Source organism: Paraburkholderia sp. EG304 (genome assembly GCF_046543485.1).
GTDB lineage: Bacteria > Pseudomonadota > Gammaproteobacteria > Burkholderiales > Burkholderiaceae > Paraburkholderia > Paraburkholderia youngii.
This window is the reverse complement of the sequence record NZ_JBKGUA010000023.1, coordinates 57,672-110,471: the sequence shown is the minus strand read 5'-3', so window position 1 is coordinate 110,471 and position 52,800 is coordinate 57,672. Positions and strand designations below refer to the sequence as shown.

Genomic DNA, 52,800 nt, shown 5'->3' with positions numbered 1-52,800 from the left:
CAGGAGATGGCATTGGTTCCACCTGAATAAAAGGCATTGAGCATCAAATCGACATCACAAACCGGCGCAGCGACTCATTGAAATGAAGTGCTGCTCGCCGGCGAGGGGTATTTCAACAGCCTGTTAGTGGAAGACATGATTCAAATTGGCGATCGAGACGAAGAGTGATGGAGCAATCCGGTCTCGAAGCATTTGACCGGATTGGCGGATTTCGACTTCCAAACCGCACTCGTTTGCCAAACTCATCAACTATCATGCTTAGAACGCTTAAGGCTTTTGTCGATGCTGTTGGCAAGACAAAAAAGGTCGTCGACTTGCGCCCTGACGATCCTGGAACCTTACGATTAACCGACTCATTCCAGTCGCCACGCTTTATCTATAGAGTGACGTTCGGCTAATACAGGATAAAACGCCGTCACTGAATGGAGGAGGCTATGACGTTCGACGCTTCATCCGCACGATGACCGGTTGAAGATCGGTCACTGGTGACATGATCAGTCTCTACACAATGCAGGCCTTGCACGGCCTGGTCTATGGGATGCTGCTCTTTCTGGTTGCGTCCGGACTGACTCTTATCTTCGGGTTGCTGCGGGTTTTAAATATCGCTCATGCGGCCTTCTATATGTTGGGCGCTTATCTCGCCTATGCGATCGTCGCGATCACAGAGAACTTTTGGCTTTCTCTGCTCATCGCTCCTATTGCGGTGGGATTACTCGGTGCGGCAGTTGAATACGGGCTATTGCGGCGCATCCGCGGGCATGGACACGAGCGCGAGTTGCTTTTGACTCTCGGTCTGTTTTACATGATCTCCGAAGCAACGCGGTGGATCTGGGGCAGCTATACGTTGGAGGTTCCAACGCCCTCGTTGCTGGCCGGATCGATTCCCCTGTTGGGCGGACGATATCCGACATATCGCCTGTTCATTCTCGCATTCTCAGGTCTGATTTGCGTGCTTCTGGGGATTGTCCTCAACCGGACGCGGCTTGGCATCGTCATTCTTTCCTGCGTTTCGGATCGGGAAATGGTGAGTGCGCTGGGTGTCAACACGGGTCTGGTGATGACCACGGTTTTTGGCCTGGGTTCTGCCCTCGCTGCTATCGCTGGAGTCGTTGCGGCTCCTTTCCTGCAGGTCGAACCATCGATGGGACAGGCAATTCTCGTCGATACTTTTGTCGTTGTCGTAATCGGCGGATTCGGATCGCTTTCTGGAGCGTTGATATCCTCCATTCTGATCGGTGAGATACAGTCATTCGGAATACTTTTCGTTCCACAGTTTGCACTCGTTTTTCAATTCCTTCTGATGGCGGCAGTGCTGATAGTCAGGCCACAAGGCCTATTGGGGAAGACGCGGTGATCCTGCTCGCCGGATGGATTTCAGCGCTCATCGCGCTCTACCTTCTACCTCTGATTCTGGACATCGCTTCGCTGCGACTTGTCATAGAGATACTTTACTTTGGCCTCTTTGCCGCCTCGTTCAATCTTCTGTTCGGGTATGGCGGAATGCTTTCTTTCGGTCATGCAGCCGCGTTCGGAATAGGTGGTTACGCAGCCGGTCTGACATGGAAATTCCTCGGTGCCGTGCCAGTTCCACTGACTTTGATTGGTTGCGCGCTCTCTGGCGCATCTTTGGGGATCGTCGTGGGAGTCTTTTGTGTTCGTTCTCGAGGCACGTCTTTTTCGATGCTCACGCTGGCCTTCAGTCAATTTCTCTTTGCAGTCGCACTGAAATGGCGGACCGTGACGAGGGGCGACGACGGCCTGAGCGTTCGTCCGCCGGATTTGCGCTTGCCAGGCGGGCTTCTGTTGCACATGAACGAGCCACGGCACTTTTACTGGCTTGAACTGACGGTGGTGATGCTGTGCATTGCTGCGATATGGCACATCACCCGCACCCCATTGGGAAACGCCTCAGTGACGGTGCGCGAAAACGACGAGCGGGCTGCATCGCTTGGCTACAATGTTTTCGCCACAAGGTTGATCGTGTTCTGTATTGCATCTTCTTTTGCAGCGGTCGCGGGTGGACTCTTTGCGAGCTTTCAAGAACTTGTGTCGCCTGAAGCACTGGATTTCAACACCAGTGCCGAGGTGGTGTTGATCGCGCTTCTCGGCGGTACCGGAACACTTGTCGGGCCTCTATTAGGTGCAGCAGCTTATATTCTGTTACAAAACTGGCTGTCGAGTATCAGCGAACACTGGCCGTTCGTGGTCGGTCTGCTGTTCGTCCTGCTAATACTGTTCATGCGTACCGGTTTGTCTGGCATCGTCGGGCCTGCGGGTCCAATCCAATACCTGATCGGAATGTGGCGTTCACCCACGCGAGAACAGCCATGAACCCCATGCTCGAACTCCGCGAAATTCATCACGATTTTTGCGGGTTTCGTGTGTTGGCGGGAATCGACCTGAAGATCTTTCCGGGTGAGCGGCACGCGATCATCGGACCGAATGGCGCAGGCAAGACGACGTTGTTCAATATCATCAGCGGGCGCTTGCATCCAAGGCAAGGGGGAATTTTCTATAAACAAAAGGACATCACGCGGATGTCTCCCTATCGTATCGCCCGCCTAGGTGTTGCTCGATCCTTCCAAAGTATCAACACCTTTCCGTGCCTGACTGTCTTCGAGTCCGTGCGAAGTGCTGTTTTATCCCGCCGCGGCAGCCGACTCGATTTCTGGCACGTCGTCGATCATCAGGAATCCGCAGCCCGGGAGGCAAATTATGTTCTCGGATTGCTGGAGCTACTCGAGCGACGCGACACGCCGGCATGCGCGCTTTCATACGGCGAACAGCGACAGCTGGAGATTGCGCTCACCATCGCGACGTCTCCTCAATTGATCCTGCTCGATGAACCGACCGCAGGTCTCGACGTCGACGAATCACAGAAGGTCGTCGAGTTGATTCGTCAGATAAGCAAGAACAAGACGCTCGTGATGATTGAGCATGACATGGACGTCGTTTTCGCAGTGGCCGACCGCATTAGCGTACTTCACTATGGTACGTTGCTCGCGTGCGGGACACCGGATGAAATACGCCATAGCAAGGATGTCCAGTCGGCGTATCTCGGATCGGACTCTCGCGCGGGAAGAAGATCATGATGAAAGCCACGGAGTTGCACGCCTACTATGAAAAATCGCACGTTCTTCAAGGTGCGTCTTTGATGGTCGACGATGGTGAGGTTGTTTGTCTTTTGGGCCGAAATGGTGTCGGCAAGTCGACGACACTGAAGTCCATGATGGGACTCGTCAAGCTGGCGTCAGGCTCAGTGGTCTTTAATGGCAAAAACATAACCAATTTTCCGGCTCACTCCATTGCGAGGCTGGGTTTTGGATATGTGCCCGAGGAGCGCCGTATCTTTCCGACTATCACCGTGAAGGAAAATCTTCTGATCGGAATGAAAGAGGCACCGCCGTCAGCCAGCGCCACGAACGGCAACCGCTGGACCTTGGACCGAGTCTATGAGTTCTTTCCGAGGCTGCGAGAGCGGAATGCCCAGCGAGCCGGTACCTTGTCCGGCGGCGAGCAGAAAATGCTCTGCACCGGTCGCGCGCTAATGGGCAACCCAAGCTTGCTATTGGTAGACGAGCCAACCGAGGGACTCGCTCCCGCAATCATCACGCAAGTCGAGAGAATACTCAGCGCGGCTCATCATGATGGCACGGCCATCCTGCTTGTCGATCAGACGATGGGGCTCGCGCTGTCGCTCGGAAGCCGCTTCTATGTGATGTCGAAGGGACGCATCGTGTTTGACGGCAGCTCGGTGGATTTGATTGCGGACGAGCAAGTCAGAAAGCGATATCTGGAGTTATGAAAATGCGCACTTAGGGTGCGTGACCGCTTCTTCAGAGAGGCTAATCATGAACGTTCGAACCGGTCGGCGCACGTTTGTCAAAGGCGTCGCTGCGGCTGGCGCCGTTGCTGTCGGACCATGGATTGTCGCGCGCCCTGCCTGGAGTCAGAGTAGTTCTATCAAGATTGGTGTAATTGAACCACTGTCGGGGCCGGTAGCCTATGTTGGAGGGGCTTTCGTCGCGGCCGCCAGATTCGGCGCTTACAAGCTCAATCGGACCGGCGGGGTGCTCGGACGGCAGGTGGAGATCGTACCCGCGGATAGTGAACTCAAACCCGACGTCGCAACTCGCCGCGCGAATGATCTGCTCTACCGTGAGAAGGTAGACGTTCTTGCGGTTGGGCCCGGATCGGCTGTTGCGAAGGCGGTTTCTCAGGTTGCCAACCTGAATCGAAAGCTATTCGTCACATACGCTTCTGAAGCCGCTGAACTTACGGGTGAAGAGTTCCTGGACACGACCTTTCGGTGCTGCCTGAATACCGATATGCACTCGAGAATACTCGCTTTCTACTTCACCAGAATGTCGAAGCACAAGCCCCAAAGATTCTATCTTCTGAACCAGGACTACAATTTCGGACACGCTTGCGCGGATGGCTTCAAAAAGGCATTCGACAAGATGAAGGCGCCCAATCAGAGCATTGTCGGGGATGAATACCACCCGCTCCAGAAGGTCCAGGATTTTGGTCCGTACGTCACCAAGATCATGGCTTCCGGTGCTGACGTCGTCATCACCGGGGACTGGGGCCAGGATCTGCGCCTGCTGCTCCAACAGGGGAAGTCCTTGGGCTGGAAGGTGAAGACGGGCGGATACTTTCTCAGCGATCCCACAGTATTGCAAGCGGTGAAGGACGCGGCGGTCGGTCATATCACCGCGAACGTTTATCACACAACGCTCGATACACCGGAAAACATAGCGGATATCCGGGAATGGCGCGATTACTATCCTGACGCCCCGATCAGTTACAAATATCCGGACCTCATCGTGGTAAGTGCGATTCTGTGGATCGGTGACGTGATAAAGCGAGCAGGCACGCTGGATACTGCCAGGTTGATTTCGACGTGGGAGGGAGCCAGATTTGCAGCAGTTTGGGGCGACGTGGAAATGCGAGCATGCGATCATCAGATGCAGACTCCCGCGTTTGTATCGGAGATACTCGAGCCGGAACAAATACCCGTCGAGATTCGCTACTACGGCAGTGCTTTCCCCTTCATTGGCAGACCGACCCGAATTCCGAAAGATGAACTGACGGTAATCCCAAAGGACACAGGCAATCCGCGCTGCGCTTGAATTGCCCAACCTTTGGCAGGACGACGCACGATTCGATGCCGACTTGCCGACCGCCTTGTCGCTTTTATTCGCTACGAAGAGCGTTTATATCTTCGTCCAGACGATTGCAGGCTTGGACATCGTTCATTTGCCGAGCAGGCGGACAGACGATTGTCTGGTGACGACGCGAAGAGTTACGCCGGTTCGCTTGCCCTCAGAAGTTCAATCGCCCATTCGACGAATACGCGCACCTTGGAGGCGAGATGCCGATTAGCCGGATAGGCAATGTGCACAGCGACGTCATCGCCGCGCCAATCGGGAAAGAGGCGCACGAGCGCGCCGGAGCGAAGGTGCGGGGTGACGAGGAACGCATAGGTGGTGAGTACGCCGAGCCCTGCAAGTCCAGCCGCTAGCGCGGCGCTCGAGTCGTTGACACTTAACCGATGACTGCCGTGAATCTCGAAGAGCTGTTTCTCCCGATGGACCCGCTACCCTTCGGAGCACGTCACGTTGACAGCTAGTTCGAGGAAAAAGCTGCGCCCAAGTGCGCCGCATCGCAAGATCGGGCGCGGCAAGGTCGGTGTCGGCGGCAAGAACAGCGAAAGGTAGGATGGCTCCTGGTGACCTCAACGAGACACCACACCGGACGATCGATTGTTAGCGCCGCGTCGGACCGCGCCTCGCCCGGTTGCGCGGGCGGCCTTCGGCCCCCGCAGGCGCCGCCGCAATCACCTCGCGCCGCAGCCATGCCCGAAACGCATCGATCGCGGCGAGTCTCTTGCTGTCGGCTCGCCACACGATGTAATTACCGTGTACGTCGACGATGCTGCGCCGCCACAGCCGTATCAGCCGGCCATCCGCCAGTTCCGCCTCGACCAGCGAGCGTCGCGCCAGCGCGATGCCGGCGCCGCCCACGGCCGCGTTCAGCATGCTGCTCACGTCATCGAATGAAGGGGCGTCGGCCGGTACTTCCAGTGCGAGGGCCACTGCCTGGAACCACGGCTCCCAAGGCTGAGTCGCCTGCACGAGCAACGTGCATTGCGCGAGGTCCGCGAGTCGGCGCGGCAGCCGGCCGTTGCGATAAGCAGGGCTTGCAACCGGGAAGACCTCTTCGTCCATCAGCTTCTCGCTGGCAAGGCCCGGCCAATGGCCAGGGCCGTAGCGCAACGCGACATCGATTCCATCGCGCTCGTCCAGGCGTGCAAGCTGCACGCTGGCGCGCACGTCGATCGTGATCCCTGGATGCTCGGCATGAAAGCGTGGCAGTCGCGGTGCGAGCCAGCGCGCGGCAAACGACGGCAACGCGCTGACCGTTAGCGTGGTGTTGCCCTTCGATGCGTTCGCGCGCCGAACCGCTCTTGCCGAAGACAGACCGAACGCGCGCTCGAGTACCTTGAGCCCTTGACGGACCTGCAACGCGAGTGCGAATGCCGCATGGGTTGGCTCCACACCCGTGCGGCCACGTGAAAACAGCGCGACGTCGAGCTGCGATTCGAGCGCCCGCACGTGCTGGCTGACAGCGCCTTGCGTGAGGGCGAGTTCGTCAGCCGCACGTGTAAAGCTACGCAGCCGTACGGCAGCTTCGAAAGCACGCAACGTCTGAAGGGGTGGGAGGCGGGCGGTCGTCATCAGGCATTAGTATCACTAATGCCGAAAGATCACAATATATCGTTTGAGCGCGGGTGGGCGTCTCTTTAGACTTTGTGCATGAATGCTTATCGACTCTATTTTTCGCCCGGTGCATGCTCGCTGGCCGCGCATATCGTGCTTGAAGAAACGGGGGCGCCGTTCGAGCTGATCTCAGTGCCCGTCGCTGAGGGAGCCAATCTGCAACCCGGCTATCTCGCGGTCAACCCGAAGGGCCGGGTGCCGGCGCTCGCTCTTCCCGGGGAACCACGCGTATTGACGGAACTCCCGGCAATCGTGACGTTTATCGCGCGGCGCCATTACCAAACCCTGGCCATGCTGCCAACAGCCCCCGTCGATGAAGCCCGCTGCCATGAGTGGTTCGCATGGCTCGCGGGCTGGGTGCACGGCGTCGGCTTCGGTGGCCTGTGGCGATCCGCACGCTTCGTCGCAGAGGTGTCGTTGCATGCCGCGGTGTCCGCACACGCTCGACAGACTATTGAGACCGCGTTTGCGCAGATCGAGAGCACGCTCACCGACGGATGTTCGTACGCGTTGCCATGCGGCTACACGATCGTCGATCCGTTTCTACTTGTTCTCTATCGGTGGGGCATGCGCATCGGCCTACCGATGCGTGACAGGTATCAGGCTTGGACTGCATCGGCGAGGCGCGTCGTTGAACGGCCGGCGGTACAGCGCGCGCTCCATAGTGAAGGCATTTCGCTCGAGATTTGACGTCCGCGCACGCGCCCGCTTTGGAACGCCTGCCTGCGCCCGCCCACAACGCTGCCCGAACGAAAGACCTCCGCGCAGTCTTATCGGCAGAACTGCAAGATGGCATCGGCGACCTCCCGCGGCGCTTCGCGCTGCGGAAAGTGGCCGACACCATCGAGAACCTTCCGTTCATATCGCCCAAGGAAGAAGGACTCCCGTCCGCTCGAACTATCGGGATGATTGCAGGTGTCCGCACCGCCGTGCAGCACCAGCGTTGCAACCGATAGCGCCGGTGCCGGATTCAGACGCGCTTCATCGTCGGCATAGGCGGGGTCTCCGTCGACAAAGCCCCAACGATGTCGGTAGGAATGGAGCACGATGTCGGCCCAGTCGTCGCCCACGAATGACTGCGCCGCTTCGTCGAAGTCGGCCGGCTTGTACCAGCCGGCCGGCGCCCAGCTATCCCACATCTGCCGGGCGAAGGCCTCACGTTCGTCCCGTACCACGCGTGCGCCTCGCGGTGTAGCCATAAACCAGTGATACCAATAATTGCGTACCTGCTGCAGGGTCAGTATCTGGTCCGGAGCATTGGTGCCGTATCCCACCGATAGCATCACCAGATGTGAAGCCACGCGATCTCGCAGACCGCACGCATTGGCGACCGCGCGTGCGCCCCAATCATGTCCGACCAGGACCGGCCGCTCGACTTCCATCACGTCGACGAAATCCAGAAGATCGCGCCCCAGCGCGGACAACTGGCCGCTGCGATGCGTGGTCGTATCGAGAAACCGGGTGGGCGCGAAGCCGCGCAGAGCAGGCGCGAGCACGCGGTAACCCGAATCGGCCAGAATACGCGCGACGCTCTTCCAGCACTGCGGGCTGTCCGGCCAGCCATGCAGCAGCACCGCAGTTTGCGCTCCCTGCGGGTTCCATTCGAGATAGGCAATGTCGAGCCGCTGGGTAGCGGCGTGGCGGTAGGTGTTCATGGTTTTCCTCGTGCAATCGGGGTAGTGCCACGATAGCTCGACGTCTCATTGCGATTGGTGAATAATCACGACTCATTGGTGATTATTCGCGTTGAATCATTCGATGGACATTCTGCCCACCGCCGACGGTGTTCCGCTCGATACCGTATTGCTCCGCACTTTTCTCGAAGTCGTGGACAGCGGCAGCTTTGCCACGGCCGCCGAGCGTCTGGCGCTGACGCCTTCGGCCGTGAGCGGCCATATCAAGCGCCTGGAACAAATGGTCGGCGTTGATCTGCTGACACGCACGACTCGCCACCTGGCGTTGACGCAGGGCGGCGACACCTTGTATGCGTACGGCCGCAACATTCTCGATCTGGAACGCGAGGCCCGCGCGAAACTGCGCGGCGCGCCGCTGCGTGGGTTACTGCGGGTCGGTGCATCGGAAGATTTTGCCGGCACCTGGCTGCCCCAGGTGCTACAGCGTTTTCGTCAGCGACATCCCGAGGCGACGATCGACCTCAAAGTCGGCATCACAGCCGATCTGTTGCGCCAGCAGGAGCGCGGTCGTCTCGAACTCGTGTTCGGCAAGCAATGCAGCCGTATCGCAAAAGGCGGTGAACTGCTGTGGGAAGAGCCGCTAGTCTGGGCCTACGCGCAACATGAACCTCTGGATCTCGACCAGCCGCTGCCGCTGGCCGTTTTTCCCGATCCCTGCATCTATCGAGAGTCGGCGATCACGGCACTCAACAAGGCGGGGCGCGCATGGCGCCTCGTGTTCGAGAGCAGCAGCATGGCGGGCTGCCTGTCGGCGGCGAGTTCGGGTTTTGCTGTTACCGTCATCGCCGATAGTCAGCGAGCCGAAGGCTTGCGCCTGCTGGGTCGCAAAGAAGGATTGCCCGCGTTGCCGGTTGTACGTTTCTACGCGTTCCATCGCTCCGACTCGCCCGCCTGCGCGGATTTGATAGCTGCCGCACGTCGGGCAGGCCAGCAAGGTCGCTTCAGTCCACGCGCACTTCGCGGGTGACCGGTCTGTCATTTGCATGGGATGGCGCCGGCGCAGACGGCGCAGCGGTATCGAGCGCAATGCAGCGAGATACCCGACGCCCCATGAGAAGGTTTCATCCGCGCACGCTCCGCCTTGAACACGTGGGTCCGTTGCCGTTACGCTATTTGCTGCTTTGGCCCGAGACAGGTGCTCCATGCGCGCCAACCATTCTTTGCCTACGCAAACTGGCATGCCCGTGTTCCAGACGACGGGCCATTTCTGCTCATTCGGCAACGACGCAATTGGATTGCGCTGGACGCACGAGAACGAACGTCTCGCGGGTTTCTCGCTGATCGATTGCGAGCGAAAACGCACGCTGCTGATCGCCACGCCGTTCACGCTCGCGCTCGCTGACGGAACCACCGTGGGCCTGGACGAGGTGAAGGTCGTGGCACCGGCGAGCGACGCTGCGCTCGAACCCAACCCACACGCGTCCCGCCTGGGCGAACGAATCGCAGGGCGGCGCGCAAGCGTCTCCCTGATCGATATTCATGGACGCCTAAAGCTGCAATGGAGCGTCGAGCAACGCGAAGGATCACGATATCTGCGCGTCCAACTGGCAATTACGGCGCTTCTTCAGGATGAAGCGATCACTGCCGTGTCATTGCTGCAGACGCGTGCCCCTGGCGCCAAGGCCAGTCCTGAGCGCAAGGGCACGCCAGCCACTACGGGCAACTTCTATCTGGGCTTCGAGCATCCGTTGGCGACCAGTCAGGTAGATGGCGACACTCTGAGCTTTACGCTGCATCGCGCGTTGCCGCTACAGAAAAACAGGACGTTGGTCTACGCCGCAGTGGCAGGTGTAGCCAGTGACGGCCAGCTTCGGCGCGATTTCGGCATCTATCTGGAGCGGGAACGTGCTCGCCCGTATCGTCCGTTTCTGCACTACAACAGCTGGGGCGACATCGGCTACCTGACGCCGTATACGCAGAAACAGGCGCTCGAACGCATCGAGACGATCGGCCACGAGTTGCATACAGCGCGCGGGGTGCAAATCGATTCTTTTCTGTTCGACGATGGCTGGGACGATCTTGGCGGCGGCTGGCAATTCAGCAATGCCTTTCCAGATGGCTTCGTTCCGCTGCGCGACGCTGCCGCGCGATTCGGCGCCGCTCCCGGCATATGGCTTTCGCCGTGGGGCGGCTACGGTACGCCGAAACAGGAACGCGTAGCGCGAGGACGTGCCGCTGGTTATGAGGTCATCGACAACGGTCTCGCGTTGTCCGGTCCGACGTATTACCGGCGCTTTCATGAAGTCGTGATGGACTTGCTCGACAAGGGCGGCATCAATCAATTCAAGTTCGACGGCACAGGCAATGCCGACACGGTGTTTCCTGGCAGCCTGTTCGATAGCGATTGGGACGCTGCAATTCAACTGATCGAGGACATCCGCGCGGCCAAGCCCGACACCTTCATCAATCTCACTACAGGTACGCATCCGTCGCCGTTCTGGCTGCGCCATGTCGATTCCATCTGGCGCGGCGGCAGCGACGATGGCCTTGCGGGCAGCGGCACGAACCGCGAGCGCTGGATCACCTACCGCGACACGCAGACGTATCACAACGTCGTGGAGCGCAGTCCGCTCTTTCCGCTCAATTCGCTGATGCTGCACGGCATCCTGTACGCGCAGTGCAATCCACGCCTCAATACCTCGACGGGAGACGCATTTTCCAACGAGGTGTGGTCGTACTTCGGGACCGGCACGCAATTGCAGGAGCTCTACATCACGCCGGCGCTGCTGGGCGAGCACGACTGGGATGTGCTTGCGCGCGCCGCGAAATGGGCGCGCGAAAACCGCGACATCCTGCGCGACAGTCATTGGATTGGCGGCGCGCCGGACGAACAGGCGGCTTACGGTTGGGCAGCGTGGGCGCCGCACAAGGCTATCATGACGCTGCGCAATCCTCACAGTCGCAAGCAACGCTTCACGCTCGACCTGCGGCGCCAACTCGAGTTGCCAGATGGGGCGGCGGGACGATTCGAGGCGCGCAGCGTGCGGCGTGCAACGGCTTCCGGCATTACCGCTCAACTTGACGCTGATCTGCCGCAAGCCGTGCAACTCGCGCCGTTCGAAGTGCTCACGCTCGAACTGCTGCCGGTTGCCGCCGCGAAACGGTGAAGGGGAAAGGGCGTGCGCGCTAGTACAAGCGATCGGCGAGTGGAATCGGCTTCGCGTCGATCTGATGGAGGTCGAAGACCAGCACCTCGTTGTTACCTTGCACGAGCCACGGCGCCGGGCAATACAAGCGCCTTTGCGGGCCGATGTTCCAGTAGCGTCCCAGGTTGTGACCATTGACCCAGACGAGACCCTTGGTCCAATTGCTCATGTCGAGCCACGTGTCGCCGACTTCAGTCAGCAGCACATTCGCCTTGAAAAAGAGACCGGGTTTGCTCGGGTTCGTGCACGCTTCGTTGAGGTTAGCGATGAACGTGTCATCCATCGGCAACAGGTGGACGTCCCATTCCTCGATCAACGAGACTGAGCCGTCTACGTGTTGCATCGTGACCGGTTCGAGCAGACCTTTGCGGTCGACGAGCGCGGGTCCGAAGTTGACGCGCCCCATGGCCTCGACGAGCATCTCCAGCGGTACGGGACCGTCCGGGATCGCCTCTTGATTTTGCCGCACCGAAGGCAGCGCAAGCGGCGCGCGGTGCATCATGTGAAGCGACCGCGCGTACCTGCGCGGCAGTTGCGCTCTCGATACGCCGCCCGCGTACTGTTCTCCAACGAAAACGGTTGCATAGTCGTGGACGCCGCTGATATCAAGCACGCCGCTCGCGTGCTTCGGCAAAAGCTTGCGATACAGCACGAAGCCAAACGCCTGACCGTAATGTTCAAACGACTGCGGATCGAGGCCTTGCTCGCGCGGCAGTGCCGCGGGCAGGTTATCCCAGATCGACGCATAGAGCGTCGGCATCAAGACCCCAACGCTTGCGCAGTCAAGCGTGGCGATGGCGTCGGGTATGGCTGGCAACGGTTCCGGCAGATAGCTGGAGATCAGGTCTCGATACTTGAAGTACTTCGGCGTCGCCATGCCTTGCTCGTTGATCGGCGCGCAGTAGTCGTAGCTCGTGATGTCGGGCTGATAGTTGCCTGCATCGTCCACGTTAGCGCCGGCAAAAAAGCCGAAGCTCGTGCCGCCGTGAATCACATACAGGTTGAACGACAGTCGCGCCTGCATGAACGTGGCCAGGATGCTGGACAGGTCGTAGTCCACGCCCGCGAAGCCCGCTTCGCCCCAATGGGTAAGCCACCCCGGATACACCTCGCCGGCCATCGCGGGCACCAAGGGGAACTTGCGGCGCAACGTTGCGATTTGCGCTGCATTGCCGTTGCTCAGCGCGATCGCGCCGCCGGTCACCGTGGTGTGATTGCGTTCCAGTTGCGCGAGACCGTCTTCGGTGTAGAACGGCCCGGTTATGCCTCCTTTGAGCCAAAGCTGCCTGAGCTCCTCGAGGTAAGCCGGATTACTCGCATACGAACCGAATTCGTTTTCGATCTGGATCATCAGGATCGGACCGCCGTGCTCGCACATCAATGGCTTGATACGCGGAACCAGTTCGTCGATATAGCGAGCCACCGCCGCCATGTAGCGAGGATCGGTGGCCGAGTCGGTCCGCAACTGGATGTCCGGATCGCGCAACAGCCACGAAGGGAGGCCGCCCAGGTCCCACTCTGCGCAAACGTAAGGCCCGGGACGCAACAGCACCCACATCTGCTCGGATTGGCATAGGCGGATGAAGGCCTCGATATCGCGGTTACCGCTATGGAAGTCGAACACGCCGCTGTGCGTCTCGTGGTAATTCCACATGATGTACAACGCGATGCAGTTCATCCCCATCGCCCTTGCCATGCGGATCCGGTGTCGCCAGTATTCGCGTGGGATACGGGCTGGATGCATCTCGCCGCTGCGAATCTGGAACGGCAGGCCGTCGAGCAGGAAGTGTTCGCCGTCGGGGCTAAACGAGAAGGTGTGGCCACGTTCGAGTTTCACGATGGACGTTATCAAGTTGGCGAATGTAGGCTAACTGTATTCGATAGAATGAATACACGCGACGGCATTTCGGCATTCCGGGCGAATGCGATGCGCCGCGCAACGCTGTAGCGGTAATTCTGTAGGCCTGACCGCAAATGAGTACGGGCAAGATTTTGTCCGGCATCGCGATGGCCGCGCTGTCCACCGCATGCGCCGCTGCGGGGGCGTCCGGTGCGTGTGTGCCGTCGTTCTCCGAGGTCGCCGTCAAGGATGGACTCGCAGTGCGGACCCGCTGCGCTGTCTCCGCGCCCGCGCTCTTACGCGTCACCGAACGCCTGAACCGCGCGGTGAAGCACGACGGGCTTTCCGCCGAGCAACGTGCCGCGCTGGCGAGCGCGGCCAACACGATGCTGCACGCGATCTTCTCGCAGACTGATCACGACGAAGCCACCAACGAAGCCGCGCTCGCCAACTTCGAACCGATCCTCGAAACCCTCGCATCGCAGATCAGGACGCGCTCCGACATCGACCTCGCAGCCGAGGCTTCGGAATGGAACGCACGTTATGAAGAGCTGCTGCGCAGGTTATCGATTACGCACAGCACGGCCCCCACCGAATTGCAGGCCGCCGCCGCCGTGAGGCGCCTCGATCTGGATCACGCATCTGCGTTGCTCACGCGGCTCCTGGCAGATGCAGCCGGTAACGTACAGCTAAGCGCCGCGCGCAACTACGAAGCGGCGAACATCGAACTGCTTCGCTTCATGCCATGGAACGCGCTGCCGTACCTGGAGCATGCCCATACGCTGCAACCCGACGATACGAACATTGCCGCGGCATTCGCCGACACGCTGCTCGCGCAGCACGAGCCCGAGCGTGCCGAGCCGGTGTATCGGGCGCTGCTGGTTCAGTATCGGACGCTTGCGCAACAGAGGCCTACCGCATGGCAGCCGTCCGTCGCGCGCACGCTCGGCAAGCTCGGGAGTCTGTATGTGATGCTGCGGCAGCAGAAGGAAGCCGAAGCCGCATGGCTGCACGCGCTCGAAGTCTACTGGGCGCTCGCGCGCGTGGACCCTTCGGCCTACGGTCCCGCAGTGACTAACACCTTCGATAGCCTCGCAACGTTGTACCGCGACACGCAGCGTCTGCAGGATGCGGCCGACGCGTGGCGCGAAGCTCTGGCCCTCGACCGTGCGCTGGCCCGGCAGGACCCGGCAAAGTACCGGCCCGCGGTCGCGATGACGCTCAACGACCTCGGTATCCTCTACAGTGCGACCCAGCGCACCCATGACGCGGAACTCGCCTACCTCGAAGCGCTCAGCATCCAGCGCGCACTCGAACATGACAATCCCGCCGCGTGGCGTCCGGCGCTTGCGCGCACGCTGAATAACCTCGGGAACTTCTACAGCGCAAGCGGGCGGCTGCCGGAAGCGGAGCACGCTTACCGGCAAGCTCTGAAGATCCGTCAACAGCTCGCCCGGGAAAATCCCGCGATTTACGAGCCAGACCTCGCGCATACACTGGGCAATCTGGGCGTGCTGTACCGCCTCGAACGGCAGCCGGCCAAGGCGCTGCAGACCTACCAGGACGCGCTGCGGATCGTCCACGCGCTGTCGCGCGATGCGCCCGTCGCGTACCAGCCTGACGAGGCACGGATACTGAACAATCTGGGCGTGCTCTACAGCCGCACGGGCAGGCCGCGCGAAGCGGAAGACGTATGGCGCCGGGCGCTGGATCTGTACCGCAAGCTCGCCCACGACGATCCGTTGACCTGGCGGCAGGATGAAGCACGCACGTTGCGAAATTTGGGCAGCCTGCTCAGCCACACGCAACGTTCGGCGGAAGGCGACGCATTGGAACGCGAGGCCGACGAGCTCATCGATTCAACGCGGGCGCCATAGATCCGAGGCAAGCGACAGCGCCGCCACAGAGTCAGAGCAGTGGGGGAAACCGTCGCCTGTCGGCGCTCAGCCGAATACGCCCCGGATCACGTCTTTCTCGAACTCGACTGTCCACGCCGTGCCGTGTCCGGTCTGGTACTCCCGTTCCCGCAGTGACGACGTGCGAACGACGGTGACACTGCCCCTCAGCGGGTAGACCTCGTCGACGATATCGGTCGCTCCGGTCTCCTGAAGCACAAAGTCGGATTCGGCGAGATGGTGCCGACGCAGGACGGCGAGAAAATCAGCCCTTTCGTCGGGTGCGATCACTGACATTGGGCGCCTCCTTTGGGCTGAGTCTCGCCGAAAAACGCGTGATCGATCGAGACATAGCCGGCCCCTTATAAGGTACAAACCGTGCTTTCATTCTAGGCCTTTGCGCCGCTTGTCACGCGAAGTTGCGGCGCCGCTCACCGATGCACGCTGCACTTGCGTCGACCTGATCCGCCGCTCATTTCCGCGCATTCAGCCGGCGTGCGGATTGCCGGTGCGTGAACTATTCTGAAAAGATCGCAAGTGTTCATTCCTTTTCAGATCTTCGACAGGAGGTGTGCCATGGCGATGTCGCCAACCTTGCAGGAGTGCCTGCGCAGCAAGGGTTCCCGCTACGAAGTCGTGCGTCATCCGTACAGCCACTCGAGTGTCGAAACGGCTGCCGCGGCGCACATTCCGGGTGACCGCCTTGCCAAGACCGTGCTGCTCGAAGACGAACACGGCTATGTGGCCGCCGTGCTGCCATCGACTTACGCCGTGCAGCTCTCCGAGTTCTGGAGCAAGACCGGGCGCCGGCTTGCTCTCGCCACGGAAGTCGAACTGCGTGAATTGTTCAAGGACTGCGATGCCGGAGCGGTGCCGCCGATTTGTATGGCGTATGGCATGAAAACCTACCTGGAATCGAGCCTGGCAGGTCAGCCGGACGTCTACTTCGAGGCGGGCGATCACGAAGAACTGATCCATATGGAAGCGGATCAGTTTCTCGCGCTGATGGGCGATGCGGAGCGCGCGCATTTCGCACGGCGGATGCGAGGGCTGGGCAGCGGCCGGGCCTGAGGCGGGGCCCGGGTGGTGCCGCCGTCAGTCGCAAAGCAGCCCAACCATCGGAATCGCGGGGATTCGTCCCGCGATCAGGTCGGCCGTGATTCGAGCCGATCCGTGTGACATCGTCCAGCCGATGTGCCCGTGACCGGTATTTAGATAAAGATTGCGGTACCTCTTGCGGCCAAAAAACGGCAGGTTGGTTGGCGTCATCGGCCTGAGTCCGGCCCACATTTCGGCGCGATCGTAGTTCGCGCCGGCCGGGTAGAGTTCCTGCGTCACGCTCTTCATGAACGCAAAATCAGAAGGCTTGTGGCTCGTGTCGTAGCCGGCAAACTCGGCCGTCGCGGTGACCCGGATCCGGTCGCCGAAGCGCGAGATTGCGACCAGGTTGTGCTCGTCGACCGCTGCAACGGCGGGCGGCATGGGCCGGCCGTCGATGGGAATCGTCAGCGAGTATCCCTTGATCGGATAAATCGGAAGATCGATGCCGATCTGTCGGGCGAGAACCGGACTATAGGGGCCGAGGGCGAGCACATACGCGTCGCCTTTGACAAGGCCTCGGCTCGTTCTCGTGCCGACTATGTCCTGCCCGGCGGTTTCGAAGCCGTCGATAGTCGTCTCGCTCAGAAGCGTGCCGCCACGCGCGACGATCTTTTCCGCAAGGGCGCGGGTGAATTTCGCAGGGTCTCCGGTCTCATCGGTTGGGCAGTGAATGGCGCCCGCTATCCGGTCTTTTGCCGAAGCCAGCGACGGGTCGAGCGCGACCACCTCATCGGGGTTGAGGACCCTGATGACCTGCCCATCGGATTCCAGCAGCTTCATGTGTTCGATTCCGCGGTCCTGCGCCTCCTGAGTCCGATGGAGATACAGAATTCCGCGCGCATTTCGATCGTATTCGATGGCCTCCTCGGCGATTACATCCTGTAGTACTCGCTGCGAATACGCGGCAAGCCGATGCTTGAGCAGGGTATTGCGGCGTGCCTTCTCCGATGTGCATTCCATCAGGAAACGCCACGACCAGCTGTAAAGCCTCGGGTCCGCCGAGAACTTGAAGCGCAACGCCTGATCTTTCAGCACCAGCGATTTGAGCAGAATCATTGGCGCTTTCGGCGAGGACCAGACGAAGGAATGCCCGGGCGCGATCATGCCCGCGTTACCCCAACTGGTTTCCGCGGCGACTAAAGGCTGCCGCTCGACGATCACGACCTCATGGCCGTCTTTCTGCAACTGGTACGCGGTCGTCACACCGACCACCCCGCCACCGAGCACGATAATTTTCATAATGTCCTGAGATACAGGGGGCTGCGGCGCTCTCACTTCCATTGCGGCTGATTCAGCACCATGCCGTGCTGCCCCTTGTAGGCAGCCACAGCCGGCGGCGTCCAGCCGTCCAGCATTTGCGGCGCGAGTTGCCAGACCTCGATGCCGAGCGGCCGGCACACTTCCAGCGGATCGCGCGCGTCGGGTCCCCACATCGGCACCGACAGATCGCCGCCCGGACAGGTCGACAGTGCGCACAGCAAGTCGATCTCCGCGAAGAATTCGAGGTAGTCGCCTTTCTTTGCCGGACACGCCTTCATGAAGTATTTGTCGTCGAGATTCAGGCCGGTGCACTGGAACACGTTGAGCACGTCGTGGACGTCGTATTCGGTCAAGCCATACGGGGCGATGGCGCGCGTCAGGTTCGAGTGGCAGTGGAAATGAAAATCCTCGCCGGTCAGCATGCGGTTCACGTAGGGATCGCAGCGCGTGCCGAGCAGATCGTGGACACGGCCGCCGTGCTCGTCGACGCCGTAGCCGGCGAGACTGTCATCGGTGATGGTCACCATCGGACGCAGGAATGGCAGCGTCGACCACAGACGGTCGAACGTGCTCACGTGCGCCTGCTGCAACTGGCGCGTGCGCGATGCCCACATGCGCTCGCGCGGGTTGTGCCGGTTCCACATGTTCAGGTCGGCAACCTGCGGGCCTTCGATCGTGACAATGCGAAACACGTGGCCGGCCGGCACGGTCCACGCTCGCCCCGAGCGGATCGGCACGACGATCGATTCGACCAGCGTGCGGGTGTCGTGCTGTGAGGCGATGCGCTGATAGAACGTCTTGTCGACGTCGAGCGCCGAGCCTTTGGTGGACTGATAGGCAGCAGGGTAATTCAGCATCATGCGTTCTCCCTCGAACTCAGGCCTGAGCCTGTATTAGGATTTCCTCGCGCGGCTCGGTCGGCGGGTCACTCTGCCGACATGGCACTGCCCCCCAGATAGGCAGCGCGGACCCGGCTGTCCTGAGCCAGCTCGCGGGCGGACCCCGCGAGCGCAATGCGCCCACTTTCCAGCACGTAGGCCCGATGCGCGATTCGCAGCGCCTGGCGGGCGTTCTGCTCGACCAGCAGTATCGAAGTGCCTTCGCGGCAAATGTCGGCGACCATGCCGAAGATCGCGCGGACCAGCTTCGGCGCGAGTCCCATCGATGGTTCGTCCAGCACGACGATACGCGGGCGCAGCATCAGAGCTCGGGCAATCGCCAGCATCTGCTGTTCGCCGCCGCTGAGCGTGCCTGCCAGTTGGCTGCGGCGCTCGCCGAGCCGGGGGAAAGTCGCATACAGCTGATCCCTTCGCTGTTGCAATGCGGTACTGTCGCGCCGGATCAGATAGCCGCCCAGATGCAGGTTTTCCTCCACCGTCAGCGCCCCGAAAATGCGCCGCCCCTCCGGCACGTGACCCAAACCCAGCGCCACGATCTGGTGTGCGCGCAATCCCGTCAGGCGCTGGCCGTCCATCGCAATGTTGCCCGCGCGCGGCCGGATCAATCCGGAAATCGCCCGCAGTGTGGTCGTTTTTCCCGCGCCGTTGCTGCCTAGCAACGCGACGACCTCGCCCTGTGCGACGTCCAGCGAGATGCCGTGCAGCACTTCGACAGTCCCATAACTGACACGCAGATCGCGGATTTCTAGGAGTCCCACAGCGATTTCTCCCCGGCGGTATCGTCGCTCGCCTCGTCCTTTTCGGCTGTGCCGAGATAGGCATCGATCACGCGCGGGTCCGCCTGGATCGCGGCGGGCGGGCCCTCGGCGATGATGACGCCGTGATCCATCACGATGATCCGGTCCGACACGCCCATCACCAGCATCATGTCGTGCTCGATCAACAGCACCGTCACGCCATGATCCCGGATCCGCCGGATCAGTTCCATCAGCGCGCGTTTCTCTGTCGGGTTCATGCCCGCTGCCGGCTCGTCGAGCAGCAGCAGTCGCGGGCTGCTGGCGAGCGCACGGGCGATCTCCAGCCTGCGTTGGTCGCCGTAGGGCAGATCGGCGGCGCGCTCGCCCGACCTGCCGGCAAGACCGACGAAGGCGAGCCAGCGTAGGCCCTCGGTGGAATGGTCGGCCGCCTCGGCGCGCGCGGACGGCAACGCCAGAAGCTCGGCGGCGAGCGGTGTCCGAAGCCGATGATCCATGCCGGTCAGCACGTTTTCGAAGGCCGTCATGTGGCCGAACAGGCGGATGCCCTGGAACGTGCGCGCCATCCCTTGATGGACGATGCGATGAGGCGCGCCGCCGGCAAGCCGTTCTCCGCACCAGACGATCTGACCGCCGGTCGGGCGGATCACGCCGGTCAGGCAGTTGAACACGGTCGTCTTGCCGGCGCCGTTCGGACCGATCAGGCTCACGATCTCGCCGCTCTTCACCGCGAAGCTGACACCGCCGACCGCCAGCACGCCGCCGAAGCGGCGCTGCATGTCGCGTACCTCCAGCAAGGTCTCGTCGGTGACGGCGTGGCTGGGCACCGGAGCCCGATCGGCGTCAGCGCCCTTGCGCGCCGGCGCGACCCGGCGCAACGGCGCTGGCCACAAGCCCTGCGGCCTTAGCAGCATCAGGATCACGAGCCCGATCGCGAAAGCGAAAATGCGCCAGAGGTTGAGAAAACGCAGTATTTCCGGCAAGCCGGCGACGATGATGGCGCCGAGGATCACGCCGGGAATGCTGCCGCGCCCGCCGAGCACGACGACGATCAGGATCGTGACCGATTGCAGATACGTGAAGCCGGTCGGATCGATGGTGCCGAAGCGGGCGGCGAACAGACTGCCGCCCAGCCCGCCGATCAACGCGCCCATCACATAGGCGAGCAGCTTGACGCGCAGCGTCGGCACGCCGACGGCCTCGGCAGCCGCCTCGTCCTCGCGGATGCTGGTCCAGGCGCGCCCCAACCGCGAACGGCCGAGCCGGATCGCGAACACGAGCACGACCACGAGGAACGCCATGCCCAGTTCGTAGAGCGCTTGCGGCGAACTGATCTCGAAGCCGAACAGGCTCGGGCTCGCGATGCCGAAGATGCCGTTCGGGCCACCTGTGATGTCGAGATTGGTGGCGACGATACGCGTGATTTCGCCGAACCCCAGCGTGACGATCGCCAGATAGTCGCTGCGCAGGCGCAGGGTGGGGTAGCCGATCACGATGCCCGATACCGCGGTGAACGCCAGACTGAACGGCAGCGTATCCCAGAACGAGAAGTGCAGCAGGGTTTCCAGCAACGCCGTCGTGTACGCGCCGATCGCGAAGAAGGCTGCATAGCCCAGATCGAGCAGTCCGGCGTAACCGACCACGATGTTCAGCCCAAGACCCAGGATCGAATAGGTGACGATGGTCAGGCCGACATCGACCACATAGTTGCTGGCGACCGCGGGCAGCGCCACGGCGGCGGCCAAAAGAGCAGCGCCGACAGGCCTGGCCCAGCGCGCGGAAGCCTGACGGGCGCTCATAAACTACATTCTCTCGACGACGCGTTCGCCGAACAGCCCGGTCGGCTTGATCACGAGCACCGCGATCAGCACGCCGAACACGAACACGTCGGTCCATTGGGAAGAGACATAGGCCGCGCCGAAGGCTTCGAGCAGGCCGATCAGGATGCCGCCCGCCATCGCGCCCGGGATGTTGCCGATACCGCCGAGGACGGCGGCGGTGAACGCGCGCAGGCCTAGCACGAAACCCATGAAGAAATTGATCTGCGTGTAGTAAAGCCCTTCCATGACGCCCGCCACGGCGGCCAGCACCGACCCCAGCAGAAAGGTGAGCTGGATCAGGCGTTCGACGTCGATGCCCATCAGACGCGCGGCGTCCTGATCGATGGCCAGCGCGCGCATCGCGGTCCCAAGGAAGGTGTGATGAACGAAGAAATACAGCGCGAGCATCAGCGCCAGGCTTGCGACGATGATGCCGATCTGCGCGAACGTGATCTGCACGCCGTGGAGCTCGAACCCCGCCTGGCTCAGCACATGCGGATAGGTGCGAAAGCCCGCGCCGTAGATCAGCAGCACGCCATTTTGCAACGCCAGCGAGACGCCCAGCGCGGTGATCAGAATCGACAGCCGCGGCGCGCGCAGCAACGGCTGATACGCGAGCCGCTCGATCAGCAGGCCGAGCGCGCCTGTGACCGTCATGGCGGCCACCAGAGCGATCAGCAGTGCGAGGGCGAGCGGCAGATGCGCGGACGCCAGCACCATCAGGCCGGTCCAGCCGATGAACGCGCCGACCATGAACAGGTCGCCATGAGCGAAGTTGATCAGCCGGATGATTCCGTAGACCATCGTGTACCCGAGGGCGACGAGCGCGTAGAACGAGCCGGTCGTCAGCCCTTCGATCACGAACTGGAAGAAGTCGCTCATGACGGCGCGCGGTGCGCAATCGCACTTACTTCATCGCCACCCAATGTCCATTCGCATCCTGCCTCTGGTAGGGCTCGAATTTGTCGTCGTGCACGACGATGGTGATGTACACGGCTTTGCTGCGGTCTCCCTTCGGATTGAAGGCAATCGTTCCGGTCGCGCCCGGGTAGTTCTGGATCTTGTGCAGGGCAGCGGTGATCGCGGCTGGCTGGGTGGACTTCGCGTCCGCGATGGCTTTCGCCGTGACCCCGACCGCATCGTATTCATAGACCGAGTACGGTCCCGGCCCTTGCCCGTAAGCCTTCGTATAGTCATCGACGTAGGCGTGCGCGCCGCTCAGGAACTGCGCGAGCGGGGCGGTCGTGATGATCATGCCGTCGGCGGCGGGACCGGCCGTCTTCATCAGGGTCGGGTCGTTGGTGGCGTCGCCGCCCATGAAGGTCATTTTCAGACCCAGTTGCCGCGCCTCCTTGACGATCAGGCCGGCTTCGGAGAAATAGCCCGTGTAGTAGATCACGTCGGGCTTGAGTGAGGAGACCCGCGTGAGCGTCGGTGAGTAGTCCATCTGACCGGGCGTGATCGAATTGGCGTACACCACATCGACGCCGTCCTTCTTCAGCGCTTGCACGGTGTTCTGCGCGAGGCCTTTGGAATAGGTCGTGTTGTCGTCAATCACCGCCACGTGCTTCGCGTGCAGCACGTCCTTCATGAAGCTCGCCGCGAACGGGCCCTGCTGGTCGTCACGGCCGATCGTGCGGAACACGTTGTCGTACCCCATCTCGGTCAGCTGCGGATTGGTCGACGCATCCAGCACATACGGAATCCCGGCGCGATGAAAGGTCGTCGATTCCGGCAACGCCGCGCTCGAGCAATAGCCGCCCGCTACCGCGACAACGCCAGCATCGACGAGTTTCTGCGCCGCCTGCACCGCGGTCTGCGCATCACAGGCGTCGTCTTCGGGCACCAGCTCGATCTGCTTGCCGAGCACGCCGCCGGCCGCGTTGATTTTGGCGGCGGCGAGCTTCGCACCATTGACGATATCCGTGCCGGCATTGGCACTGCTGCCCGACAGCGGAACCGGCACACCGATCTTGATGGTGGCACCCTGGCTCTGCGCCGAACCCGGAACCAAGCCCGCAAGCAAGGCCACGGCGGCCGCCATGCCCGCGACAGTCGTTCGCCGCGAGCCGCGCTCTGCACCGGACCAGCCAATCGTCTGAGCAAACATGTTAGCGACTCCTTTTTGTGAGAGGGATCGGACGATCCGCCACACGGGCATACCGGTGACATCGGAAAGCGGACGGAAATGGGGCGATTGCGAGTGATTCATACCCACCAGGTCAACAGCGTGACGGCTGGCTTGCACCGGAGCGCTGACACAAAAGCGCTGCTTTCATGATAGGAGCCGGGTTCGAAGGGACGGTATAGGGTATTTGCGTATAAACCGTTACACAAAGGCGCCTTCGATCCTCTACCTTTAAGAGGCAGTGACGGCAGCGACTCGCGAAGCCGAATGCGAGACAAGACAGGACGACTCCGAAATGAGTGCGATTGCACAGCATGACGACGTGTACACGAAGCTCGATTTCACGCTGGACGACGGCATCTGCCGCCGCGCCGCGATTGGGCTCGTGGTGCTCGCCACCGATCATACGATTGAGCATGAGTGGCGGGGCTTGATGACGCAGGAGGGCGTGGCGTTCTACGAAAGCCGTGTATATAACTCGGCGGACATCATGCCTGAACGGCTAGCGGAAATGGAGGACCGTATCGCACCGGCGGTCGCGTTGATCCGTCCGGCCGAGCGTATCGACGTGGTGGCGTTTGGCTGCACGTCCGCGTCGATGGTGATCGGGGAAGACAAGGTGTTCGCGCGGATTCGCGAAGCGCGCGCGGACGCCGCGTGCACCACGCCGATCACCGCGGCGCTGGCGGCGCTTCGTGCGCTAGGCGTCCAACGTACGGCCTTGCTCACACCCTATGTGCGTTCGATCAACGAATACATGCGCGACTATATCGAGTCGCGTGGTCACCGGATTACGCGCATGGCGTCGTTCGAGCATGCGAACGACAACGAAGTGGCGCGGATCGATGCGCTGTCGTTGCGAACTGGCGTCGAGCGACTTGCGCGCAATCGCGACGTGGACGCGATTTTCGTGTCGTGCACGAGCTTGCGCATCGCTGCGTTAATTCCGGAGCTGGAAGCGGCGATCGGCAAGCCGGTGATCTCGAGCAACTACGCGATGGCGTGGCACGCGTTGCGGCTCGCCGGCGTGGGGGATAGCGAGCCTCATCTTGGGCGGCTGTTCGCGCTGTGACGTTGCACCTTGAAACGCGACGCAGCGGCACCCGGCGGGCGCGAGCACAGCCCCTTTGATGGTTCCACAGGACAGGAGGATTTCCATGCCCGCTCATTTGCCCGCTTTGAACGATCGTGTCGCCCTCGTGACCGGCGGATCACGAGGAATCGGCCGCGCCGTTTCCCTCTCGCTTGCATCGGCTGGCGCAGCGGTGGCGGTCAACTATCGGCAACGCGGGAATGAGGCCGCTCGGATCGTCGAGCAGATCGAAAGTGCGGGAGGCCGTGCGATTGCGGTGCAAGCCGACGTATCGGTTGCGTCCGACGTCAAGGCAATGATCGATGAGGTGGGAAACCGCCTTGGCGTCGTCGGTATTCTCGTCAACAACGCGGGCATCGGGACGATTGTCGATATCGATAGGCTCACGGAAGCCGAATTCGATCGAACGCTTGCGGTCAATTTGAAATCGGCGTTTCTGTGCACGCAGGCGGTGCTGCCCGGAATGCGCGCACAGCGCTGGGGCCGCATCGTCAACCTGTCGTCGGCCGCTGCCCGTGGCGCTGGGTTGGTTGGGGTGCACTACAACGCCTCGAAAGCGGGCCTCGAAGGGTTGACACGCGGTTATGCGGCGCGGCTGGCCCGCGAAGGCATTACCGTGAACGCCGTGGCCCCGGGACCGATCGACACAGAAATGGCCGCGCCGCTGAAGGCCGCGAACGTCGCGGAACGGCTTCCCGTTGGACGCCTCGGCGAAGTCGACGAGGTCGCCCAGGTCGTGCTGATGGTGGTCGGCAACGGCTTTGTTACCGGCCAGACGATTCCCGTCAATGGCGGCGTGAGCTTCATCTGAGCCTCACGACACTCCACGCGGTTCGCTCGCGCTATACACGCCCGAGCTCCTCGGCTCACCACTTCGCGGAACCGTCGCGTGCAGTGATGTTCACCCCCCCGTCATCATCCGGAGGATTTTCTGCACGATGCGCTCATGCTGCTCCAGCGCCTCAGCGAGCGTACGTGCTCCGTAGCTCTTGTTGTCTTGCGTCTGCATTCCGGCGACGCGCGTTACGAACAGCAGAACCTCCGCGGTTTTCGGATTGGACACACCACGGAAGCGGGTCGTGACCGTCACACCGTAGTCGTCCAGCAGTGTGCGGCGGAAGATCAGTTCGTTTTCCGTCATCCAGCGCGACCACGCGTCGTGGTCGAACACCTCGACGGGCCGGTTCTTCGCATCGAGAACATAGATGCGTGCCGAGTTGGACGGGACCGGTGGCGTCTTCATATCTCAATGCGAAGGCGTGAGCAGGAAGTCCATCGCCTCCCGCCACCAGGTTTGGTCGACGTGGCCAATCCAGTCGTTATGGTCAGCCGCCTTCACCACCGCGAGCTTTCTCGGTGCGGACAGCGAGTTGTAAAGCGCCTCGCCGAAGCGCGCAGGGACGATGCTGTCGCGTTCGGCAACCATGACGAGAATCGGGCGGTCGAACGACGCCAGGTGGGTCACGCTGTCGTATCGGTCGCGCAGCAGCCACCTCACGGGCAGCCACGGAAAGTGATGAGCGGCGACGTGCTCGAGCCGATCCCATGGCGTGATCAGCATCATGCCTGCGATCCTGTCGCGTTCACGCGAGCCGGCCGCAGCCGCCACGCCGGCCCCGAGCGATTCGCCGATGAGCAGCAGCGGCGCTCCATAGAGGCGATATGCGAGCGCGATGGTTTGTTGCGCATCGTCGACCAGACTGGCTTCGCCTAACGGACCGGTGCGCGGTCCGTAGCCTGGATATTCGGCGAGAATCACGCGAATCCCGAGCCGGGTGAGCGCTGCGGCATAGAACGAGCGGTGGCCGGCATGCCCGGCATTGCCATGAAAGACGATGACCGTGGCGCGCGCGGAACCGTCCGGCTCCGCGACGAGGCCCCGGTACGCCTCCGGTGTCGGCCAGGCGCGCAGTCCGCCGGAGGTGACCTCCTCGATCGTGGCCTTCTGAGGGAAGTAGAGAAAACGATCCTGCAAGATGGCGACTCCGGCTAACACGATCAGGTACGTGACGGCGAGGCCGACCATCATTCGGGTGAATTTCATCGTCTTGCGCTCGACCCACCGAACTTTTCGATAGCACGCACCCAGTTTAGCGCGCAGTCGCCCCGGCAACGGATCAGGGTTGGCGTTTGCCTCGGCCACCAGCGGGCTTGCCAGCCGGCTTACGTGAACCCGCAGCGGGCTTGCCGAAGGGTTTGCTGCGCGGCTTTGGCGCGCTCAAGGAGTTACCGCTGGACGAGCGTGCGCCTTTGCCAACGGCCGCGGCGCGCTGCGCCGCAGGCTTGCGTTTGTTTTCGCCACTTTGCGGGCGCGGTTTTTTGCCGAGCGGCTGAATCGCGCCCGGTGCGGCTTGCGGCACCTTCGGTGCCTTGGGCTTTTTGGGCTTCTTGATGATCTGGCCCGTCGCGCTGGTTTGCGGCACGCGGTGTTCGGCTTCAAAACCCGGCTCTTCTTTACGGGGCAGCGTTTGCCGGATCAGCGCTTCGATCGCTGCCAGTTGCGGCGCTTCATCGGCACACACGAGAGACACCGCCACACCGCTCGCGCCCGCGCGGCCAGTCCGGCCAATACGGTGCACGTAGTCTTGCGCCACGATCGGCAGATCAACGTTGATCACCAGCGGCAGGTCGTCGATATCAAGCCCGCGAGCGGCCACGTCGGTGGCTACCAGCATTTGTACTTCGCCTGCCTTGAAGCGCTCAAGCGCACGCAGGCGCGCGGGTTGGGGTTTGTCGCCGTGGATGGTGTCGACCGCATAGCCGGCTTCATCCAGTACGGCCGCCAGGTAATCGACGCCATTGCGGGTTTTGACGAACACCAGCGCGTGCTGCCAACGGTTCACAGCCACGAGGTGCATGAAGAGGTCGGGCTTGTTCTTTTTATCCACCGGCACCACCCACTGCTTGATCCTGCTGGCGGTGGCATTGGGCGGGCTGACGCTGATATTGACCGGGCCGTGCAGAATCTTCGCCGCCATCGCGCGGATATCGTCGGTAAACGTGGCGGAGAACAGCAGAGTCTGGCGCTGAGCGGGCAAGGCGGCAAACACGGCGTTGAGTTCGCGCGCAAAGCCCAGATCGAGCATGCGATCGGCTTCATCCAGCACCAGCGTTTGTACCTGATCGAACTGCACTGCGTTCTGGCGATTGAGATCCAGCAGACGGCCCGGCGTGGCAACGAGCACATCCACGCCTTTGCGCAATTTCATCATCTGCGGATTGATACTCACACCGCCGTAGGCGGCCAGAAATCGCAGGTCGAGGCCTTTGCCGTAAGCGATAAAGCTTTGCAGCAGCTGTTCGGCCAGTTCACGCGTGGGCACCAGCACCAGCACACGCGCGCGATTGCTGGACACCGCCGGGCCGTGCTGCACCAGCCGTTGCAACAGCGGCAGCGCAAAGCCCGCGGTTTTGCCAGTGCCGGTCTGGGCTGCAGCCATCACGTCCTTGCCACTGAGCACGGCGGGAATCGCCTTGGCCTGCACCGGCGTAGGAGTCTGGTAATTGAGGCCCTGCACGTTACGCAGCAGGGGATCGATCAGGCCAAGCGAGGCAAAAGACATTGACGTATTCCGGGCTAAAACCGCAATTCTAGCGGCTGCCCGACGGCGTCAAAGGTATGCCGTCAAAGGTGCGGCAAATCGTCGATGCATTTTTCGACATGATCGCCGGGGACATCCGTGTCGATCCCGGCGGGTCCGTCGGTGTGAGAGACAGATACGATTTTTGGCCCGAGATACCGTGTGCCGCCGAGTGTAAAAAGGGACCAAACGACATCTCCCCGGCGGATCGCGGCGACGACTTCGACCACCTCCACAACCGCAGGGGGGGACAGCCATTCCCGCGTCGACGGATCGACGGGAGCCCAACGCACGTGGGTGAACCTGTCGTTCGCAGGGTTGATGCGAACGGCGTCGATAGCAAAGGTTGTCACATTCACCTCCATCGTCCTGACAAAGGGATGTTTGCATTATGCGCCGCTTATTTTGCGTAGAGCTTGATGGCGAATGAAGCCTAGGCGGAGTGCTCGTTGCACCACTGAATCGCCCAACGCTGCGCCGCCTCCATCGCATCCACGTCGGACGGGTAATCGCCGAGGTCGCCCGAATACTTTACCTCGACGGCATCGCCGCTCGCCGACGCGCGCCGGTAGATCTTTGCGCGAGCGTAATAGCGGCCGCCTTCATCCAGAGGTGACGCGTCGATGTGGAACTGTTGGTAGTCGAAATGCATGGCCGTCTCCAAACGATTGCCTTGATCGTCGTCGCGTAGGACGAGCCCGACCTCGTTATCGCCGCCAAGGTCGCTCTGTCATTCTGCGAAGACGACATGTACATCGTAGGCAGCAAAAGCAAAGCTCGCTGAACGGCGAGAGCAGGCCCTTTTTGACGACGATGCGCTGAGCGGAGCCTGCACTGCGCGGGTAAAATCAGCGCGAAAATCTTTGCGACCGGCGCGCCCTAGCACCGACCACGCGCACCGGCCAACTACAACCAACCATGAACCCCGGCATCGTCTACGCCTTTTCCGCCTTCGTCATCTGGGGGCTCTTTCCCGTCTACTTCAAGACGCTCCACCAGATTCCCGCGCTCGAGATGCTCGCCCACCGGATGGCGTGGTCGCTCGTGTTCATCCTCGCCGTGCTCGTCGCGCGACACCACTGGGCTTGGCTGCGGCCCGCGCTGCGCGACAGGCGCCTGGTCGGCCGCTTCTTCGCGAGCGCCGCGCTGCTTTCGGCCAACTGGGGCATCTACATCTGGGCCGTGAACGCAGGCCATATCGTCGAGGCGAGCCTCGGCTACTTCATCAATCCGCTGATCAACGTGTTGTTCGGCTTCGTTTTCCTGCATGAGCGGATGCGCTCGCTGCAATGGTGCGCGGTGGCGCTTGCGTCGCTCGGCGTGGCCTGGCTCACCTGGCAAAACGGCGCGCCGCCGTGGATCAGCCTCGCGCTCGCGCTGACGTTCGGCGGCTATGGCCTGTTGCGCAAGACTGCAAAGCTCGGCGCGCTCGAAGGCCTCGCGCTCGAAACGGTGCTGCTCTTTCCGGTGGCGATCGTCTATCTGATGATGATCGGCATGGCCGGCGCGAGCCATTTCGCGCATGCGTCGCTCGGATTGCAACTGCTGCTGGCCGCCGCCGGGCCTATCACAGCCGTGCCGCTGCTGCTCTTCGCGGCTGCGGCGCGACGCATCCCGCTCTCGATGCTCGGCTTGATCCAGTACGTGACCCCCACACTTCAGCTCCTCACTGGCGTGCTGATCTACGGCGAGCCGTTCGGGTCCGTGCGCGCGATCGGCTACGGCGCAATCTGGGCAGCACTCGCGCTCTACTCGTTCGAAGGGTTGCGTGGCACGCTGGCCGCTGCGCGGCAGGCGCGCAGGGCGGCTTGAAAAGCTCGAAGGGTGGAGCGCCGCCACCAGGGGCTGGCAGGAAGCGCTCATGACGGTGAGATGAGGGGAGGCGGGTAGCGGCCGAGCCGTGTCACAACGCGGGCGATCCTCTTCGATCTTCGGCACTTGCACCGGTCAACCCGCGACCACGGCTTTCATCGGCAGCCAGGTCGCGCGAACGGCCGGCAGGGCCGCGCAGTCAACAGACAAGGCGCGGGAAACTAGATTTTCGAGAAGTCGTAGTCTCGCTCAACAAGGCAAATGCGGGTTTTGTAGGATTCGTACCATTTTTCCCGCCCGGCCTGTTGTGCTACCAGATGCATTGAATCCCGTTTCCAGGCGGCGATGGATTCGAGGCTATCCCAATAGGAAACCGTAATTCCGAGTTCCTCCCGCGCAGACTCGACACCCAGGAATCCGGGCTGTTTAGCGGCCGCTTCGACCATTGCATCGGCCATGTCTCCGTACCCATTGTCCCCGGGGGTTCGGATGGACGTGAAGATCACCGCGTAATAGGGAGTGGCTCTGGTCTTCGCTATAGACATTGTTACCTTCCTTTGGTCATTTGCTATTGATGGCTTTGCAGTGCGCATTGTCGGCGATCTGTGTCACGTCGTCGAGCCACGTGTCTGGAACCGGGTCAACGAGCTATCTTCCGTGCAATATACTTCTGTATTGCCAGGGAATCACCGTCGAAGCTGGGGCGGATAGCGGTCTCCGGATAACGAAGTTGCTGATAGGGGCACTTAAATGCGAAACTGGCTCCTGATTCCGACAAAAGAGCAATGGGATAAATGGTCTTTACCCAGCAAGCTCACTTTTGTTGGGACTTTCGTCGGAGTTCTGAGTCTTCTTTTGGCAGTTCTTTTCTTTCTTTGGCCGCTGATCTTTACGTCCGATCCGACAGAAAAACGATTGGACGGTGCGTTGCTTGCCGCAATCGAAGATGCCAAATCGATCAGGAACCAGCTCTCGTCACTCAAACAAATCGGGGAATTGAAGTTGGAGGGTAACGATATTGCCGTGCCTTCATCGAAAGACGGGCCAGTGATAGTCGAGTCCTCCGCAATGAAGCAACTGATGGATGACGGCGATTATTATCAACGACTGTCACCGCTTCTTCGCGAAAGACTGCCGAAGTTCATCCAAATAAGAAATGCTTTGCTGAATGGGCTCGGCCGAGCGCAACCAGATATTACGCAGCTCGGCACGCTCCGTCTTTTGGATATTGAGCTCGAAACCGAAACTGATTGTCTCATTCTCGAACGTCAGCTTCGTTCAGGCGAAATGACGAAGGATCGGCATGACGAATTATTTAATGCGGCGCTTGAACTTCAGGTGTTAAGAATGCGTTCTCGAGCGCCAAGCGACCGCGGTAACCTGTCTGGCCATACGCCTAACCTACCGGCAGAGAGCCAGGTAAAAGAGCCGCCGGGGCAGTAAATCATGTTGCTTTAACCGCCGGCTTAATAGTTACTACCGCTTTGCGTCGCAAGTTCGCATTGGCAACGGCGAGACGCGACTACCCGTGATTTCCCAGCATGGTTCGACGACATGTAGGTGCACCGCAATGACACGCGTACTGGGCGCGAATGTCGTCGGTGACCGCACCGTCCACCGACAGACCGTAGTTGATGAAAAGCTCTTCCCCGGGTGCGATGGTGGCGAGCGCATGAATGAACACCCGGTCGCCCGTTTCGATGGCCTCGCAGTTGGGGGCGCACGCATGGTTCAGAAAGCGCGCGCTGTTGCCGCCGCGGCTGCCGTCGATCACGCGTCCATCGGACAGACCGAACACGAACGTGTGGCCCGCATCGGCTCGCTGACGGGCGGCGGCGCGCCGCCAGCTGGTCACTTCCCCCTTGTACTCGATGACCCGTTCGCCTGCGGCGATCGGCTGCAGCGCGAACAGTCCCATGCCATGCACGGGTGAGCGTCGTGCGGTGATGCGTCGCAATCGCATGTTGTCGTTTCCTTCCCGACCCTCGGTCGTTGCATGTGGTTTATCGGCGATGCGAAGCATATCGTCACGCACTCACGCGCTCAATATTTTTCTTTATAAAACTGCAACTAACTGTCAAGGACCGCCGCGCCAGGAGTTCCGGCTTCGCCGCACAGCGGTTAGCAACGCTCCACGGTCAGAGCGAGGCCATCCAGTCGCATCTTCACGTCATCATACTGGCGCAACAGTCGGCTCACGCAAATGAGCGGCTGGCTGCCGCCGCGCGCTTGCGCAGCCAGTTCATGCAGGCGAACAGGGCGATCGCGAATGCCATCAGCAGTGTGGCCACGGCGAGGATCGACGGGTCGATCTGGTCGCGGATGCCGCTCCACATCTGCCGCGGCACGGTGCGCTGCTCGGGGCCGCCAATGAACAGAATGACGATCACCTCGTCGAACGACGTCGCGAAGGCGAACACGCTGCCCGTAGCGACGGCGGGGGTGATCAGCGGCAGCGTGACGCGACGAAACGCGACCCACGGCTGCGCGCCCAAACCCGACGCGGCGCGAAGCAGGCTCTGATCGAACGACAGCAGCGAAGCCGTCACGGTGATCACCACGAAGGGCGTACCGAGCGCCGCATGCGCAAGCACGACGCCAGTGTACGAATTGACCAGCCCGAGCGGCGAAAAGACCAGATAAAACCCCGCCGCGACGACGACGATCGGCACGATCATCGGCGACACGATGATCGGCATGATGATCGAACGGTACGGAAACTGCGCGCGGCTCAAGCCGAGCGCGGCCAGCGTGCCCAGCACCGTCGCGATCAGCGTCGACGCCGCGCCAATGCCGATGCTGTTCGCAAACGCGCGTTGCCAGTCCGGCGAACTCAGCGCCTGCGCGTACCAGCGCAGCGAGAAGCCCTGCATCGGGTACGAGAAGAACGAGCCGGAGTTGAACGACAGCGGCACGATCGCGAGGATCGGCGCGACGAGGAAAAAGAAAATCAGCGCGCAATGCACGCGCAGTCCGGCGCCAGCGATGCGTTCCGAGAGTAGCCGGGTTCGTCCGTCTTTCATCTGAGTCTGCCTGTTGATCAACTATCCGAATGAGCGACAACTACTTGGCGGCGCTTGCGCGGCGCGTCAGCCGAAGCGCAAGCGGTCGATACCGACCAGCCGGTTGAAGATGAAATAGAACACCGCTGTAAATGCGATCAGATAGCACGACAGCGCACCCGCGAGTCCCCAGTTGAGCTGATCGTTGGTCTGCGACGCGATCAGCTGGCTGATCATTTCGTCGCCGGCGCCGCCTAGCAGGGCGGGGGTGATGTAATAGCCGAGCGCGAGCACGAACACGAGAAAACATCCCGCGCCGACACCCGGCAGCGTCTGCGGGATATACACACGCGCGAAGGCCACGGCCGGATGCGCGCCGAGCGATTTCGCCGCGCGCATGTACACGGGCGGCACGCCTTTCATGACCGAGAAGATCGCGAGGATCATGTAGGGCAGCAGGATATGCGTCATGCCGATCAACACACCCGTGCGATTGAAAATCAGCGGCAGCGGATGGTTGATGATGCCGAAGCGGAGCAACGCGCTATTGATCACGCCACCGGGTTGCAGCAGCACATACCACGCGGTGGTGCGCACCAGCAGCGAGGTCCAGAACGGCACGATCACGAACAGAATCAGCCGGTTGCTCTGGTTCTCCGGCAGCGTCGCGAGCAGATACGCGACCGGGTAGCCCAGCACCAGGCACAGCAGCGTGACCGTCGCACTGATCGTGACCGTGCGCCCGAACGCCGCGCGGAAGATGGCGCTGTCCGCCGCGACGGACGTCACCGAACCGTCAGGCGCGACTTGCGCGTCGACGGCGTTCAGCAAATAGTCGGGTGTGGGCGAGATCGACGCACGCTTGAGCAGACGCCAGGTTTCCGGCGTGTTCCAGCGTTCGTCCAGATCGATCAGGGCGGGTTTCCATTGCGCGGGTGTTTCCGAACGTGTGGCACGCGCCGTCTTGAACAGCAGGCTGCGGAACTCCGGCTGATAGAAGTTCATGCGCCGCGCGATATTGCCGAGCTGGCCGGATTCGCTGGCGCCCTTCAGGTCGTGCGCGAGTGCGGCGAACGCCGGTTCGCCGGGCGCGCCCGCGCCGTCCCATCCGGCCAGCGCGGCGCTCAACTGCGGCATGCCGGTGCGCACTTCAGGATTTCGCACGCTGCGCGCGAGCAGGCTGGCGATCGGTGCGACGAACGTCACCAGCAGAAAGATCAGCAACGGCAAAGCCAGCAGCAATGCGCGCATCGCGGCCTTGCGGCGCGCAGCCCGGAACGACTCGCGGTTCGCGGCCTGCGGGCCGCGGCCGAAAGGGGCGGTGGATGGCAGCGGCGTATTCATCGTGCTCGATCTCTCGGGTGACGTTCGTTCGATCCGGCGTTACTGCGTCAGCCAGTTCTGGAACCGCTTGTTGATCGCATCCGCGTTGTCGGCCCAGAACGTCGCGTTAATCTGCAGCGGACGCTTGAAGTTGTCCGGTGCCGTCGGCAGATCGTTCAGACGCGCCTTGTCGATCAGCGGAATGGCGTCCTTGCGCGGCGGCGCGTACGCGATGTACTTCGACAGATCCGCATAGGCTTGCGGCGTCGAGGACGCGATGATGAACTTCTGCGCCGCGTCGGCATGCTTCGCACCGTTGACCACCGCCCACCATTCGTAGTCGTACACCTGCGCATCCCAGACGATCTTGAACGGCTTCTTGTCCTTGTGCACGGCGTCGTCGATACGGCCGTTGTACGCCTGCGTCATCACGACCGCGCCGTCGGCGAGCAGCTGTGGCGCCTGCGCACCCGCTTCCCACCAGACGATGCTCGGCTTGATCGTGTCGAGCTTCTTGAACGCGCGGTCGACGCCGGCAGGCGTGGAGAGCGTCTTGTAGACGTCCTTGGGCGCCACGCCATCGGCGATCAGCGCCCATTCCATCGCGACCTTCGGCGACTTGCGCATGCCGCGCTTGCCGGGGTACTTGTTCAGGTCGAAGAAATCGTTGATGGTGGTCGGCGCGGTTTTCAGCTTGCTGCTGTCGTACGCATAGACGGTGGACCACACCATCGCGCTGACGGCGCAATCACTGATCGAGCCCGGCAGGAAGTCGCTGGTGTTGCCGAGGGCCTTCCTGTCGAACTTGGCGATCAGGCCTTCGTCGCAGGCGGTGATCGCGTCGTTGGTTTCGAGGTCGATCAGATCCCAGGTCGGGTTCTTCGACTGCTCCATTGCCTGCAGCTTGGCGAGGCCGCCATCGTAGGACTCGGTGGAGAACTGGTTGCCGGTTTTCGCGGTGAACGGTTCGAACCATGCTTTTTTCGCGGCCGCTTCATACGCACCGCCGAAGGTGACGACGGAAATCGTATCGGCCGCGTGAACCGTGGCTGTGGCAAACATCCCGAGCGCGCATGCCCCGAGGGTGGTCCGGAATGACGAGAACGTGGTCTTCATTTCTAGTTGGCTCCTGCGATAAGTGGCGAGGCGGACGAGGGAACGGCAACAGTGGAATAGTCGGCGCCGCCGGACGCGGCGGAGGATTTCGGCGCGGCCGCCATCGCGGGCAGCACCTTGCAGTCGTCGCGTCGCCAGGTCACGGCGGTCTGGCGGCCGAGTGCGGGCAGATCATGATGCTGTGTATTCGGCACCTTGACGACCATGCTTTCGCCATGGCCGAGCTTCAGATGCACGCGATGATGATCGCCGCAGTAGACGAGCTCCTCGACCAGCGCGTGCACCACGTTCATGTTCTGCCGGGTCGCTTCCTGCACGGCTTCGGGCGTTGCGGCGATGTGCGCGCGCTCGGGTCGCAGCGCCAGCACCGCCGCATCGCCTGACGCGAGCCCGGCGCCTGGGCGTCCGCGCACCGTGCTGCCGTCGGCCAGTTGCATCGCGGCCCATTCGCCGCCGTCGGAATTGACGCGGCCAGTGAGTCCGTTGTTCTCGCCGACGAAATTGGCAACGAATGCATTCGCCGCGTTTTCGTAGAGTTCGGTCGGCGTGGCGGCCTGCTGGATGCGTCCATCGGAAAACACGGCGACGCGGTTCGACATCGTCAGCGCTTCGTTCTGGTCGTGGGTCACGTAGACGATCGTCAGCGACAGTTCGCGATGCAGCCGCATGATTTCGTATTGCATGGTTTCGCGCAGGCGCTTGTCGAGCGCGCCGAGCGGCTCGTCCATCAGCACCACGCTCGGCTCGAAAACCAGCGCGCGGGCCAGCGCGACACGCTGCTGCTGGCCACCCGAGAGTTGCGACGGACGCCGCCCCGCCAGATGCGACAACTCCACCATGTCGAGCACGCGCGTCACGCGCGTTTTCTGTTCGCTGCGGCTGACCTTGCGCACGGACAGCGGAAACGCGACGTTCTCGGCAATCGTCATGTGCGGGAACAGCGCATAGTTCTGAAACACCATGCCGATATCGCGCCGATGCGGCGGCTTGTCGTCCAGGCGCTTACCGGCGAGGCGGATTTCGCCGCGGGTCGGCGATTCGAATCCCGCCAGCATCATCAGTGTCGTGGTCTTGCCGGAACCGGACGGACCGAGCAGCGAAACGAATTCACCGTGCCCGACGTCGAGATCGAGTCCCTCGACGACGCTATGCACGCCGTCGTATGACTTGCTGACGCCGTCGAACGAGATAAATGGTTGGCTTGACATGGGCATCTCGGCAGAGTGTTGGCGGTCTACGTGGGGCGGCGGATCACGTCGCGCCCACGCGTCCCGCCAGGTAGCGGGCGAAGTCGTAATTCGGCCGTTCGAGTGGGCTCAGATGACCGGGCTTCGCGAGTGGCGCGTGCACGCCGCGAAACACCGCCTCGACGCCGCGCCGGTCCTCGGCATTGACTTCGTCGAGCAGGGTCTTGAGCGTAGACATGTACTCGGCGGCGCGCGGATCGTCGACGAATTCCGGCGCGAGGCCGCCGCCAAAGCGGATATGCACTTGGCCGACGCCGCGCGGCTGCAGGATCAGATACCAGAAGTAGCCGGGCGTCAGCGTGATCAGGTGGGTCGGGTAGATCGCCAGCAGCGCGGTGGTGCGGCGCCAGTGCCCTTGCAAACGCGTGTTGGCCGGATGCGCGTTGCCGATCGGCAGCGATGCTTCCTTGGTGATCCAGTGATAGTTGAACGCAGGCAAACCCGGCGGACATTCCATTTCTTCGAGCTTCGAGTGCGGTCCGACCGTTGCGCGATGCAGCATCGGCAGGTGGTAGCTCTCCATGAAATTTTCCGCGAGGATCTTCCAGTTGGTGTCCCACACGTGTTCCTCGTGGAAGGTCTCGACGTAGTCGCCCATGCCGTATGGCGCGATCAGCTTCGCCAGTTCGGACAGATGCGATTCGACCGAAGGCGCGTGCGCGTTGAGCGTGACGTAAATCCAGCCTTGCCACCTCTCGCAGCGCACGGCAGGCAGCCTGTATTGGTCTTTGCAGAAGCCCGGTTGCTGATCCATCAACGGCGCGCCCGCGAGCGAGCCATCGAGCGTGTAGTTCCATGCGTGATATGGACACACGATCCGGCGCACGTTGCCGCGCCCTTCGAGCAGGACCGACATGCGGTGCAGGCACACATTCGAGAATGCGCGTAGCGCACCGCTCGCATCGCGCAGCACGAACACCGGCTGGTCGTCGATCTGCGCAGTCAGATAGTCGCCGGTCTCTGCCAGCGCGCTCGCGCGGCCCACGCACAACCACTCGTTGCGAAACACGTCGCGCTGCTCGAGCGCGAGAAACGCCTCCGACGTGTAGACGGCCGGCGGCATCGCGTGTGCATCCTCGAACGGACGCTCGCAGTTCTCGCGCAGCGCGTGAACGATGTCGAGCTCAGTGTCCGTCGACTGAAGAATGGCTGACATAGGGGCCCCCCATCAGTGTTTGCATCCGATGAGCACCAATCTAACAATCCAAATTACTAGGTAAAATATTGTTTTTGCATGCAGCGCATAGCACATGGCTATGCAGTGACACTTGCGGGCTCCTGTTAGCTGATGCGCAATCGCCGGATATACGTTTCACAGAATGCCGAAAAGCGTTTCACAACCTCGCGCGGCTTGACGGCGCCCGATAGCGCAATGCCAAGCGTCGTCGCATTGACACTCTCCCTGAAATGTTTAATCACGAAGTCTTCGCCGTCCACAGTCCGGGTCGACTTCAGCGGGAAGTTGAGTATGCTGTAACCCAAGCCGTTGGCGACCATGCCACGCACCACTTCAGGCTGTGACGAGCGGAACGCCGCAGTAGGGCGGCTGCCGACCGCGTCGAACAGCGCGGAGAAGTACTCGCGGCTATGCGGAAGATCCAGCATCACATAGGGCTCGGGCAGCAGATCGGCCAGCGACACCTGGCGCGCCCGTGCAAGCCTGTGTGTTTTGGGCAGGATGACATACGGGGGCAGCGAAAGCAGCGGGGTAAACGCGATTCCATCGGTGATATCGAGGCTGTAGGTCAGCGCGATATCGAGCGAGCCGTCGTGCAGGCCGCTCAAAAGCGTGTCCTGATGCGCTTCCGTGGTACGGAAGGTGATCGCCGAATAATCCTGCACGAAGCGGCTGATGATGCCGGGCATCAGCGGCGGCGCCAGCGACACCATGCAGCCGAGCGAAATGGAGCCCGACATGCCGCCGTCGATTTCGGTTGCGGTCAGCTGTAATTCTTCGGCGTTCTGAAGCAGATTGCGAGCGTGGCCGAGCAGATCGCGGCCCGGTTGCGTGAGCGACAACCCGCTCGCGTGATGGCGGATGAACAGCTGGACGCCGAACGATTCCTCCAGATCCGCGAGCGACGTCGAGATAGACGGCTGCGAGATGTGCAGCCGCTTTGCCGCGGCGGTGAACGAAAGCGTTTCGGCCGTGACGACAAAATACCTGAGCTGACGCAACGAGTAGCGGATCGAGGTGCCGTCCATCAATTGCTCCGTGTTCGGTCGAACCGATTGTCGCTCGACAATTTTCGATTGCATAGCGAAAAACGATGCAGAGCATTTTTAAAATATAGTTTTTGTTGGCCGCCGCGCGGCGTACATTCTGTCCGACCGAGAGACCCGAATCCAGAGCGTATTTCAGAAGGAGAAGGCCATGGCGGCTGAAAAATTGTCGATCGACACGCTGGTCATTGGCGCGGGTCAGGCTGGCGTGGCGATGAGCGAACATCTGAGCAAACTCGGCGTGCCCCATCTCGTGCTGGAGCGCGACCGCATCGCGGAACGCTGGCGCACCTGCCGCTGGGACTCGTTGGTCGCGAATGGTCCCGCCTGGCACGACCGCTTCCCTAATATGGAGTTCGAAGGACTCGATCCCGATGGCTTCGCCGGCAAGGATCTGGTCGCCGAGTACTTCGAAGCCTATGCGCGCATGTTCAATGCGCCGATCCGCACCGGCGTCGAAGTCACGAGCGTCGAGCGTCTGAAGGGCCGGGCAGGATTTGCGGTCGCAACGTCCGACGGCACGATCGAAGCTCGTCGCGTCGTCGTTGCGACCGGGCCGTTCCAGCGTCCCGTCATTCCCCCCATCGCGCCGCAGGACCTCGAACTCACGCAGCTTCATTCGGCCCACTATCGGAACCCTGAGCAACTGCCCGAGGGCGCGGTGCTCGTGGTGGGCGCGGGGTCGTCCGGCGTGCAGATCGCCGACGAACTGCAACGCTCGGGCCGTAAGGTTTATCTGTCCGTCGGCGCGCATGACCGTCCGCCGCGCGCCTATCGCGGCCGCGATTTCTGCTGGTGGCTGGGTGTGCTCGGTGAATGGGACAAGGAAGTCGCGGTGCCGGGACGCGAGCATGTGACGATCGCCGTCAGCGGCGCATACGGCGGCCAGACCATCGATTTTCGCCGGCTCGCGCAGCGCGGCATGACGCTCGTCGGCACCACGAAATCGTTCGCGAATCGCGTTGTGACCTTCGAACCCGACCTCGCCGTCAATCTGAAGCGTGGCGACGAATACCTGATGTCGCTGCTCGACACCGCCGACGCCTACATCGAGCGCAACGGCGTCGACCTGCCGGAAGACCCCGACGCACGGCTGATTCCACCGGACCCGGAGTGCGTGACGCATCCGCTGCCGGAACTGGATCTGAGGAACGCGGGGGTTAGCACGATCATCTGGGCCACCGGCTATGCGGTCGATTTCAGCTGGCTGCACGTGAACGCGTTCGACGATAAAGGCAAGCCGCAGCATCAACGCGGCGTATCGAAGGAGCCTGGCGTGTATTTCCTCGGCTTGCCGTGGTTGTCGCGGCGCGCGTCGTCGTTTATCTGGGGCGTCTGGCACGACGCCAGGCACATCGCCGATCACATCGTCACGCAGCGCAAATATCTCGCCTATCGCGACGCGTCGCAGCGTCAGCAGGACGCGCGCGGCGCGCATGCCGCGAATGCACCCGATACCGCGTGTGACGCATCGCACGAGCCGAAGACCAAAGAAGTGGGAGTGAACTGATGCCTACCCATACCCGCATCCGTATGTTCAATACGAAGGACACGTACCCGAACCAGTCGCTCGATAACGATCTATGCCAGGCGGTTCGCGCGGGCAATACGGTCTATGTGCGCGGCCAGGTCGGTACGGATTTCGACGGCAACCTGATCGGTCTCGGCGATCCGCGCGCGCAGGCCGAGCAGGCGATGAAGAACGTCAAGCAGCTTCTGGAGGAAGCGGGCAGCGACCTGTCGCATATCGTCAAGACGACGACCTACATCACCGATCCTCGTTATCGCGAGCCGGTGTATCAGGAAGTCGGCAAGTGGCTGAAGGGCGTGTATCCGATTTCGACGGGGCTTTGCGTCAGCGCGCTCGGCCAGCCGCAGTGGCTGATGGAAATCGACGTGATCGCCGTGATTCCGGACAACTGGACGCCGACGCAGGCTTAAAGGGATTCCCATGACATTCTCGATCGTCGGACGTTGTGAGAAGACGGGTCAACTCGGTATCGCGATCAGTTCGTCGAGCATTGCGGTGGGTGCGCGGTGTCCGTGGGTGCGCGCGGGCGTCGGTGCGGTGGCGACGCAGAACGTGACGCTGCCCGCGCTCGGCCCGCAGATTCTCGATCTGCTCGAAAGCGAGCGTATCGCGCCGGATGCGGCGCTCGAACGGGCGCTGGGCGCGAGCGAATGGAGCGAGTACCGGCAGGTGACGGTGGTCGACAGCGAAGGTCGAACCGCGCTGTTCACCGGCAAGGAAGCCCTCGGCGTGCATCACGCGGTCGCGGGAAATCAGTGTGTGGCAGCGGGTAATCTGCTCGCCGGCAAGCCGGTGATCGACGCGATGGTGAAAGCGTTCGAGAGCGCACAAGGCGCGCTCGCCGATCGTCTGCTGCACGCGATGGATGCTGCCGTCGAAGCAGGCGGAGAAGCCGGACCCGTGCATTCGGCGGCTCTGAAGATCGTCGATACACACGTCTGGCCGGTCGTCGATCTGCGTGTCGATTGGGCGGATGACGATCCGATCGGCAAACTCGACGCGCTATGGCAAGCGTATCGGCCGCAGATGCGGGACTACATCGCGCGTGCGTTGAATCCGACCGCGGCGCCGAGCTACGGAGTGCCCGGCGATGAGTGAGCTGTCGAGCCGTGCGCTGCTCGAACGGCTGATCGGTTTTGCGACCGTCAGCCGCGACTCCAATCTGGAGCTGATCGGCTTCGTCCAGCAATACCTCGCGGATCTAGGTGTGGAAAGCGAGCTGTTCCATAACGACGATCGCACCAAGGCAAATCTGTTCGCCACCATCGGGCCGCGAGACCGTGGTGGCATCGTGCTCTCCGGGCATACCGATGTGGTGCCCGTCGACGGTCAGGCGTGGACCGTGGACCCGTTTCGTCTCACCGAGAAAGACGGGCGTCTGTACGGACGCGGCACGGCGGATATGAAAGGCTACATCGCGTCCGTGCTGGCGGCAGTGCCCGCATTCCTGAGGCTGAAGCTCGAAGTGCCGGTGCATCTCGCGTTTTCATACGATGAGGAAGTGGGCTGTCTCGGCGTGCGGCCGATGCTGGCCGAACTCGAAAAGCGCGCGCATAGGCCGCGCATGTGTCTGATTGGCGAGCCGACCGAATTGAAACCGGTGCTCGGCCACAAGAGCAAGCTCGCGATGCGCTGCCACGTGAAGGGCGCGGCATGTCATTCCGCGTACGCGCCGCAGGGCGTCAACGCGATTCAATACGCGGCGCGGCTGATCAACCGGCTCGAGCAGATTGGCGACGAACTCGCGCAGCCGGAACACCATGACGCGCGTTTCGATCCGCCGTTCTCGACGGTGCAGACCGGTGTCATCAAGGGCGGACGCGCGCTGAATATCGTGCCCGCCGAATGCGAGTTCGATTTCGAAGTGCGGGGCGTGCCGGGCTTCGATCCCAACAGGGTGGTGGACCAACTGCAAACCTACGCGGCAAGCGAACTGCTGCCGAAGATGCGCGCGGTGCAGCCCGATACCGATGTCCGCGTGCAAATGCTGAATGCGTATCCTGGACTCGCGACTTCGCCCGATAGCGACGTGGCACGCCTGCTCGCGCTGTTGAGCGGATCGAAACAATACGAAACGGTCGCCTTTGGTACGGAAGGCGGACTGTTCACGCAGGCGGGCATTGCAACCGTGGTCTGTGGACCCGGCAGCATGGATCAGGGCCACAAGCCGGATGAGTTCATCACGGTCGAACAACTGAACCGGTGCGACGCGATGTTCGCGCGCCTCGCTGAACATCTACGAAGCGTGAAGTAGCCCGGGCTCATCGCGACACACGCTCTACCGCTTCGAGCACGAAATGCGCGACCACGACCACGCCGGTGGTCAGGGTCGCGAGCCAGCACAGCGCGCGTAAAGACCAATGCGCGACGAGTTCGCCGACCGCTTCGCGTTTCGCACTCAGCAGTACGAGAAGCACCAGCACGGGCGTAATCGTCATACCGTTGACGACGGCGCTCCAGTACAGCGCCTTGACAGGATCGACGCGCCACAGGCCGAGCGCGAGACCAAGCAGCGTCCCGAGCCCCGCGAGCGCAATCAGCAAAACGGCAATGCGCCGATCACGCTGTTTGCCGTGGGGCCAGTCGAACGAACTCGCGACAGCTTGCGCAGCCGAGCCGGCAAGCGGAGGTAGTGCGAGCAGCGCCGAGCCGACCAGCGCAAGCCCGAGCAGCGGGCCGGCATAGCCCTTCAGCAGCGGTTCGAGCGCTCGCGAAAGCTCCGTGGACTCGCCGGGCTGCGTCTGTGCGCCATGCAGCGTCGCCGCAGCCGCAATCATCATGCACGATGCCGCCACGCTCGATAACGCGGTGCGCATCAAGGTCTGGTTACGCAATCGGCGAAGCTGCTGCGACGAACGTCGATCGCCCCGCGCGGCGTGCTGTTGGTGCTGCCGATGTTCTTGCTGGGCTTCCTGCTCGGCCTGCGAAAAAAGCAGATACGGACTCATCGTCGTACCGAGCACGGCCATCAGCATGGTCACGAACTCTTCTTTCCACTCGACGTGTGGCACCAGAGAGCGCAGCACGACCGTGTGCCACGGCACATCGACGATCAGCAGCACGCCGACGTACGCGAACATCGGCAGCATCAACCATTTGAGCACCTGCGCATAGCGCGCATACGGAATGAACCACTGCAGTGCAATCGACGTGCAACCGCATGCGAGCGCGAGCAACAAGAGCGGCCCATGCGTGAAGCGTTGGATAACTGCGGCCATCGCCATCACATTGACGGCGATGTTCAGCGTGTTCGCAATCACGAAGCGCGCCACAGCGAAATAGAAGAACACCGGCGAATAGTGGGTGCGCATGTTCGCCGTCAGGCCATGTCCGGTGACGGCGGCGACGCGCGCCGAGACCAGTTGCAGCGCAACCATCGACGGATACGACAGTATGCAGGTCCACAGCATGTCGTAGCCGTACCACGCGCCCGCGAGTGAATAGGTGGCGATGCCGCTGGGGTCGTTATCGCAACCGAGACTTGCCAGCCCCGGTCCGAGATCGGCGGCCCACGAGCGGGCAGGCTGCGACGATGAAGCGGGCGCACTACCTTGTGCGGTGCGGGACGCGGTGCGTCTGTCGGGGGGAGAGTGCATGCGGCTGATCGTCCGAAACCGGGGATGCTGTAGCGCTCGCACGAAACGTTCCTTCGTCGAATCGAACCGTTGGCTGCGCCGACTACCACCCCATGCGCGAAGCCCCGATGGTCGCCACCACTGAAGCGCTAACCGGTGCTATATTTTTTGCGTCGTCATTTCTATGACTATTGCTACCGCGCGCCACATGCAGCAGACCATGCCGACGGTAAAACCGGACATGTCGGAGATTCCGCCGTTAATGACACTCGAAGAGAATGCGCATCGCATGCCCACTCGCGCCGCAACCTCAGGGGTCGTGCGCTAATGGAAACCAGCGACTACGACGGCTACACGTTGTGGGGGCATGCCATCCTTCAGCAGGAAGGCGAGGGCATCCTGCAACCGGAGCGCTATGCGGCGAGCGGAACCATCACTCGGGGCGGAAAGCTGGTCGAAGCGTCGGGCATTCTCGGACTATTCGATAGCGAGGAAGAAGCCCACCATGCAGGCCTCGATTGGGCACGCGCGTGGGTGGATGCGCATGGATGAGCGCGAGCGTGGCCGTGGGCTACGTTTCCCGCTTGCTGCGTCCATACAGCAGCAGCATCGCCGCTATCACCACGCCGTAGATGATCTGACGTCCCGCCTCCGGCATCTGCGCGACTGAAAGGATCGACTGCAGCAGCGTGATCAGGATCGCGCCCGCTACCGTGCCGAGGTATGAACCTCGGCCACCCAGAATCGACGTGCCGCCGAGCACGACTGCCGCGATCGCCGGCAGCAGGTAGGCATCGCCCATCGACTGCGCTGCCTTCGATGCATAGCCGGCGAGCAAGACGCCACCGAACGCCGCGAATCCGCTGCACACCGCAAATGCGGCCACGGTCACGAGCCGCGTATTGATGCCGGACAGATACGCGGCGCGCTCGGTATTGCCGATCGCGTACAGCGTGCGGCCGAAGGTCGTCCGCGACAGCAGGAACACCGTGGCGCCGCCGATCACCACCCACAGCGCAACGGCATTCGGCACGCCCGGTACGAGCCAGCCCGCCGCGAGCCATCGCATCACCTGTGGCGCGGAATCCTGCGGCGACGATCCGCCCGTATAGACGATCATGATGCCCTGCGCGACCGCATTGGTCGCGAGCGTGGCGATCATCGACGGAATGCGCAGAAGAGCAACGAGGATGCCGTTGACGACGCCGATCAGCACGCCGCAACCGATCCCGACCGGAATCGCGAGGATCTGTCCGAGTTCGCCGTGTCCCGCTACCGCGCACGCCATCATTGCGCCGACGGTGATCGTCCATGGCAGCGACAGGTCGATGTGGCCGAGCAGGATCACCATCATCAGGCCGGTCGCGATGATGCCCAGGAACGCGCCGACCTTCAGTTGCAGCAGGATGTACTCAGGCGACGTGAAGCTGCGCGAAAACATCCCGCCGACGAGCAGCAGCGCGACGATGCACGCGAACGCGATCACGATCGGTTTGTCGATTCTGCGCGTGAGCTTCGACACGAAGGTGCTGCGGCCGGTTGTCGAGACGTGGCTCATTGAAACCACTCCAGACGGTTGCGTACCCTGAACAGCCCGCATGCGCCGATCGCGACAGCGAGCAGAAGAATCACACCCTGAAATAGCGGCTGCCACAGCGCATCGACGTTGAATACGAACAGCAGGTCGCCGATCGAGCGAAACGCGAATGCGCCGAAGATCGCGCCGATCGCGCTGCCCTTGCCGCCGAGCAGCGACACGCCGCCTATCACGACCGCCGCGATCGAAAACAGCGTGTACGAATTGGCGCTGCCGAGGCTCGCTTCGCCGGTGTCGGTGAAGAACGTCAGAAACAGGCCGCCGATCGCGGCGAGCAGGCCGGCCAGCGTATAGCTCGCGAACTTCGCGCGGCGGATCGGCATGGCGGACAGAAACGCGGCCGGTTCGGACGAACCGGTCGCGTACGCCGCGCGCCCGATTGCCGAACGTTTGAACGGAACCCAGACGAGCAGTGTGGCTGCGAGCAGAATCAGCAGGCTCGCCGGCAGGACGCCGGCGACCTTGCCGGTAAGTGCGTCGGCGAGGTTCTCGTTGATCGAGCCGCCGGGTACCGGGCGCAGCAGCAGCGCGAGTCCGTAGAAGACCGCGCTCGTCGCGATCGTCGTCACGATCGGCTGCAGCCGGCCGAAAATGATGATCACGCCGTTCAGCGCGCCGCACAGTGCGCCCGCCGCGAGCACGCCCGCGATGCCGAGCGCGCTGTGCAGCGCATCGCCGGTGACGATCCACGAGCCGATGCAATTCGTCAGCACCAGCGTCATGCCGATCGACAGGTCGATGCCGGCCGTCAGCACGACGAGCGCTTGTCCCATCGAGACGAGCGCGAGCAGCACCGCCTTATTCGCCGCGGTCTGAAACACGTTGGCCGACAATGCGGACGGATAGTTGAACAGATAGATCGCGAACATCAGCACGAACAGGCCGAACGCGAACACCGCCCCGCGATTCTCCGCATACCAGTAGCGCAGCCCGCTCATAGCGCGACTCCCGTGGAAGGCGAAACCTGTCCGACGGGCAGGTCCAGTGCGCTGGCGATCAGGTTCTGCTCGGTGATCGCCGAGCCGACGAGTTCCTTCTTGATCCTGCCTTCGTACAGCACCAGCACGCGGTCGCAGCAGCCGATCAGCTCGTCGTAGTCGGTCGAATAGAACACGATCGCCGCGCCCTCGTCGGCGAGGCGCCTGAGCAGCTGATAGAGCTCCTGCTTGGTGCCGACGTCGATACCGCGCGTGGGGTCGCTGAGCAGCAGTATTCGCGGCTGCCGGATCAGCCACTTCGCGATGACCACCTTCTGCTGGTTGCCGCCCGACAGCGAGCCCACCGGCGCATCGACGCTGAACGACTTGATCGCGAGCAGCTCCATCATCCGCTCGACCAGCGACTGCTGGCGGTCGCGATCGATTACGCCGCCGCTGGACATGCGATCGAGCGCGGCAAACGACAGGTTCTCGCGTACCGACATCGGCAGCATCAGGCCTTCGGTCTTGCGGTCCTCGGGGATCAGCGCCATGCCGATTCCGTTGGCGCGCGCGGCCCTCGGGCTGCCGATCGACACCGCTTTGCCGTCGACCTCGATCGTGCCCGCGCAACCGCGCAACACGCCGAACAGCGCGAGCAGCAGTTCGCGCTGGCCTTGTCCGTCGAGGCCGCCCAGGCCGAGGATTTCACCGGGCTTCAACGAAAAGCTGATGCCTTGCAGCGTGTCGTTCCACGCGAGATCACGACACGCGAGAACCGGGGCGGCTGCGCGGCCGTTGGCGGGTTTGGCCGGAAACACATGCTGGTACTTGCGGCCGATCATCATTTCGACGACTTCGTTGTCGGTGCGTGTGCCGGCCTCGAAGCTCATTACATGACGGCCGTTGCGGTAGACCGTGCATTCGTCCGCGAGCGCCTTCACCTCGTGCATCCGGTGCGAGATGAAGAGCAGCGCGAGCCCTTCGTCGCGCAGGCGCTTGAGCACCTCGATCACGCGCGCGACGTCGGCCGCGGTCAGCGCCGATGTAGCTTCGTCGAGGATCAGGATGCGAGGCTCGTGCGCCAGACCCTTGGCAAGCTCGACCATCTGCTGGCGCGACAGCGGCAGGTCCCGGACTTTCGCAAGTGGATTGATGTCGGCGGCGCCCGCTCGGGCGAGCGCCTCCTCCGCCTGGCGGCGCTGGGCCCGGCGGTCGATCATGCCGAAACGTCGCGGCGGGTTCGAAGCGAAGATGTTGTCGGCTACGCTCAAGTCGGGGATCAGCGACAGCTCCTGATACACGCACACGATGCCCGCCGCGTTCGCCTCGGCCGGGGATGCGAACGAGACCTGCCTGCCATCGTAGTGCATCGTGCCTTCGTCGGGCTGCACGACGCCGGACATCACCTTCAGCAACGTGGACTTGCCCGCGCCGTTCTCGCCGAGGATCGCGTGAATGCGGCCCCTCTTCACCGCGAGCTCGGCGTGATCCAGCGCGACCGCGCCGCCGTAGCTTTTCGACACGCCAGACATCTGAAAGAACGGCTGCGCTGCATCCTGCGGCATGCTTCGTCTCCCGTCACATTCCGGCCATCATCCGATCACTGGTTGCCCTGGCTCTGCTTCATGATCTCCTGCGCGGAGAAATTGATGCCGCAAGTCGGAAACGAGTTGCCGACGAAAAAGTTGTCGGAGTCGTTCGGGAAATAGTTGACGCCCGACTTCAACTTCGAATCGTCGGTGACGTCGAGCGGCAGCTTGATCGAGACCGGGATCGTCTGACCGTCCAGCGCGGCGAGCGCCGTCTTGATCGCTACTGCGACCTGCGCTGGACCGGTGCCGGCCGACGTGCACTTCAGGCCCTGGCCCCCGTACTGCGCGCAGAACTTGCGAAAGCCGTTTTCCGTCTCGCCGCCGAAGGGCACGAACGGATGCTTCGCATCGATCATCGCGCGCACGACGCCCGTGTCGCCGCCTTGCGCCGAGATTCCATCGAAATGACCCTGCACGGCGATCGCGTCGGCGGCGGCCTTTTGCGCGACCCCGTCGTCCCACTTGCCGTAGACCTGCACGACGTTCCACTTCTTGCCGGTGTCGTCCAAGGTTTTCATGAAACCATTGTGCCGGTCCGTGTCGACCGACGTGCCCGCCACTCCGCGAACCTCGAGCACCTTGCCGCCGTTCGACAGGTGGTTCGCGAGCCACTTCGCCCACAGCACGCCGAGCCCGTACTGGTCGACGTTGACGTTGATCGCGTCTTCGCTGTCGAGGATGTTGTCGAACGCGATCAGCACGACGCCGGCGTTCTTCGCGCGGCGGATCGCGGGGCCGAACGAGGTGGGATTCTGCGCGTCGACGATGATCGCGTCGTAGCCGGCATCGATGAAGTTGTTGACGGCCGAGATCTGCGCCGGCACGTCCTCGCCGGTCGAGACGACCTTGAACTCCTTGAGCTTCGCGGCGACGGCCGGCTGTGCCGCATAGGCTTTGGCCGTCTTGATCATCTGGATACGCCACGTGTTCGCGATATAGCCGTTCACGAGTGCGATCCGATAGGGCCCATTCTTCTTCGGATACTTGATGTACTTCGTGTCGCTCTTCCACGGGACCATGCATGTGGGATCGCTCGACGGCCCGGAGACGATCGTTGCCTGAGCGAAAGCAGCGCTTGCGCACAGCGTGAATGCCGCGGTCGCCGCCGCTCGTAGCACCTGGATTCCTGAAAGCATGTCGTCTCCTTTTTGTTGGATTGAACTTGCCGATTGCCGGCGAACATGGCGGTCATGAATCGCCGCCGGATTCTGTGCGTGAAGCAGGGAATCTTGCGGGATGTGCTGCGGCGGGGCTGAATTCGGACTCGCCGAAGCAGCGGAACGACTTATTCAAAGGCGCCGCCTCCGAAGCAAAACGAAGGGCCGTCCGAAATCAGTCACGTCTGACAGTACTGGCATACCAATCCGCGCGCGATAGTGGTTTACCACGGCGTTGCGGCGAAGCCGAACGGTCTGAAACCCCTGCTGAATCGGTCCGATGGCCAGGAAGGGTGGCGCCGGGCCCGTGGCGGGCTTATCCGTCAATTGGTGTACCATTTTGTCGAACTCGAACCGATCCTTTGGCCGCTTCGAAGCTTTCGGGAATCCTGAATGGACGAGCTTTCACACACGCCGAACGGCCGCGGTGCAGATGAGGACGCGACCGACCGTTCCTATGTCGGGCTCGCGAAACAGATCTACGATCTGATCGCCGCCGACGACGTCGGGCCGCGTGCGCGCCTGCCTTCCGAGCGCACGCTGGCCGAACGCTTTGGCGTGAGCCGCACACAAGTGAGGGAGGCGATCATCGCGCTGGAAGTGCAGGGCGTGGTCGAGGTTCGTGTCGGCTCCGGCATCTATGTGGCAGACGCGCCGGACCCGCGCTCCGCCATGTTCAAACTGCCGCGCGGGCTAGGCCCGATCGAGACGCTGCGCGCGCGGGTGGTGATCGAAAGCGGGATCGCCGCGTTGGCCGCTACCGAACGCAAGGATTCAGACCTGGACCGGCTGTTCGCCGCGTTGCGCGCGATGCGCGAAAACATGCACGACAAGTCGGCGAACGAGGCCGCTGACCGTGATTTCCATCTGGCGATTGCGCGGGCGACGGGAAACGAAATGCTCCGGCTCGTGGTGACTGCGATGTGGGACAACTCGCGCGCGGACCCGTTGTGGAAAAAGATCGAGGAGCACTTCCATACTCCCGCATTGCGGGCGGCGTCGCAGGACGAGCATCAGCGCATCTTCTCGGCGATCATGGCGCGAGACGCGACCGCTGCGCGCACGGCGATGCAGGCGCATCTGACGCGGGTCATCGGCGAATTCACCCAGGCGTGGCGTTAGCATCGCTCCACTCTGTTCACCTTCTGCCTGGTCACGGTTCTGTTTCGTCGCCAGCGACGTTGTCGAGGAACCGCGCCAGTCGTTCGGTGTCGGCCTTCGTCCAGCCGTCGGGCGGCATCACGCTGGCCCAACCGTTGACGTAATCCTCCGAAGAGTAGTTGTGACCAAAACCCGGCGGCACGGCGAGTTGGTGAATCATGTCGCCCACCGCCTGCACGCCTGAGACGATCGGAAACCAATGCATCGCGCGAGGCATGTCGAAGCCGCGAGGCGGAGCCATCCATTCCGGCGGCCACCAGAACGCGCTGACGCTCCAGAAGACAGCCGGATCGGCTGGATGCTGAAGGTACACGATTCGCGGAGCCGACCAGTCGGCATTCAATGCCACCTGATGCGGATCGCGATTCAGGAACCGTACGACACGCCCCCCATTGAAGACCGGCTGCCAGAAGGGCGACCCGCGATCGCGCTCACGAGTGAGTTGCGCATGGATGAGATTGCTCTGTTTGGCGCCGGCGATCAGCACGCCATCGGTCGCGGCCACCATATTGGCCACCGACGCGGATGCGTCCGCTCCCACGAAAGGCGCTTCCACTCCCGCGGCGCCGAGGCTCTTGCCGAACAGAATGAGCTTCGGCCGCTTTTGCGGTGGGAGCGTCGACCAGCGGGCGCGAACGGCGTTGAAGAGCGTGATACCCGCCACGTCCGCGAGCCCAGCGTCCACGAAGATCGCGTAGCGGCTAGGCAGGAAGGAGTATTGAATCGCCACGATCGCCGTGTCGCCACCGTGCAGTTGCTCCAGCGAGGCGGCGGCTTTGGGCACGATCCAGCCGGTGCCGGTGGGTATCCATACGACCAGTACTTTGCGGTCGAACCCGCCCGCGCGCTCGAGCTCGCGGACCGCAATCCGCGCACGCTGCTCGAGCGAATCCGCGGAACGCACCCCCACGTAGACCCTCACCGGATCTACCAGCCTCGCATCCGCTCCGTGGAACTTCGCCAGCTCCTGCCTGCTTGTCGCCGTTGCGACGAAGTCGCGCCCCATGCGTCCCAAGCTGTCCCATGCGACCAACGACATGCTGCTGCCGGACACCGTGGGCGACGTGGGGGACAGGGTTCCCTCGGTCGTGTTCTCGTTCTTCGGCTCGTGGACGAGATCGGAGCCCGTGGCGAGGGCGGGAAAAGCCACTGCGCGACCGAGCGCCACGCCAATCACGATGATGAGCAGCGCGGTTGCCGGCACGGAGACGATCGACGGCACGTGACCCTGGATCACCCGGTTGACTGCCGCGACACCACGGGCCGCCACTCGCCCGATGACCACCAGCAGCACCGCCGCCAACGGCGACACCACGCTCATCAGCACGCCATCCAACCAGCCGATGCTTGTCATCCCCATGAAACTACGTTGCTCGTTCTGCCAGCCGAGCCATAGCTTCGCGCCAACGAATAGTGCAATGAGCCACGCCGCTGCGAGAACGATCCCTATGCGCCGGCGGATCTCGCTGCCGGGCACGCGCCCCCATCGCTCCAGCAGCCGATTCACCCCGCAGCCAGCCAAAGTGCCTACCCCGTAGCCGATGGCCAGACAAAACGCGCCGACGACGGTTTGCGTTACCCACGACCGCGGAATCAGCGTTGGCGTCAGTGACTGCCACCAGAACACGAGCGCGAGCAACGAGCCGCTGAGCGTCGGCGTCCGAAGTGCGCCTCGAGGCCCGGCGGCTATCGGCTCGTGGGAGTTCCGCATGCGTGCTCGCTCAGATTGGCGCAGCTCGCACTTCGTCCTCGCGATCATCCGCAAAGGAGTCGAAGACACGAGCCGGCTTGATTGGGACGGTGCTTCGGGCCATGCATCGCATTGTATTTAGCTTTCTCCGGGTCGAACAACTCGCGGCCTGCCAGTGACTTATTGGGTCAGCGCGCACGCTGCTTGCTCGTCGTGCTGCGATCGGCTCCCACGACTGAATGCCCGCGACCTGGAAATGAAAGATCGATCCACAATCCTATGCGCACGCGACAGCAAACTGCTCCTGGTCGCTCGCTCGCGCTCGCGCTGGTCGCTGCCCGGCGGCACGATAAAGCGGCTCGAAACCCCGCTGGACGCAGCTCGACGCGAACTGGAGGAAGAAACGAACGTCGTCGAGGTCCACCTGACGTATCTGTTCCAGTTTGGCGGGCTGAACAAGCGGCATCATGTTTTCCTGGCCGAGTTCGCGCGCGACATATCACCTGAGCCCGGCAATGAGATCGTCCAATGCCGATGGTTTACTCCGATCAAGATCGCGACCTTGTCGGCCAGCATACCCACCCGGGAAATCGTCGGTCTGTTCGTTCGGCTCGATGATCGCGGCTATCGGCGCGCTGCCCGCTGAAGACAGGTGCGGCACGGTTTTAGCTACGCGGTTGTGGCAGATGGCCGTTGTAGCGAGGTGCACTGTGAAAAAGGCGTCCTCGAAGAAATTGCCGGCTCCTGACCAACGGGCGCCTCTTCTGGCAGAGCTTCGCCGGCACAAAATGGCTCGATCGGCGTACGACTACGTACGCGGAGGCGCCAGGCGCTTTTATGCGTGGCTCGACAGCCAGGCT

51 protein-coding genes and 1 pseudogene (1 of these 52 cut by a window edge) are annotated in these 52,800 nt (G+C 62.2%); 22 read left to right on the top strand and 30 right to left on the bottom strand.

The window, feature by feature from the left end:
- The first annotated feature begins 490 nt into the window (after positions 1–490).
- The 5 genes from ACLFKU_RS25535 to ACLFKU_RS25515 are packed head-to-tail and all read left to right on the top strand — an operon-like array spanning position 491 to position 5,132.
- Positions 491–1,354 (top strand): branched-chain amino acid ABC transporter permease, encoded by an 864-nt coding sequence (locus tag ACLFKU_RS25535; protein WP_368581328.1) that lies wholly within the window; start codon positions 491–493, stop codon positions 1,352–1,354.
- The gene (locus tag ACLFKU_RS25530) at positions 1,351–2,331 is read left to right on the top strand and encodes a branched-chain amino acid ABC transporter permease (protein ID WP_410850918.1); all 981 of its coding nucleotides are present in this window, start codon (positions 1,351–1,353) and stop codon (positions 2,329–2,331) included. The genes ACLFKU_RS25535 and ACLFKU_RS25530 overlap by 4 nt, the downstream gene beginning before the upstream one ends.
- The gene (locus ACLFKU_RS25525; RefSeq protein WP_410850917.1) at positions 2,328–3,092 is read left to right on the top strand and encodes an ABC transporter ATP-binding protein; all 765 of its coding nucleotides are present in this window, start codon (positions 2,328–2,330) and stop codon (positions 3,090–3,092) included. The genes ACLFKU_RS25530 and ACLFKU_RS25525 overlap by 4 nt, the downstream gene beginning before the upstream one ends.
- A complete protein-coding gene (locus ACLFKU_RS25520) occupies positions 3,089–3,805 on the top strand; it encodes an ABC transporter ATP-binding protein (RefSeq protein WP_368581331.1) in 717 nt (238 codons plus the stop codon). The genes ACLFKU_RS25525 and ACLFKU_RS25520 overlap by 4 nt, the downstream gene beginning before the upstream one ends.
- A 46-nt stretch (positions 3,806–3,851) precedes the next feature.
- Entirely contained in the window at positions 3,852–5,132 is a 1,281-nt protein-coding gene (locus ACLFKU_RS25515) for an ABC transporter substrate-binding protein (protein ID WP_410850916.1), read from the top strand.
- Positions 5,133–5,305: 173 nt separating this feature from the next.
- Here ACLFKU_RS25515 and ACLFKU_RS25510 read toward each other — a convergent pair whose 3' ends face one another.
- Entirely contained in the window at positions 5,306–5,569 is a 264-nt protein-coding gene (locus tag ACLFKU_RS25510) for a LysR substrate-binding domain-containing protein (protein ID WP_368581675.1), read from the bottom strand.
- A gap of 199 nt (positions 5,570–5,768) precedes the next feature.
- Positions 5,769–6,740 carry a LysR substrate-binding domain-containing protein gene (locus tag ACLFKU_RS25505; protein ID WP_368581333.1) on the bottom strand — a complete coding sequence of 324 codons (972 nt, stop codon included), beginning with the start codon at positions 6,738–6,740 and terminating at the stop codon, positions 5,769–5,771.
- Positions 6,741–6,818: 78 nt separating this feature from the next.
- Between ACLFKU_RS25505 and ACLFKU_RS25500 the strand changes: the two genes are divergently transcribed.
- Positions 6,819–7,472, top strand: coding sequence for a glutathione S-transferase family protein (locus ACLFKU_RS25500; RefSeq protein WP_410850915.1), 654 nt, complete (start codon positions 6,819–6,821; stop codon positions 7,470–7,472).
- Positions 7,473–7,552: 80 nt separating this feature from the next.
- Here the strand turns inward: ACLFKU_RS25500 and ACLFKU_RS25495 are convergent, their stop codons facing one another.
- Positions 7,553–8,437 (bottom strand): alpha/beta fold hydrolase, encoded by an 885-nt coding sequence (locus ACLFKU_RS25495; RefSeq protein ID WP_410850914.1) that lies wholly within the window; start codon positions 8,435–8,437, stop codon positions 7,553–7,555.
- 103 nt (positions 8,438–8,540) lie between these two features.
- Here ACLFKU_RS25495 and ACLFKU_RS25490 point away from each other — a divergent pair, with 103 nt between their 5' ends.
- Both ACLFKU_RS25490 and ACLFKU_RS25485 read left to right on the top strand, forming a co-directional pair.
- Complete coding sequence (locus ACLFKU_RS25490; protein ID WP_410850913.1) at positions 8,541–9,443, top strand: LysR substrate-binding domain-containing protein; 903 nt, start codon at positions 8,541–8,543, stop codon at positions 9,441–9,443.
- 211 nt (positions 9,444–9,654) lie between these two features.
- Complete coding sequence (locus tag ACLFKU_RS25485) at positions 9,655–11,583, top strand: enterotoxin (RefSeq protein ID WP_410850912.1); 1,929 nt, start codon at positions 9,655–9,657, stop codon at positions 11,581–11,583.
- Positions 11,584–11,602: 19 nt separating this feature from the next.
- On the opposite strand, the gene ACLFKU_RS25480 is transcribed toward ACLFKU_RS25485, so the two are convergent.
- Complete coding sequence (locus tag ACLFKU_RS25480; RefSeq protein ID WP_410850911.1) at positions 11,603–13,474, bottom strand: beta-galactosidase; 1,872 nt, start codon at positions 13,472–13,474, stop codon at positions 11,603–11,605.
- A 122-nt stretch (positions 13,475–13,596) separates the two neighbouring features.
- Here ACLFKU_RS25480 and ACLFKU_RS25475 point away from each other — a divergent pair, with 122 nt between their 5' ends.
- Entirely contained in the window at positions 13,597–15,339 is a 1,743-nt protein-coding gene (locus tag ACLFKU_RS25475) for a tetratricopeptide repeat protein (protein ID WP_410850910.1), read from the top strand.
- A 66-nt stretch (positions 15,340–15,405) separates the two neighbouring features.
- On the opposite strand, the gene ACLFKU_RS25470 is transcribed toward ACLFKU_RS25475, so the two are convergent.
- The gene (locus tag ACLFKU_RS25470; protein WP_018436237.1) at positions 15,406–15,654 is read right to left on the bottom strand and encodes a hypothetical protein; all 249 of its coding nucleotides are present in this window, start codon (positions 15,652–15,654) and stop codon (positions 15,406–15,408) included.
- A 279-nt stretch (positions 15,655–15,933) separates the two neighbouring features.
- Between ACLFKU_RS25470 and ACLFKU_RS25465 the strand changes: the two genes are divergently transcribed.
- On the top strand, positions 15,934–16,428 hold the full coding sequence (locus ACLFKU_RS25465; protein WP_368581338.1) for an aminoacyl-tRNA deacylase: 495 nt from the start codon (positions 15,934–15,936) through the stop codon (positions 16,426–16,428).
- Positions 16,429–16,452: 24 nt separating this feature from the next.
- Here ACLFKU_RS25465 and ACLFKU_RS25460 read toward each other — a convergent pair whose 3' ends face one another.
- From ACLFKU_RS25460 to ACLFKU_RS25435, 6 genes are all read right to left on the bottom strand, one after another.
- Complete coding sequence (locus ACLFKU_RS25460; RefSeq protein WP_410850924.1) at positions 16,453–17,697, bottom strand: D-amino acid dehydrogenase; 1,245 nt, start codon at positions 17,695–17,697, stop codon at positions 16,453–16,455.
- Between the two features lie 32 nt (positions 17,698–17,729).
- Positions 17,730–18,575 (bottom strand): urea carboxylase-associated family protein, encoded by an 846-nt coding sequence (locus ACLFKU_RS25455; RefSeq protein WP_410850923.1) that lies wholly within the window; start codon positions 18,573–18,575, stop codon positions 17,730–17,732.
- A 68-nt stretch (positions 18,576–18,643) separates the two neighbouring features.
- Positions 18,644–19,375 carry an ABC transporter ATP-binding protein gene (locus tag ACLFKU_RS25450; protein ID WP_410850909.1) on the bottom strand — a complete coding sequence of 244 codons (732 nt, stop codon included), beginning with the start codon at positions 19,373–19,375 and terminating at the stop codon, positions 18,644–18,646.
- Positions 19,363–21,171: an ABC transporter permease subunit gene (locus tag ACLFKU_RS25445; protein WP_410850908.1), complete on the bottom strand. Its 1,809-nt coding sequence runs from the start codon at positions 21,169–21,171 to the stop codon at positions 19,363–19,365. Before ACLFKU_RS25445 ends, ACLFKU_RS25450 begins: the two co-directional genes overlap by 13 nt.
- Before the next feature lie 3 nt (positions 21,172–21,174).
- A complete protein-coding gene (locus ACLFKU_RS25440; protein WP_410850907.1) occupies positions 21,175–22,074 on the bottom strand; it encodes a branched-chain amino acid ABC transporter permease in 900 nt (299 codons plus the stop codon).
- Between the two features lie 25 nt (positions 22,075–22,099).
- Positions 22,100–23,302 carry a branched-chain amino acid ABC transporter substrate-binding protein gene (locus ACLFKU_RS25435; protein WP_410850906.1) on the bottom strand — a complete coding sequence of 401 codons (1,203 nt, stop codon included), beginning with the start codon at positions 23,300–23,302 and terminating at the stop codon, positions 22,100–22,102.
- Between the two features lie 313 nt (positions 23,303–23,615).
- On the opposite strand from ACLFKU_RS25435, the gene ACLFKU_RS25430 reads away from it, so the two are divergent.
- Both ACLFKU_RS25430 and ACLFKU_RS25425 read left to right on the top strand, forming a co-directional pair.
- Positions 23,616–24,392: an aspartate/glutamate racemase family protein gene (locus ACLFKU_RS25430; RefSeq protein WP_410850905.1), complete on the top strand. Its 777-nt coding sequence runs from the start codon at positions 23,616–23,618 to the stop codon at positions 24,390–24,392.
- Between the two features lie 85 nt (positions 24,393–24,477).
- The gene (locus ACLFKU_RS25425; RefSeq protein WP_410850904.1) at positions 24,478–25,224 is read left to right on the top strand and encodes an SDR family NAD(P)-dependent oxidoreductase; all 747 of its coding nucleotides are present in this window, start codon (positions 24,478–24,480) and stop codon (positions 25,222–25,224) included.
- Between the two features lie 90 nt (positions 25,225–25,314).
- Here ACLFKU_RS25425 and ACLFKU_RS25420 read toward each other — a convergent pair whose 3' ends face one another.
- The 5 genes from ACLFKU_RS25420 to ACLFKU_RS25400 form a co-directional block, all read right to left on the bottom strand.
- Positions 25,315–25,656: a hypothetical protein gene (locus tag ACLFKU_RS25420; protein WP_410850903.1), complete on the bottom strand. Its 342-nt coding sequence runs from the start codon at positions 25,654–25,656 to the stop codon at positions 25,315–25,317.
- A 3-nt stretch (positions 25,657–25,659) separates the two neighbouring features.
- A complete protein-coding gene (locus ACLFKU_RS25415) occupies positions 25,660–26,457 on the bottom strand; it encodes an alpha/beta hydrolase (protein ID WP_410850902.1) in 798 nt (265 codons plus the stop codon).
- 73 nt (positions 26,458–26,530) lie between these two features.
- A complete protein-coding gene (locus tag ACLFKU_RS25410) occupies positions 26,531–27,976 on the bottom strand; it encodes a DEAD/DEAH box helicase (RefSeq protein ID WP_410850901.1) in 1,446 nt (481 codons plus the stop codon).
- A 62-nt stretch (positions 27,977–28,038) separates the two neighbouring features.
- Positions 28,039–28,347: a hypothetical protein gene (locus ACLFKU_RS25405; protein WP_368581349.1), complete on the bottom strand. Its 309-nt coding sequence runs from the start codon at positions 28,345–28,347 to the stop codon at positions 28,039–28,041.
- A gap of 80 nt (positions 28,348–28,427) precedes the next feature.
- Positions 28,428–28,646 (bottom strand): hypothetical protein, encoded by a 219-nt coding sequence (locus tag ACLFKU_RS25400; RefSeq protein WP_368581350.1) that lies wholly within the window; start codon positions 28,644–28,646, stop codon positions 28,428–28,430.
- A 266-nt stretch (positions 28,647–28,912) separates the two neighbouring features.
- Between ACLFKU_RS25400 and rarD the strand changes: the two genes are divergently transcribed.
- Complete coding sequence (gene rarD / locus ACLFKU_RS25395; protein ID WP_410850900.1) at positions 28,913–29,806, top strand: EamA family transporter RarD; 894 nt, start codon at positions 28,913–28,915, stop codon at positions 29,804–29,806.
- Between the two features lie 221 nt (positions 29,807–30,027).
- On the opposite strand, the gene ACLFKU_RS25390 is transcribed toward rarD, so the two are convergent.
- Positions 30,028–30,351: an antibiotic biosynthesis monooxygenase family protein gene (locus ACLFKU_RS25390; RefSeq protein ID WP_368581352.1), complete on the bottom strand. Its 324-nt coding sequence runs from the start codon at positions 30,349–30,351 to the stop codon at positions 30,028–30,030.
- 205 nt (positions 30,352–30,556) lie between these two features.
- Between ACLFKU_RS25390 and ACLFKU_RS25385 the strand changes: the two genes are divergently transcribed.
- Positions 30,557–31,249, top strand: a complete 693-nt coding sequence (locus tag ACLFKU_RS25385) for a hypothetical protein (RefSeq protein ID WP_368581353.1) — start codon at positions 30,557–30,559, stop codon at positions 31,247–31,249.
- A gap of 79 nt (positions 31,250–31,328) precedes the next feature.
- Here the strand turns inward: ACLFKU_RS25385 and ACLFKU_RS25380 are convergent, their stop codons facing one another.
- From ACLFKU_RS25380 to ACLFKU_RS25350, 7 genes are all read right to left on the bottom strand, one after another.
- Positions 31,329–31,769 (bottom strand): SET domain-containing protein, encoded by a 441-nt coding sequence (locus tag ACLFKU_RS25380; protein ID WP_410850899.1) that lies wholly within the window; start codon positions 31,767–31,769, stop codon positions 31,329–31,331.
- Between the two features lie 232 nt (positions 31,770–32,001).
- A complete protein-coding gene (locus ACLFKU_RS25375; RefSeq protein WP_368581355.1) occupies positions 32,002–32,829 on the bottom strand; it encodes an ABC transporter permease in 828 nt (275 codons plus the stop codon).
- A 66-nt stretch (positions 32,830–32,895) separates the two neighbouring features.
- Complete coding sequence (locus ACLFKU_RS25370; RefSeq protein ID WP_410850898.1) at positions 32,896–34,152, bottom strand: ABC transporter permease; 1,257 nt, start codon at positions 34,150–34,152, stop codon at positions 32,896–32,898.
- Positions 34,153–34,191: 39 nt separating this feature from the next.
- A complete protein-coding gene (locus tag ACLFKU_RS25365) occupies positions 34,192–35,247 on the bottom strand; it encodes an ABC transporter substrate-binding protein (RefSeq protein WP_368581357.1) in 1,056 nt (351 codons plus the stop codon).
- A gap of 2 nt (positions 35,248–35,249) precedes the next feature.
- On the bottom strand, positions 35,250–36,455 hold the full coding sequence (locus ACLFKU_RS25360) for an ABC transporter ATP-binding protein (protein ID WP_410850897.1): 1,206 nt from the start codon (positions 36,453–36,455) through the stop codon (positions 35,250–35,252).
- Positions 36,456–36,498: 43 nt separating this feature from the next.
- Entirely contained in the window at positions 36,499–37,650 is a 1,152-nt protein-coding gene (locus ACLFKU_RS25355) for an SRPBCC family protein (protein ID WP_410850896.1), read from the bottom strand.
- Between the two features lie 125 nt (positions 37,651–37,775).
- Positions 37,776–38,699: a LysR substrate-binding domain-containing protein gene (locus ACLFKU_RS25350; RefSeq protein ID WP_368581360.1), complete on the bottom strand. Its 924-nt coding sequence runs from the start codon at positions 38,697–38,699 to the stop codon at positions 37,776–37,778.
- A gap of 169 nt (positions 38,700–38,868) precedes the next feature.
- Between ACLFKU_RS25350 and ACLFKU_RS25345 the strand changes: the two genes are divergently transcribed.
- The 4 genes from ACLFKU_RS25345 to argE are packed head-to-tail and all read left to right on the top strand — an operon-like array spanning position 38,869 to position 42,502.
- On the top strand, positions 38,869–40,227 hold the full coding sequence (locus ACLFKU_RS25345) for a flavin-containing monooxygenase (RefSeq protein ID WP_410850895.1): 1,359 nt from the start codon (positions 38,869–38,871) through the stop codon (positions 40,225–40,227).
- The gene (locus tag ACLFKU_RS25340; RefSeq protein WP_410850894.1) at positions 40,227–40,658 is read left to right on the top strand and encodes a RidA family protein; all 432 of its coding nucleotides are present in this window, start codon (positions 40,227–40,229) and stop codon (positions 40,656–40,658) included. The genes ACLFKU_RS25345 and ACLFKU_RS25340 overlap by 1 nt, the downstream gene beginning before the upstream one ends.
- A gap of 10 nt (positions 40,659–40,668) precedes the next feature.
- A complete protein-coding gene (locus ACLFKU_RS25335; RefSeq protein ID WP_410850893.1) occupies positions 40,669–41,346 on the top strand; it encodes a DUF1028 domain-containing protein in 678 nt (225 codons plus the stop codon).
- On the top strand, positions 41,339–42,502 hold the full coding sequence (gene argE, locus ACLFKU_RS25330) for an acetylornithine deacetylase (protein ID WP_410850892.1): 1,164 nt from the start codon (positions 41,339–41,341) through the stop codon (positions 42,500–42,502). Before ACLFKU_RS25335 ends, argE begins: the two co-directional genes overlap by 8 nt.
- A gap of 7 nt (positions 42,503–42,509) precedes the next feature.
- Here argE and ACLFKU_RS25325 read toward each other — a convergent pair whose 3' ends face one another.
- Positions 42,510–43,844 (bottom strand): NRAMP family divalent metal transporter, encoded by a 1,335-nt coding sequence (locus ACLFKU_RS25325; RefSeq protein ID WP_410850891.1) that lies wholly within the window; start codon positions 43,842–43,844, stop codon positions 42,510–42,512.
- A 306-nt stretch (positions 43,845–44,150) separates the two neighbouring features.
- Here ACLFKU_RS25325 and ACLFKU_RS25320 point away from each other — a divergent pair, with 306 nt between their 5' ends.
- Positions 44,151–44,375: a hypothetical protein gene (locus ACLFKU_RS25320; protein ID WP_176111200.1), complete on the top strand. Its 225-nt coding sequence runs from the start codon at positions 44,151–44,153 to the stop codon at positions 44,373–44,375.
- 19 nt (positions 44,376–44,394) lie between these two features.
- Here ACLFKU_RS25320 and ACLFKU_RS25315 read toward each other — a convergent pair whose 3' ends face one another.
- From ACLFKU_RS25315 to ACLFKU_RS25300, 4 genes are read right to left on the bottom strand one after another with little or no spacing between them, the layout of a single operon-like run.
- Positions 44,395–45,381 carry an ABC transporter permease gene (locus tag ACLFKU_RS25315; RefSeq protein ID WP_410850890.1) on the bottom strand — a complete coding sequence of 329 codons (987 nt, stop codon included), beginning with the start codon at positions 45,379–45,381 and terminating at the stop codon, positions 44,395–44,397.
- Positions 45,378–46,358 (bottom strand): ABC transporter permease, encoded by a 981-nt coding sequence (locus tag ACLFKU_RS25310; protein WP_410850889.1) that lies wholly within the window; start codon positions 46,356–46,358, stop codon positions 45,378–45,380. The genes ACLFKU_RS25315 and ACLFKU_RS25310 overlap by 4 nt, the downstream gene beginning before the upstream one ends.
- The gene (locus ACLFKU_RS25305; RefSeq protein WP_410850888.1) at positions 46,355–47,905 is read right to left on the bottom strand and encodes a sugar ABC transporter ATP-binding protein; all 1,551 of its coding nucleotides are present in this window, start codon (positions 47,903–47,905) and stop codon (positions 46,355–46,357) included. Before ACLFKU_RS25305 ends, ACLFKU_RS25310 begins: the two co-directional genes overlap by 4 nt.
- Positions 47,906–47,940: 35 nt before the next feature.
- A complete protein-coding gene (locus ACLFKU_RS25300; protein WP_368581369.1) occupies positions 47,941–49,068 on the bottom strand; it encodes a sugar ABC transporter substrate-binding protein in 1,128 nt (375 codons plus the stop codon).
- Between the two features lie 414 nt (positions 49,069–49,482).
- Here ACLFKU_RS25300 and ACLFKU_RS25295 point away from each other — a divergent pair, with 414 nt between their 5' ends.
- Complete coding sequence (locus ACLFKU_RS25295) at positions 49,483–50,211, top strand: FadR/GntR family transcriptional regulator (protein WP_368581370.1); 729 nt, start codon at positions 49,483–49,485, stop codon at positions 50,209–50,211.
- A 31-nt stretch (positions 50,212–50,242) separates the two neighbouring features.
- Here the strand turns inward: ACLFKU_RS25295 and ACLFKU_RS25290 are convergent, their stop codons facing one another.
- The gene (locus ACLFKU_RS25290) at positions 50,243–51,889 is read right to left on the bottom strand and encodes an alpha/beta-hydrolase family protein (protein WP_410850887.1); all 1,647 of its coding nucleotides are present in this window, start codon (positions 51,887–51,889) and stop codon (positions 50,243–50,245) included.
- A 307-nt stretch (positions 51,890–52,196) separates the two neighbouring features.
- On the opposite strand from ACLFKU_RS25290, the gene ACLFKU_RS25285 reads away from it, so the two are divergent.
- Positions 52,197–52,586 carry an NUDIX hydrolase gene (locus ACLFKU_RS25285; protein WP_368581372.1) on the top strand — a complete coding sequence of 130 codons (390 nt, stop codon included), beginning with the start codon at positions 52,197–52,199 and terminating at the stop codon, positions 52,584–52,586.
- A gap of 40 nt (positions 52,587–52,626) precedes the next feature.
- Positions 52,627–52,800: pseudogene (locus ACLFKU_RS25280) on the top strand (DUF2252 family protein); its annotated part runs 366 nt beyond the window's last position; the annotation flags it as partial.

Bases quoted from the DNA above. Each gene is read 5' to 3' on its own strand.
- ACLFKU_RS25465 (WP_368581338.1), top strand. From the start codon at position 15,934: ATGGCGATGTCGCCAACCTTGCAGGAGTGCCTGCGCAGCAAGGGTTCC.
- ACLFKU_RS25410 (WP_410850901.1), bottom strand. From the start codon at position 27,976: ATGTCTTTTGCCTCGCTTGGCCTGATCGATCCCCTGCTGCGTAACGTG.
- ACLFKU_RS25425 (WP_410850904.1), top strand. From the start codon at position 24,478: ATGCCCGCTCATTTGCCCGCTTTGAACGATCGTGTCGCCCTCGTGACC.
- ACLFKU_RS25335 (WP_410850893.1), top strand. From the start codon at position 40,669: ATGACATTCTCGATCGTCGGACGTTGTGAGAAGACGGGTCAACTCGGT.
- ACLFKU_RS25495 (WP_410850914.1), bottom strand. From the start codon at position 8,437: ATGAACACCTACCGCCACGCCGCTACCCAGCGGCTCGACATTGCCTAT.
- ACLFKU_RS25295 (WP_368581370.1), top strand. From the start codon at position 49,483: ATGGACGAGCTTTCACACACGCCGAACGGCCGCGGTGCAGATGAGGAC.
- ACLFKU_RS25370 (WP_410850898.1), bottom strand. From the start codon at position 34,152: ATGAATACGCCGCTGCCATCCACCGCCCCTTTCGGCCGCGGCCCGCAG.
- ACLFKU_RS25435 (WP_410850906.1), bottom strand. From the start codon at position 23,302: ATGTTTGCTCAGACGATTGGCTGGTCCGGTGCAGAGCGCGGCTCGCGG.
- ACLFKU_RS25430 (WP_410850905.1), top strand. From the start codon at position 23,616: ATGAGTGCGATTGCACAGCATGACGACGTGTACACGAAGCTCGATTTC.
- ACLFKU_RS25350 (WP_368581360.1), bottom strand. From the start codon at position 38,699: ATGGACGGCACCTCGATCCGCTACTCGTTGCGTCAGCTCAGGTATTTT.
- ACLFKU_RS25315 (WP_410850890.1), bottom strand. From the start codon at position 45,381: ATGAGCCACGTCTCGACAACCGGCCGCAGCACCTTCGTGTCGAAGCTC.
- ACLFKU_RS25380 (WP_410850899.1), bottom strand. From the start codon at position 31,769: ATGCGATTGCGACGCATCACCGCACGACGCTCACCCGTGCATGGCATG.
- ACLFKU_RS25310 (WP_410850889.1), bottom strand. From the start codon at position 46,358: ATGAGCGGGCTGCGCTACTGGTATGCGGAGAATCGCGGGGCGGTGTTC.
- argE (WP_410850892.1), top strand. From the start codon at position 41,339: ATGAGTGAGCTGTCGAGCCGTGCGCTGCTCGAACGGCTGATCGGTTTT.
- ACLFKU_RS25365 (WP_368581357.1), bottom strand. From the start codon at position 35,247: ATGAAGACCACGTTCTCGTCATTCCGGACCACCCTCGGGGCATGCGCG.
- ACLFKU_RS25485 (WP_410850912.1), top strand. From the start codon at position 9,655: ATGCCCGTGTTCCAGACGACGGGCCATTTCTGCTCATTCGGCAACGAC.
- ACLFKU_RS25375 (WP_368581355.1), bottom strand. From the start codon at position 32,829: ATGAAAGACGGACGAACCCGGCTACTCTCGGAACGCATCGCTGGCGCC.
- ACLFKU_RS25440 (WP_410850907.1), bottom strand. From the start codon at position 22,074: ATGAGCGACTTCTTCCAGTTCGTGATCGAAGGGCTGACGACCGGCTCG.
- ACLFKU_RS25325 (WP_410850891.1), bottom strand. From the start codon at position 43,844: ATGCACTCTCCCCCCGACAGACGCACCGCGTCCCGCACCGCACAAGGT.
- ACLFKU_RS25385 (WP_368581353.1), top strand. From the start codon at position 30,557: ATGCGAAACTGGCTCCTGATTCCGACAAAAGAGCAATGGGATAAATGG.
- ACLFKU_RS25525 (WP_410850917.1), top strand. From the start codon at position 2,328: ATGAACCCCATGCTCGAACTCCGCGAAATTCATCACGATTTTTGCGGG.
- ACLFKU_RS25400 (WP_368581350.1), bottom strand. From the start codon at position 28,646: ATGCATTTCGACTACCAACAGTTCCACATCGACGCGTCACCTCTGGAT.
- ACLFKU_RS25460 (WP_410850924.1), bottom strand. From the start codon at position 17,697: ATGAAAATTATCGTGCTCGGTGGCGGGGTGGTCGGTGTGACGACCGCG.
- ACLFKU_RS25320 (WP_176111200.1), top strand. From the start codon at position 44,151: ATGGAAACCAGCGACTACGACGGCTACACGTTGTGGGGGCATGCCATC.
- ACLFKU_RS25475 (WP_410850910.1), top strand. From the start codon at position 13,597: ATGAGTACGGGCAAGATTTTGTCCGGCATCGCGATGGCCGCGCTGTCC.
- ACLFKU_RS25300 (WP_368581369.1), bottom strand. From the start codon at position 49,068: ATGCTTTCAGGAATCCAGGTGCTACGAGCGGCGGCGACCGCGGCATTC.
- ACLFKU_RS25355 (WP_410850896.1), bottom strand. From the start codon at position 37,650: ATGTCAGCCATTCTTCAGTCGACGGACACTGAGCTCGACATCGTTCAC.
- ACLFKU_RS25285 (WP_368581372.1), top strand. From the start codon at position 52,197: ATGAAAGATCGATCCACAATCCTATGCGCACGCGACAGCAAACTGCTC.
- ACLFKU_RS25390 (WP_368581352.1), bottom strand. From the start codon at position 30,351: ATGTCTATAGCGAAGACCAGAGCCACTCCCTATTACGCGGTGATCTTC.
- ACLFKU_RS25535 (WP_368581328.1), top strand. From the start codon at position 491: ATGATCAGTCTCTACACAATGCAGGCCTTGCACGGCCTGGTCTATGGG.
- ACLFKU_RS25455 (WP_410850923.1), bottom strand. From the start codon at position 18,575: ATGCTGAATTACCCTGCTGCCTATCAGTCCACCAAAGGCTCGGCGCTC.
- ACLFKU_RS25500 (WP_410850915.1), top strand. From the start codon at position 6,819: ATGAATGCTTATCGACTCTATTTTTCGCCCGGTGCATGCTCGCTGGCC.
- ACLFKU_RS25445 (WP_410850908.1), bottom strand. From the start codon at position 21,171: ATGAGCGCCCGTCAGGCTTCCGCGCGCTGGGCCAGGCCTGTCGGCGCT.
- ACLFKU_RS25470 (WP_018436237.1), bottom strand. From the start codon at position 15,654: ATGTCAGTGATCGCACCCGACGAAAGGGCTGATTTTCTCGCCGTCCTG.
- ACLFKU_RS25345 (WP_410850895.1), top strand. From the start codon at position 38,869: ATGGCGGCTGAAAAATTGTCGATCGACACGCTGGTCATTGGCGCGGGT.
- ACLFKU_RS25490 (WP_410850913.1), top strand. From the start codon at position 8,541: ATGGACATTCTGCCCACCGCCGACGGTGTTCCGCTCGATACCGTATTG.
- ACLFKU_RS25340 (WP_410850894.1), top strand. From the start codon at position 40,227: ATGCCTACCCATACCCGCATCCGTATGTTCAATACGAAGGACACGTAC.
- rarD (WP_410850900.1), top strand. From the start codon at position 28,913: ATGAACCCCGGCATCGTCTACGCCTTTTCCGCCTTCGTCATCTGGGGG.
- ACLFKU_RS25520 (WP_368581331.1), top strand. From the start codon at position 3,089: ATGATGAAAGCCACGGAGTTGCACGCCTACTATGAAAAATCGCACGTT.
- ACLFKU_RS25505 (WP_368581333.1), bottom strand. From the start codon at position 6,740: ATGACGACCGCCCGCCTCCCACCCCTTCAGACGTTGCGTGCTTTCGAA.
- ACLFKU_RS25415 (WP_410850902.1), bottom strand. From the start codon at position 26,457: ATGAAATTCACCCGAATGATGGTCGGCCTCGCCGTCACGTACCTGATC.
- ACLFKU_RS25515 (WP_410850916.1), top strand. From the start codon at position 3,852: ATGAACGTTCGAACCGGTCGGCGCACGTTTGTCAAAGGCGTCGCTGCG.
- ACLFKU_RS25420 (WP_410850903.1), bottom strand. From the start codon at position 25,656: ATGAAGACGCCACCGGTCCCGTCCAACTCGGCACGCATCTATGTTCTC.
- ACLFKU_RS25305 (WP_410850888.1), bottom strand. From the start codon at position 47,905: ATGCCGCAGGATGCAGCGCAGCCGTTCTTTCAGATGTCTGGCGTGTCG.
- ACLFKU_RS25360 (WP_410850897.1), bottom strand. From the start codon at position 36,455: ATGTCAAGCCAACCATTTATCTCGTTCGACGGCGTCAGCAAGTCATAC.